38 protein-coding genes, 3 pseudogenes and 1 riboswitch are annotated in these 52,647 nt (G+C 57.3%); of the genes and pseudogenes, 18 read left to right on the plus strand and 23 right to left on the minus strand.

What is annotated here, in order from left to right; genetic code table 11:
- Window positions 1-760 precede the first annotated feature (760 nt).
- Window positions 761-2,551 (plus strand): peptide ABC transporter substrate-binding protein, encoded by a 1,791-nt coding sequence (locus QQL28_RS41615; protein WP_284275106.1) that lies wholly within the window; start codon window positions 761-763, stop codon window positions 2,549-2,551.
- Between the two features lie 195 nt (window positions 2,552-2,746).
- Window positions 2,747-3,836, plus strand: a pseudogene (locus QQL28_RS41620) (IS3 family transposase); the annotation flags it as partial.
- Between the two features lie 246 nt (window positions 3,837-4,082).
- On the opposite strand, the gene QQL28_RS41625 reads toward QQL28_RS41620, so the two are convergent.
- Entirely contained in the window at window positions 4,083-4,301 is a 219-nt protein-coding gene (locus QQL28_RS41625) for a hypothetical protein (RefSeq protein ID WP_284275108.1), read from the minus strand.
- A 666-nt stretch (window positions 4,302-4,967) separates the two neighbouring features.
- Between QQL28_RS41625 and QQL28_RS41630 the strand changes: the two genes are divergently transcribed.
- The gene (locus tag QQL28_RS41630; protein ID WP_284275111.1) at window positions 4,968-5,135 is read left to right on the plus strand and encodes a hypothetical protein; all 168 of its coding nucleotides are present in this window, start codon (window positions 4,968-4,970) and stop codon (window positions 5,133-5,135) included.
- Between the two features lie 439 nt (window positions 5,136-5,574).
- On the opposite strand, the gene QQL28_RS41635 is transcribed toward QQL28_RS41630, so the two are convergent.
- From QQL28_RS41635 to QQL28_RS41685, 11 genes are all read right to left on the minus strand, one after another.
- Complete coding sequence (locus tag QQL28_RS41635; protein WP_284275113.1) at window positions 5,575-6,459, minus strand: methylenetetrahydrofolate reductase; 885 nt, start codon at window positions 6,457-6,459, stop codon at window positions 5,575-5,577.
- Window positions 6,460-6,592: 133 nt separating this feature from the next.
- Window positions 6,593-7,807, minus strand: a complete 1,215-nt coding sequence (locus QQL28_RS41640; RefSeq protein ID WP_284275115.1) for a hypothetical protein — start codon at window positions 7,805-7,807, stop codon at window positions 6,593-6,595.
- A gap of 158 nt (window positions 7,808-7,965) precedes the next feature.
- Window positions 7,966-8,616 carry an LbetaH domain-containing protein gene (locus tag QQL28_RS41645; RefSeq protein WP_284275172.1) on the minus strand — a complete coding sequence of 217 codons (651 nt, stop codon included), beginning with the start codon at window positions 8,614-8,616 and terminating at the stop codon, window positions 7,966-7,968.
- A 141-nt stretch (window positions 8,617-8,757) separates the two neighbouring features.
- Window positions 8,758-9,447, minus strand: coding sequence for an ABC transporter ATP-binding protein (locus QQL28_RS41650; RefSeq protein WP_284275117.1), 690 nt, complete (start codon window positions 9,445-9,447; stop codon window positions 8,758-8,760).
- Entirely contained in the window at window positions 9,434-10,180 is a 747-nt protein-coding gene (locus QQL28_RS41655; RefSeq protein ID WP_284275120.1) for an ATP-binding cassette domain-containing protein, read from the minus strand. Before QQL28_RS41655 ends, QQL28_RS41650 begins: the two co-directional genes overlap by 14 nt.
- Window positions 10,177-11,193 (minus strand): branched-chain amino acid ABC transporter permease, encoded by a 1,017-nt coding sequence (locus QQL28_RS41660; RefSeq protein ID WP_284275122.1) that lies wholly within the window; start codon window positions 11,191-11,193, stop codon window positions 10,177-10,179. Before QQL28_RS41660 ends, QQL28_RS41655 begins: the two co-directional genes overlap by 4 nt.
- A 4-nt stretch (window positions 11,194-11,197) precedes the next feature.
- A complete protein-coding gene (locus QQL28_RS41665) occupies window positions 11,198-12,061 on the minus strand; it encodes a branched-chain amino acid ABC transporter permease (RefSeq protein ID WP_284275124.1) in 864 nt (287 codons plus the stop codon).
- An 85-nt stretch (window positions 12,062-12,146) separates the two neighbouring features.
- A complete protein-coding gene (locus tag QQL28_RS41670) occupies window positions 12,147-13,382 on the minus strand; it encodes an urea ABC transporter substrate-binding protein (RefSeq protein WP_284275126.1) in 1,236 nt (411 codons plus the stop codon).
- A 121-nt stretch (window positions 13,383-13,503) separates the two neighbouring features.
- Window positions 13,504-14,739, minus strand: a complete 1,236-nt coding sequence (locus tag QQL28_RS41675) for an ABC transporter substrate-binding protein (RefSeq protein ID WP_284275128.1) — start codon at window positions 14,737-14,739, stop codon at window positions 13,504-13,506.
- A 133-nt stretch (window positions 14,740-14,872) separates the two neighbouring features.
- Entirely contained in the window at window positions 14,873-15,703 is an 831-nt protein-coding gene (locus QQL28_RS41680; RefSeq protein WP_284275130.1) for a phosphodiesterase, read from the minus strand.
- A 21-nt stretch (window positions 15,704-15,724) separates the two neighbouring features.
- Window positions 15,725-16,897 carry a cobalamin-independent methionine synthase II family protein gene (locus tag QQL28_RS41685; RefSeq protein WP_284275132.1) on the minus strand — a complete coding sequence of 391 codons (1,173 nt, stop codon included), beginning with the start codon at window positions 16,895-16,897 and terminating at the stop codon, window positions 15,725-15,727.
- An 890-nt stretch (window positions 16,898-17,787) separates the two neighbouring features.
- Between QQL28_RS41685 and QQL28_RS41690 the strand changes: the two genes are divergently transcribed.
- Entirely contained in the window at window positions 17,788-18,684 is an 897-nt protein-coding gene (locus QQL28_RS41690; protein WP_284275136.1) for a LysR family transcriptional regulator, read from the plus strand.
- A gap of 256 nt (window positions 18,685-18,940) precedes the next feature.
- Here the strand turns inward: QQL28_RS41690 and phnY are convergent, their stop codons facing one another.
- The 3 genes from phnY to QQL28_RS41705 form a co-directional block, all read right to left on the minus strand.
- Window positions 18,941-20,383 carry a phosphonoacetaldehyde dehydrogenase gene (gene phnY / locus QQL28_RS41695; RefSeq protein ID WP_284275137.1) on the minus strand — a complete coding sequence of 481 codons (1,443 nt, stop codon included), beginning with the start codon at window positions 20,381-20,383 and terminating at the stop codon, window positions 18,941-18,943.
- A 150-nt stretch (window positions 20,384-20,533) separates the two neighbouring features.
- The gene (gene aepY / locus QQL28_RS41700; RefSeq protein WP_284275139.1) at window positions 20,534-21,694 is read right to left on the minus strand and encodes a phosphonopyruvate decarboxylase; all 1,161 of its coding nucleotides are present in this window, start codon (window positions 21,692-21,694) and stop codon (window positions 20,534-20,536) included.
- 72 nt (window positions 21,695-21,766) lie between these two features.
- On the minus strand, window positions 21,767-22,843 hold the full coding sequence (locus QQL28_RS41705; protein WP_284275141.1) for a methyltransferase: 1,077 nt from the start codon (window positions 22,841-22,843) through the stop codon (window positions 21,767-21,769).
- A 582-nt stretch (window positions 22,844-23,425) separates the two neighbouring features.
- On the opposite strand from QQL28_RS41705, the gene QQL28_RS41710 reads away from it, so the two are divergent.
- The 3 genes from QQL28_RS41710 (at window position 23,426) to QQL28_RS41720 (ending at window position 29,056) form a co-directional block, all read left to right on the plus strand.
- The gene (locus tag QQL28_RS41710; RefSeq protein ID WP_284275143.1) at window positions 23,426-25,066 is read left to right on the plus strand and encodes a flavin-containing monooxygenase; all 1,641 of its coding nucleotides are present in this window, start codon (window positions 23,426-23,428) and stop codon (window positions 25,064-25,066) included.
- A gap of 45 nt (window positions 25,067-25,111) precedes the next feature.
- Window positions 25,112-27,586, plus strand: a complete 2,475-nt coding sequence (locus tag QQL28_RS41715; protein ID WP_284275145.1) for a CaiB/BaiF CoA-transferase family protein — start codon at window positions 25,112-25,114, stop codon at window positions 27,584-27,586.
- A gap of 396 nt (window positions 27,587-27,982) precedes the next feature.
- A complete protein-coding gene (locus tag QQL28_RS41720) occupies window positions 27,983-29,056 on the plus strand; it encodes a Gfo/Idh/MocA family protein (RefSeq protein ID WP_284275147.1) in 1,074 nt (357 codons plus the stop codon).
- Window positions 29,057-29,220: 164 nt separating this feature from the next.
- On the opposite strand, the gene QQL28_RS41725 is transcribed toward QQL28_RS41720, so the two are convergent.
- Together QQL28_RS41725 and QQL28_RS41730 are read right to left on the minus strand one after the other, a co-directional pair.
- Complete coding sequence (locus tag QQL28_RS41725; protein ID WP_284275149.1) at window positions 29,221-29,910, minus strand: MurR/RpiR family transcriptional regulator; 690 nt, start codon at window positions 29,908-29,910, stop codon at window positions 29,221-29,223.
- Window positions 29,911-30,368: 458 nt separating this feature from the next.
- Complete coding sequence (locus QQL28_RS41730) at window positions 30,369-30,644, minus strand: response regulator (protein ID WP_284275151.1); 276 nt, start codon at window positions 30,642-30,644, stop codon at window positions 30,369-30,371.
- Between QQL28_RS41730 and QQL28_RS41735 the strand changes: the two genes are divergently transcribed.
- Complete coding sequence (locus tag QQL28_RS41735; RefSeq protein ID WP_284275153.1) at window positions 30,643-30,891, plus strand: hypothetical protein; 249 nt, start codon at window positions 30,643-30,645, stop codon at window positions 30,889-30,891. The two genes, QQL28_RS41730 and QQL28_RS41735, sit on opposite strands and share 2 nt — an antisense overlap.
- Before the next feature lie 14 nt (window positions 30,892-30,905).
- On the opposite strand, the gene QQL28_RS41740 is transcribed toward QQL28_RS41735, so the two are convergent.
- From QQL28_RS41740 to QQL28_RS41750, 3 genes are all read right to left on the minus strand, one after another.
- Complete coding sequence (locus tag QQL28_RS41740) at window positions 30,906-31,625, minus strand: sensor histidine kinase (protein WP_348522561.1); 720 nt, start codon at window positions 31,623-31,625, stop codon at window positions 30,906-30,908.
- 939 nt (window positions 31,626-32,564) lie between these two features.
- A complete protein-coding gene (locus tag QQL28_RS41745; protein ID WP_284275155.1) occupies window positions 32,565-33,029 on the minus strand; it encodes a hypothetical protein in 465 nt (154 codons plus the stop codon).
- Between the two features lie 733 nt (window positions 33,030-33,762).
- Window positions 33,763-34,299 (minus strand): hypothetical protein, encoded by a 537-nt coding sequence (locus QQL28_RS41750; RefSeq protein ID WP_284275157.1) that lies wholly within the window; start codon window positions 34,297-34,299, stop codon window positions 33,763-33,765.
- Between the two features lie 278 nt (window positions 34,300-34,577).
- Between QQL28_RS41750 and QQL28_RS41755 the strand changes: the two genes are divergently transcribed.
- The 4 genes from QQL28_RS41755 (at window position 34,578) to QQL28_RS41770 (ending at window position 39,468) form a co-directional block, all read left to right on the plus strand.
- The gene (locus QQL28_RS41755; protein ID WP_348522560.1) at window positions 34,578-35,204 is read left to right on the plus strand and encodes an outer membrane protein; all 627 of its coding nucleotides are present in this window, start codon (window positions 34,578-34,580) and stop codon (window positions 35,202-35,204) included.
- A gap of 472 nt (window positions 35,205-35,676) precedes the next feature.
- Window positions 35,677-36,597 (plus strand): 3-hydroxyacyl-CoA dehydrogenase, encoded by a 921-nt coding sequence (locus QQL28_RS41760; RefSeq protein ID WP_284275158.1) that lies wholly within the window; start codon window positions 35,677-35,679, stop codon window positions 36,595-36,597.
- 416 nt (window positions 36,598-37,013) lie between these two features.
- Window positions 37,014-37,916, plus strand: coding sequence for a beta-keto acid cleavage family enzyme (locus QQL28_RS41765; RefSeq protein ID WP_284275159.1), 903 nt, complete (start codon window positions 37,014-37,016; stop codon window positions 37,914-37,916).
- Window positions 37,917-38,145: 229 nt separating this feature from the next.
- Window positions 38,146-39,468 (plus strand): MFS transporter, encoded by a 1,323-nt coding sequence (locus QQL28_RS41770; protein ID WP_284275160.1) that lies wholly within the window; start codon window positions 38,146-38,148, stop codon window positions 39,466-39,468.
- Window positions 39,469-39,958: 490 nt separating this feature from the next.
- Here QQL28_RS41770 and QQL28_RS41775 read toward each other — a convergent pair whose 3' ends face one another.
- Both QQL28_RS41775 and metE read right to left on the minus strand, forming a co-directional pair.
- On the minus strand, window positions 39,959-40,465 hold the full coding sequence (locus QQL28_RS41775) for an avidin/streptavidin family protein (protein WP_284275161.1): 507 nt from the start codon (window positions 40,463-40,465) through the stop codon (window positions 39,959-39,961).
- Between the two features lie 535 nt (window positions 40,466-41,000).
- Window positions 41,001-43,331: a 5-methyltetrahydropteroyltriglutamate--homocysteine S-methyltransferase gene (metE, locus tag QQL28_RS41780; protein WP_284275176.1), complete on the minus strand. Its 2,331-nt coding sequence runs from the start codon at window positions 43,329-43,331 to the stop codon at window positions 41,001-41,003.
- Between the two features lie 107 nt (window positions 43,332-43,438).
- Window positions 43,439-43,663, minus strand: a riboswitch (cobalamin riboswitch).
- A gap of 755 nt (window positions 43,664-44,418) precedes the next feature.
- Between metE and QQL28_RS41785 the strand changes: the two genes are divergently transcribed.
- The 6 genes and pseudogenes from QQL28_RS41785 (at window position 44,419) to QQL28_RS41810 (ending at window position 52,098) form a co-directional block, all read left to right on the plus strand.
- Window positions 44,419-45,348, plus strand: coding sequence for a TauD/TfdA dioxygenase family protein (locus tag QQL28_RS41785; protein ID WP_284275162.1), 930 nt, complete (start codon window positions 44,419-44,421; stop codon window positions 45,346-45,348).
- Between the two features lie 1,241 nt (window positions 45,349-46,589).
- Entirely contained in the window at window positions 46,590-47,936 is a 1,347-nt protein-coding gene (locus tag QQL28_RS41790) for a carbohydrate porin (protein WP_284275163.1), read from the plus strand.
- A gap of 513 nt (window positions 47,937-48,449) precedes the next feature.
- The gene (locus QQL28_RS41795; protein ID WP_284275165.1) at window positions 48,450-49,844 is read left to right on the plus strand and encodes an aspartate ammonia-lyase; all 1,395 of its coding nucleotides are present in this window, start codon (window positions 48,450-48,452) and stop codon (window positions 49,842-49,844) included.
- Window positions 49,845-50,705: 861 nt separating this feature from the next.
- Entirely contained in the window at window positions 50,706-51,386 is a 681-nt protein-coding gene (locus QQL28_RS41800; protein WP_284275166.1) for an HAD family hydrolase, read from the plus strand.
- Window positions 51,387-51,538: 152 nt separating this feature from the next.
- Window positions 51,539-51,706: pseudogene (locus QQL28_RS41805) on the plus strand (integrase core domain-containing protein); the annotation flags it as partial.
- Window positions 51,707-51,870: 164 nt separating this feature from the next.
- Entirely contained in the window at window positions 51,871-52,098 is a 228-nt protein-coding gene (locus QQL28_RS41810) for a helix-turn-helix domain-containing protein (protein ID WP_284275170.1), read from the plus strand.
- A 241-nt stretch (window positions 52,099-52,339) separates the two neighbouring features.
- Here QQL28_RS41810 and tnpA read toward each other — a convergent pair.
- A pseudogene (tnpA, locus tag QQL28_RS41815) lies at window positions 52,340-52,647 on the minus strand (IS200/IS605 family transposase); the annotation flags it as partial.

Genomic DNA, 52,647 nt, shown 5'->3' on the forward strand with positions numbered 1-52,647 from the left:
TTGCCAAGCCGGCGGCCAGCGTCAATTATCTCCTGACTCGGCCGCCTCGTCTCATCTTGATTGACGCGCCGCTCTCATCCTGATTGTCGCGCTATACTCGCGGTCAAAGGCTTTTTCAACCCGTAGTGTACGAAACGGAGTGCGGCCGGTAATTCAGCCTGGCGTCGCTTTGCAAAGCAATAACCGGTTTAATCGCCTGCCGCCCGACCGACCTCAGGGCCGCGAAGGAGTTGTGTGGCGTGCTTGCGATGAAATCCTGTGATGACGATGAGCGCAGCGAAAATCCGCGCTTCTGCGCACAGTTCGACGATCTGTAACGCTCGCTGATAGTCGCCGTTAGTCCCTCGCGCGTCGCCTGCTCAATCGCCCCGTCGTCGCCCCCGACCGCCCGTTTCGCACGAGGAGCAAATTATTCGAGGCAACGACGCGCTATTCAGGAACATTTCTAGCGGTAATGCGGGAAGCAACCCCTTGAATCGCACGTAGCGTCCAATTGTACGATCTCAACTGGTGAGAGGCCTGACCACGCAAAGGCTCTCCAATGAATGACTAACAAGGATTGCGAGTGTCTCAACTCTTAGACTCACGCCGCACGGATCTCGTCAGTTGCGAAAAGCAGGGCGGTTTTTGGGCGGCTCCGCCCGTTGGACAGCGTCAACAGACTACTAGCGTTTGATGAACGAAAATAGGAGCAAGACGGCCATCATGTCGAGCCTCGAACCAGTTGGACGGAGCATAGCTTGAACACCGGAGGCCGTCGATGTTTGACGCAGCGCTACTTGGCTTGATCGATAAGGTAAAGAGCGGATCTATGGATCGCCGGGCCTTCGTCCAGCGCGTGATATGCTTCGGTATCACCCCGCCGATGGCAACGCAGATCCTCGCCATCGGCGGCGTAGCCACAGCCGAGGTCCCATCAACCTACAAACCAACCAAACGCGGCGGTGGTGGACCGCTGAAGATGTTGTGGTGGCAAGGACCAACCCTGCTCAACCCCCACCTTGGAATAAGCATGAAGGACCAGGATGGCTCGCGCCTCTTCTATGAACCGCTCGCCTGTTGGGATCCGGATGGCAACCTCCAATCCGTTCTTGCCGCGGAGATACCCTCGATCCAGAACGGAGGGCTCGCGCCCGACGGCAAGTCAGCGACATGGAAGCTTAAGCCCGGGGTCAAATGGCACGATGGCAAGCCCTTTACCGCGGACGATGTAGTTTTCAACTGGGAGTACGCCAAAGATCCTGACACGGCAGCCGCAACCATAGCAACATACCGCAGCACAACGGTTGAACGGATTGATGATCTCACCGTGCGTATCCTCTTCAGTCAGCCGACTCCCTTCTGGGCCGACGCATTTGTCGGAGCTCCCGGCGCCATCATCCCAAAACACTTGTTCGCCGATTATCGGGGCAACAAATCCCGCAAGGCGCCGAACAACTTGTCGCCGGTGGGCACGGGCCCTTACAAATTCATCGAGTTCAAGCCCGGCGAACTCGTCCGCGGCGAGATCAACCCCCAATACCACATGACTGGCCGACCCTATTTCGACACAATCGAGATGAAGGGCGGAGGAGATGCTGTCTCGGCGGCACGCGCGGTGATCCAGACCGGCGAATACGACTTCGGTTGGAATATTCAAGTCGAAGACGACGTTTTGTTGCATATTGAAAAAGGTGGCAAAGGCAAGAGCATCCATGCGGTCGGCGCAGATGTTGAGTTCATCGCGCTGAACTTCACCGACCCTAAGATCGAGGCCGATCAAGAACGCTCCTCATTGATGTCCAAACATCCGCTGTTCTCGGATCCCGCGGTCCGCAAGGCACTTGCGCTGCTCGTTGATCGGGAGACGATCAAGAAGGCCATTTACGGCCGCGCCGGCCGCACCACCGCAAATTTCCTTAATGGCCCCGAGCAGTTCGTTTCTAAGAATACCTCATGGGAGTTCAGTATCGAAAAGGCTGCCAAGCTGCTTGACGATGCCGGGTGGAAACCCGGCCCGGACGGTGTTCGCGAGAAAGACGGAAGGAAGCTCAAACTGCTTTTCCAGACCTCGACCAACGGACCGCGCCAGAAGACTCAGGCCATCATCAAGCATGCCTGTCAGAAGGCAGCCATCGACGTGGAGCTCAAATCGGTTGTCGCATCTGTGTTCTTTTCGTCGGATGTTGCAAATCCGGACACTTACACAAAGTTTAATGCAGATATCGAATTGTTAGCGTCCCTAAGTACCCAGCCCGACCCGGAGAGGCGTATGCGTGCCTTTCATTCGCGCTACATTCCCAGCAAGGAGAGCAAGTGGCAGGGATTCAACATTCCGCGCTACGCAAGCCGCGATTATGATGCGGTGATCGATGCTGCCGAGGTTGAAATCGATCCGGTTAAGCGCGCAGCCCTCTTCGTCAAGGCCAATGATATCCTGTGGCAGGACACCGTTCTCATCCCCGTGATTCACCGTATGAGAGTCGCCGCGTGCTCGAACACGTTGCGCCCGGTCATCAGTAGCTGGACGACCGACATTGACAATTTACACGATTGGTACCGAGAGGTCTGACTCAACGTCGCACAATCGAATTCAGGTCGCAATCTAGAAACGCCTTTGCAGGCTCCGACGTCGGCGCCGACCATTGGGCTATCGTCGCTTCTTTTGATCGAATCCGCCATGCGACCGTTTGAAGTGGACCCCGGATATTGGACCGGCGGCTTAGGTGGTGCGGATGCCGTTCCGTTTTGATAAACGGAGCGGACCATGAAGAAGACGAGACGGAAAATCGATGCGGCGCTGAAGGCAAAGATCGCCTTGGAGGCGCTGCGAGAACAATCAACGGTGACGGATCTGGCGCAGCGCTACCAGGTGCATGTGAACCAGATCTATGCGTGGAAGAAGCAGCTTCAGGATCAAGCGGTTCGGGCGTTCGACGCGGGCGCTGGTCGGGATGGCGAGGCGGCCCACGAACTGGAGGTCGAGAAGCTCCACGCCAAGATCGGACAATTGACGGTCGAGCGGGATTTCTTAGCCAGGAGGTCCGGAAGATGAGCGCGCCGGATCGCCGAGGATTGCTTCAGCGCGATCATGAGAGTCTATCGATCCGCCGGCAATGCCAACTGCTGAGCGTTGCGATCGAGCGTATATCGGCCGCCGCGGCCGGCCAATGACAACGATCTTGAGCTGATGCGGCGGATCGACCAGCTGTTCACGGCCTGGCCGTTCCTGGGCTCGCGGCGAATGACGGCGATGCTCAATGGCGAAGGCTGTCGGATCAATCGCAAGCGCGTGCAGCGGTTGATGCGCAAGATGGGCATCGCGGCGCTGGGACCAAAGCCCAGAACCACAAAGCCGGCGCCGGGACACAAGATCTTCCCGTATCTCCTGCGCCAGATGGTGATCGGCCGGCCGAATCAAGTGTGGGCGGCCGATATCACCTATGTGCCGATCGGCCGGGGCTTTCTGTATCTGGTGGCGATCATCGATTGGGCGAGCCGTGCGGTGCTGGCCTGGCGCCTGTCGAACACAATGGACACATCGTTCTGCGTGTCTGCGCTCGAAGAGGCCTTGGCGCGCTTCGGCCGGCCTGAGATCTTCAATACCGACCAGGGCAGCCAGTTCACCAGCGCCGCCTTCACCGACGCTGGCCGCCACCGGCGTCAGAATCTCGATGGACGGTCGCGGGCGCTGGATGGACAACGTGTTCATCGAGCGGCTGTGGCGCTCGCTCAAATACGAGGACATCTATCTCAAGGGTTATTCGGATGGCCACGAGGCCAAAGCCGGAATCGCCCGATGGATCGAGTTTTACAATTTCCAGCGCCCTCATCAGGCGCTGGAAAACCGTGCGCCGATGGCGGTCTGGCGGGCCGATGTCACCGGCGCATTCGGCGAAGTGGCTGTGGATATGACGCTTCTCGCAAGCGAGAAGCTTGGACAACGCTGCGCGTTGCCCACATCCCCACAGCCACAACAGCAGCAAGTAAGAGTGGCATAAAGTTATTGGAAAAAACGAACGGCAGCAGCTCCACTTAAGAAACCGGACCCAGTGGTCCTCAGCATAGGGTCCACTTCACGTTCTTCCCATATACAACAAGGCTCAGGAATACCCACAGAACCGTTCTTCGTGAGGTTCTTTATCGATTTCATCCCTGGTTTGATCGCCGAGTTCCGCGTTCAGGGAAAGGTCGAGAAGGCTGATGATGTCGGTTTCCGCTGTTCTCTGCATGGTTCGCAACAGATCGATTGCTTGAGGTTCCTGCATGGATATTCGAGCGGACGGCATGCCCCGAGGCTGAGGTTTGGGCAGCTCGGCCATTTGTCAGCATGAGATGAACCAGCTGCGTCAGCGCGAGCAAGAGACAGCAAGCTGAAGCGGATTGTCGCCGAAGATCGCGCAAGCACTGAACCCCATCTAGCATTCGGTCGCTGATGAATCGCCGAATGCCTGCTGTCAATTCATCGACTGCGGTGCTCGCTACGTACTGAAGATTGCCGACGGAATGTCGGATCAGGTGAGCGCCAATTTTCCTGCCACAAATCCTTGTACGCGAAAAATCCCGACCCATGTCGGCTGCGCTGGCACTCGCAGCAAAGGAGGTCCTTTGCGTTTTCCAGACGGGGGCTCGTCAGCTTCTCGACAGCTGGTCCGAGTAGCGTGAGAGAGCCGCCTTATCACTCCTGACGGGGCGGTGGCTCGGGATAATTTTTCAGGCCCGTTCCTCCCAGAGACTGGCCCGGCTGCCGAAAGGTGGCCGGGGCTTTTTGGAGAGGGCGTCATGCCAAGAAATTCGGAGCCGCCGAACGGATTGCGGCCGCGGCGCTGGGTGTGGCGCCTCCGCAAGCCCATCCACGAAGTTGTCGTTATCGTGAGGCCGTCCAACCGACGGCACGAGTAGCGCTGCAGGGCTTGGTGCGGGGGCAGTCGTATTTTCTTTGTGTGCTGCTGGGGACCACTAGCGACCGTGGATGCTTGAAGAGTCCAATGATTCGAAGAAAGTTGACTGAGTTTGAGAAGGCTCAAATTGTTGCTCAGCACAGAGCAGAACATCTGCGCCAGTTTTGGTTTTGGTCCAACGAAATCGAAGTGATTGTGGAGGACTACACAGATGATGAAGGCAATCCTCGCGTGACCATCCGCGTAAAGAGTTGACAGAGAGCAACATATGAACCCTCTCGGATCATCCGGCAGGATCCTGTTTCAGGCCACGAGCAATGATTGTTGGGCAGACGATCAGGGCTAAGAGTCGGCACAGGCGCCTGCCCGAATCGCCGGTCGCGCCTACAATCGTCGCTGGTGACCGATGCAACGCCCATAGAGACGCAAAGCCGGCGCGGCGGCGCCTGAAATCCTCGCCCGCCGATATGCCGAGACAGAAAAACATGTAGCCTTGAACGCTGGGATCGAAGCCGCGTAGATCCTCGTAACCGCCGAAGATGTGTCCTGTCGCTTTGTCAGAGGATGCAATGAGCCGGCCGGGTAGGAGACAAACCACATAAGCACCATGCTAAGGTTGCAGTCTTGTAACGGTTATCTTTCTTCCCGGAAACTTGCGTGTGCCGAAACAGATCATGAGGCCGTTGGGGCACATCTACGCCGTCGCCTCCTTACCTCTATATTTTCGAATCCACGTAGCTGTCTGCTGAAGTTCACCGAACCCGAAGAAGTGCGCTCGTAACGATCGCAATTCAACCGTGCTTTTCATTTTGTGCAAGAGTCGATCAATTAGCTCCCGCGGCTCATAACCGACGGCAAGACGGCTTAGTCTATGACCTTGAGCGCGCAATGCTTGAGCAGAGTTTGATACGCCACATATGAGCGCCAAACGCATGACGCTCTTTAGCGTAGTAGGGCCAGCCAAACCGACGCGAACGTCATCTATTATTCCTCGCATCTGCAAACGACTGATATGTGCTGTTATGTCGTCTGGCTCGAAACAAAACTGGCTCACCACCCACGGCGTCATCCCTTGCCGAGCGGTCAACGAAACCTTTTGATCAAGTTCGCCATCTAGCACATCGGTCGGGATGTGCGGATGAGGCTGCGGATAGGTGGCGAAGCCAATACGTTCAAACCCATAGCGAGCGAATAGGCCCGTCTCAAGCGCCGCTCGACTGGAGGGAAACGGTCCGACGACGCGCGCAACGTCGCCCGCCAGCAACAATGCTCGATCGATGCCCACCTCCTGCAGTCGGGCCAGTGTTGTCTCGAGCTGATTGTGGCTTTCGAATCTACGTGCAACCACGTGAGGCACCGGAACGAAGCCCGATGTCCTGAGCTCTAGCGCTCTTGCAACCAACGTCCCTAGCGGCTCTCCTGATACATTCGCAAGATATATCTCTGTTCCGGGCGAAAGGACTCGCCTCGCTGTCTCAACCGCGCGAGTATCGCCCGGCGTGATTTCGATGGAGTACTGACCGAGAAATTGCTGGCAAGCGTCCCCCTCGTTGCAAGCTTGGGCCTTTGACTCGGTCATCAACTGGTCCTTTTTCGGCTGCAACGCGAGCGCACGGCAATCTTCGCCCAGAGGCTCGACGTCACTAGCCGGGTCTTTTGAGGTTGGAAGCGAGCGGAAAAAGTCCCCCGCCTCAGCGGGGGGCTGAACTATTTCATAGTTTGTGGTTTCGAGAGATGACGTAAGACTCGTCCCAGAACCAGAGTCCATTATGTTTGCGCAAGATCTCCTTAGTGCATGCCAAGTACCGATCGTCCGTCATTGCCCGGGCCAGTCGCTCGTCCTCAATCTGCGCCACGTAGCTGGCGTTATTCCAGGCTGCGAACATTGTTGACGTCCCGATGGACGTGGCGTCCGCGTCAATTTCGTTGGGCAACGTATGCATCACGTACTTGAATCTAGACTGTTTATCGGTCAGCGCATTGAAGTTGTACTGGCGTGCCTCATGCCCCATCGCGAGCTTCGTTTCGCGCAAGATGTCTCGACGATCGCTTGCGAAGGGCTGTTCCCCGGGCCACACGCTCTGAATGATTTCCAGGCCTGGATCATTGCCGCACGAATGAATGCCGACCAATCGACCTCCCGGAGCAAGTGCGAGTGCCAGTGGCGCAATGACCTTCTTTGCCTTGAACTCCGCCGACGCACGTGCCCGATAGGGCTGAGAGGCGATGACAAGATCGTAGTCCGCCACGATCGCGCCTTGCTTGGGGATGACCTGGTCCAACAGGAACTGGCAGCTCTGCAGATACAGCACCAGAACGACCGGGCGCTCATAGACCGGGTTGCCGGAGTTCTTGCTTACACTGGCCTTCCAATGTTGAGCTAGAAACGGCTCCAGAGCATTGATCTGGCGCTCGTACTCGGCCGCAGTCCGTCCGCTCAGGGCGACTTCATGCCAGACGAGTCTGGATTTCGCTGATGCCGAGCTTGGCGAAAGATATGGGGCTTCGTGATAGTAAAGGTTGGTTAGGACGACGACCATAGCCGGGTGCTCGTGAAACCGATCAGGTAGCTTCTCGAGCGTCAGGCGAATGTCTTCGAGGCTGATCTCTTTCCCGACGACATAGTATGGCAAATGCTCGTAGCGTTGATGCATTGAACGCAGCACGCGGGCCAGCACCGTTCCGTCACCAACGCCCGCATCAAAGACACGCACAGCGGGCGGACGTGGATGAATCTGATCGAGTTCGAGCGCTATTCGTTCTGATACAACGCGCTTCTCGCTGCACGTATTGACGAACATCAGGTATTTTTGCCGATTGTCGTAGAATCGAAAGCTTTTCTCGGGTTCAGCTTCTTTGATCGCTTGAACCTCAGCGAGCGCAAACTCAGTTCGTGCAACGGATGACACGTCAACCCCTTTCTTCATGATGCTAGCATTTCTTTCGGGACGTCGCTGAACCCTCGACAACGCGCCGCTCAAGGGCTAATCGCCGCACTAGACCATTGAGCGCGATCGACGATTTTTGAACGGGCTCGAGGACGAGCCGAGCCTCTGACAATCAGAAACCAGTCCCCTCGAGGCGATCAACGCGGAGACTTCAACCTGGCAAGACCGGCCCCTTCGTATTTGCTCAGAAACTCGTCAATCGTCAGCTTGCGGAAATCTGGCAGCGCCGCCTGCAGGCTTTCATGATCCCAGCCCCACCAGGCAAGCCTGGCGAGCCGCCCGGCGATGTCGTCCGAGAACCGCCGCCTGACGGGGCGGGCCGGATTACCAGCGACGATCGTGTAGGCCGGCACGTCCTTGGTAACGATTGCACCGCCCGCAACCACGGCACCAGTGCCGACGTTGCGGCCGGGAAGGACGATTGCGCCGTGACCTATCCAGACATCGTGGCCGATGTGGACCTGATGCTGCCTCCGCCAATCGAAAAATTCTGCCTCCTCACTCTCGCCGGGAAAATAGGCACTCGCCCGATAGGTGAAATGCGACTGACTCGCGCGGTGCATCGGATGGTTGCCGGGGTTGATGCGGGTCATTGCCGCAATCGAGCAGAACTTTCCGATCGTGGTATAGGCGATCTGGGAATCGTTTTCGACGTAGGAATAATCGCCCATCGTCACTTCTCGCAAGATCGTGCGCATACCGACCTCGCAGTACGCACCGAGTTTGGTATCGTGTATCTGAGCGCCGAGGTGGACGGTCGGTTGGACTGAGAGGGTTCTGGTGGCCATAGTGGCTCCACAAAATGAACGGTGGGCGCTGGTCTGAACGGGATGATCACGATTTCGGGACGGATCGAGACTGTCTTGCTGATATCCGGGATACTGGCGACCTCCAGCATCGCTGGACACGGGCCCGGGGCCGGCATGACCTCAGTCCGTCTGGAAAACACTATCGGCGAGGAGTTCAGTTGGATTCCGCTCCGCCACAATCTGTCCCTTCTGGACGACCAGCGCTCGGCCGACCAGCGAGGCCAAGAAACTGAGATCCTGATCGGCAATAATCATGGCCGTCTTTTCCGACCGATGAATCGCCAACAGGCATTCGGCGATTTCGTCGGTCACCGAAGGCTGAATGCCTTCCGTCAATTCATCAAGCAGAAGAAGCCGCGGCGAGCGAACCATGGCGCGTGCCAGGGCCAGCAACTGCCGCTCGCCTCCGCTCAACGCACCGCTGGGGCGCGCAAGGAGCTTTTCGAGTCTCGGAAAGAGACACAATATCTCGGCAATCGGCTTTGCGTTGCCGGATCCGGGCATCATGCCCGCAAGCAACAAGTTCTCCTTTACGGTGAGGCCCGGAAAACCCGCTCCGCCTTGCGGGGTGTAGCTGAAGCCGAGGCGACTGCGTCGATAGGCCGGCAGAGCTTCGATCGCATCACCGTCCAGCACGATCCGGCCACCTTCCACCGGCAACAGTCCCATGACAGTCTTGAGCAAGGTGGTCTTGCCCATACCGTTGATGCCGATGATGCCCAAGATCTCATGAGCGCCGAGATCGAAGCTTAGGCTGCGCAGTACCTGCGTCTTGCCGTAGCCCGAGATCAACCGTTCACCTTTCAGCATGAGTGGCCTCCTTCTTGCGGCCGAGATAAATGTCGCGAACAATCTCGTTTGCCTCGATCTTGTCCATGGTGTCCTCCACCAGCACCTTTCCCCTGTGTAGCACTGTAACTCGTTGCGCAAGGCGCGCGATGAACTCCAAATCGTGCTCGACGACGATCACCGTAGCGCTGGCGTTGAGACGTTTGATGATGTCGACGGTCTTCAACATCTCCTCGCGCGTCATGCCGGCGGTGGGCTCGTCAAGTAGTGCAATGCGCGGGCTGCTCGCGAGCAGCATGCCGAGCTCGCACCATTGCCGATGCGCGTGCGAGAGGGTCGCGGCCGGCTGACTGGCCAGACGTTCGTTGAAGCCGATCTCGTCCAGCGTCAGCTCGACGACCCTGTCTAGCTGGCGCTTTTCCAGTCCCCTCCGCAGGCCGGCTAGGCGGATATTCTCGCGGACGTCAAGATTGGCGTAGATGCTGGGAATCTGGTTCTTAATGGCGATCCCAAGCCGGGCAATGCGATGGGTGGCCAGCCCCTGCAGATCCCGGCCCTCGAACAGAACATGGCCGCTCGTCGGCTGGTGCTGATGTGTAAGACATTTGAAGAGCGTGCTCTTGCCGGCGCCGTTCGGGCCGATGAGGCAGCGGATTTCGCCGGCGTTAACGACAAGGTCGACGCCATCAACCGCGGCGACACCCCCGAACCGCTTAACGAGACCGCGCGTCGCAAGAATGGGGGGCCCGCTCATGCCGGCTTCTCCTTCCGTCGCAAGATGCCAAAACGGTTCGGGAACTTCAGGCTCGATAAGCCAAGAAGCATCGGCTGCAGGCCTTGCGGCACGAGCATGACGAATAGGATGATCGTTGCGCCGAAAATAAGCTCCGTGTTGAAAACCTGGTTTGCGCCGAGCTGGCTGCTCAGGAGCTGGAAGCCGAAGCTTGCCACCACGGGTCCGACAAAGGCCCCGAGTCCGCCGGCGATCACCCACAGAACGAACTGCGAGGCTTGCGGAAGATCAAAGACGTTCGGGCTGACGTAGCCCATCACCGCCGTGTAAAGTGCCCCGCCAAGCCCAGCAATAGCAGCACTCACTGCGAAGCCGACGAGCTTGTAGAAGCGGATGTCGTAGCCAAGAAGCTCGCTCCGCAATTCGCTTTCCCTGATCGCCGTCATGATCCGACCGGCATCGCTCGAGCGCAGGAACGAGAGCAGAATGTAAGCTCCCGCCAGTGAAAGCAGGCAGATCGAGAAAGTTGCTTCCGTGGATAGAAATGCCTGCGGATCGCCGGGCATATTGAGTGACGGGACCGCCGTGATCCCATTGAAGCCGCCGAGCGGCACCGGGCCGATGTGAAACGAGGGATCGGCGGTTGACGTCATGAAGGAATAGAAGATCAGCGTTACGCACAGCGTGATAACGCCGAGATAGACGTCGCCCAGGCGGCTGAAGAACAGGAAATAGCCAAGGACAAGCGAAAATGCGACCGGCATCGCGATGCCAATCAACACGGCAAGCGTGCTGTCGCCGAGATTAGAGACGGCGATTGCATAGGCATAGGCACCCAGACCAAAAAACACCGAATGTCCGAGGTTCAGGATCCCGAGTGTTCCCCAGACGAAGGCAAGGCCGAGTGCTGCGATCGCCATGGCCGAAAAGGCCGATAGATTGACCAGATCGTAAGGCTCCAGAACGAATGGCCCGAGAGCCGCGAAGAGCACAAGGGCGACTGGGAAAAGGGCATGTTTGACTTGGCGCATCATGATGTTATCGACCTCCGGTCCACAAGCTGGAGACGCCCGTCGGAAGCAGGCGCAGGATGATGACGGCCAAAAGCAGCAGCGAGGCCTGACCGACGACCGGTGTTGCGAAATAGGAAAGCAACGCCTCCACCGGCCCGAGTATCGTTGCGGCCGACAGAAAGCCCGTAATTAGGGCTCCGCCACCGCTGATCACCGTGACGAAGGCCCGGGCAACATAGGCCGCGCCCATATGAGGAAGGACACCGGATATCGGCGCAAGCAGCGCTCCGGCCAAGCCACTGATCGCTGCGCCGACGATGAAAGTGACCGCATACACGCGATCACAGTTGATCCCGAGGGTCGCTGCCATTTCCGAATTTTGCATCGCGGCCCGCGCGATCAGTCCATATTTCGTCCAGTGCAAAGCAAGTAGAGAACTCACGACCAGCAGAGCTGTGATTCCAATCAAGAACAGTTGGTAAGCACCGATGGAGTAGGCACCTATCGGAATATTGCCCAGCGGTGCGCTCACGCCCATCGTCGTGTTGCCGAAGATGGCGGTCACCGCACCGATCAAAAACAGGCTAAGACCCCAGGTTGCCAGCATCGTCGTGACCAGATGACCGTACAGTCGGCGAACGATCAGTCGCTCCGCCACGGCACCGATCAGAGCGACGAACATTGGGGCGACAACCAGCATGGAGAGCCAAAGATTGACGCCGCAATGATTGGCGATCACGGTGGCGTATCCGCCGAGCATGATGAACTCGCCGTGAGCAAAGTTGATGACGCGCATCATGCCGAAAATGACCGCGAGTCCCAAGCTGATCAGGGCGAGAAGCGCAACGGAATTGACCACGGCGAAACACAATATGACGAAACTGTCCATGAACGATCTCGGCTTGCGAAGATGGAGATGGGCAAATCGGGCTGGCGGCGCCGCGAAAAGTGCGGCGCCGCGAGTGCCGGCCCACCTAGATCTGCGGCATCAGAAAATCCGTCTGGTTGGGATTGGTGAAGACGTTGCATTTGCCACCATACGTATCCGGCGGAATCTGCTCCTTCTTCTCGATCAGGCTCCAGACGCGGTTCTCGACCTTGATGATGTGAACGTCTTGGGTCGTGTTGTGGGTGGGGCCATCCGTGGTCATGACCCCGGCCGGACCTTCCCAGCGGATGCTGCTTTCGAGGGCAGCCAGAACCGCCTCCCGCTCGAAGCTGCCGGCACGCTTGACCGCTTCGGCCCAGAGCATGACGCCGCTATAGCCGCCGAACACCTCGCCATTGATATAGGGGTGGTTCTTGCCGGCAACGGCTTCCACCTTGGCCAGAAATTCCTTGTTCTTCGGCGTGTCGAGTTCTTGGAAGTAGTTGTACGCGACGATCACGCCGTCCGTTTCCTCCGGAGCAAGAACCTCGTGCTCATTGCCAGCGGCAAACACGATGGAGATGATCGGAATCTTCTTTAGCATCCCGGCCGCTGCCCATTGGCGATAGAACGACATGGCCGGGCCGCCAACGAGGCAGGAATGCACGACATCCGGTTTGGCGGCCTGTATCTTTGCAATGGCCGCGGTGAAATCCGTGACATCGAGGGGATAGTAATCATCGGCTAACACCTGGCCACCTTCGCGCTTGGCCATCACGTGATTCCAGATCCCGAAATTGCGGGGGGCGTTATAGTCCGACGCAATATAGTAGAGCTTCTTTCCGAGATTCTTGAACGACCATTCGAGCAAAGGAACAACCTGCTGGTTACCGCCCGTGTTGACGCAGAATGTATTCTTCTCGCAAAGTCCGCCTTCGTAGAACGAGCCGTAGATGAAAGGTATCTTGTACTTGCGCAGTACGGGGCGTGTGGCTTCGCGCGCGGCGCCGCTGAGCGCACCTTGTACCATGACGACCCGATCGTTCAGCGCCGCCTTCTGCGCGTATTGCGGGTACTTGTTGATGTCGGACTGGCCATCATAAACCTTTAGCTCGACCTTTTTGCCGAGCAGGCCGCCAGCGGCGTTGATCTCCTCGACGGCGACCTTCATGCACAAATTCGAGGGTACGCCATAAATATCAAGAGCTCCCGACAAATCATGGAGCGAAGCAATAGCGACGGTGTCGGATGCAGCCCACGCGCCTCCGGCAAAAGAACCGGCGATGGATGCAGCAGAGAGCGCTGCGGAAGTGCCGAGAAACGAGCGACGAGATAGCTTCACGAGAATTCTCCTTGGCTGCTCGAGAGAAGAGGCGTGCTCTCCTGCCGAGTGATGACAACGAACAGCAAGCAAATGAGACTGCTGCGCCGCTTTGGAGACGCAGCGCCGTGAGCGCGGCCGACTACATCTGTGGCATCAAGAATTCCGTCTGGTTTGGGTGGGCAAAGACGTCGCACCTGCCGCCATAGCTGTCCGGCTGGATCTGTTCTTTGGTTGCAACCAGGCTCCAGACTCGGTTTTCGACCCTGATAATGCGCACGTCCTGGGTCGTGTGGTGCGTAGGCCCATCGGTGACCATTTTCCCGCCGGGCCCTTCCCAAGTGATCCCGGTTTCCCAAGCCTTCATTACTGCGTCGCGATCGAAGCTGTTCGCGCGCCTGACGGCCTCTGCCCACAACATGACTGTATTGTATCCACCGATCGCCTCGCCATTGATATAGGCGTGGTTTTGACCCATCGCTTGAGCAAATCGCGCCAGAAAGGCTTTGTTTCGTGGCGTATCGAGCTCCTGGAAATAGTTATAGGCCGCGTAGATGCCGTTCGTCTCTTCAGGTGCCAAAATCTCGTGCTCTTGCCCGCCACCGAAAATGATCGAGACGATGGGAATCTTCTTCAACATTCCCGCTGCGGCCCATTGGCGGTAGAAGGACATTGACGGACCACCAACCAGGCAGGAATGGATGAAGTCCGGCTTTGCCGCCTGGATCTTGGCGATTGCCGCAGTGAAATCCGTAACATCGAGGGGATAATAGTCGTCCGCAAGCACTTCGCCGCCTTCGCGCTTTGCCATCACGTGATTCCAGGCCCCGAATGTGCGCGGCGCGTTGTAATCGGAAGCGATGTAATAGAGTTTCTTACCGAGAGTTTTGAACGACCACTCGAGCAGCGGAACGACCTGCTGGTTTCCTTCGGTGTTGCAGCAAAAGATGTTCTGTTCGCAGGCGCCACCTTCATAGATCGAACCATAGAAGTACGGCACCTTGTATTTGCGCAGAACCGGTCGCGTGGCCTCTCGGGCAGCTCCGGTCAAGGCGCCCACCGCCATCACGGCCCGGTCGCGCAGCGCCGCCTGCTGCGCGTATTGCGGACCTTTGTTGATGTCCGACTGGCAGTCGTAGGCCTTCAGGACGACTTGCTTGCCGAGTAATCCCCCTGCCGCGTTTAATTCCTTGACCGCGAATTCCGTGCACATGTTGGACGGTGCGCCATAGACATCGAACGGTCCGGATAGATCGTAGAGTGAGGCGATGGTTACGGTGTCCGAGGCCGCGGAGGCGGAGCCGGCCAGTGAACCAAAAACCGACGCGGCCGATACCGCGGCGGAAGAACGGAGCAACGTGCGACGTGACAAATTCATGAGGATCCTCCTTTAAGGCTCGCAAATAGGTGTCCAACGCGGCGAACAACTGCCGCGCCGAGGCTAGACAAGGAACGGGCGGGCGTGATGGTCGTCGGCGGGAAGCGGATCCCCGCCGTGTGCGGGATCAGGATTATCTTCGTCGCGCCATTGAAACGACTTGACGTTCGACGGGCAGGTCGGGCTCGTACAGGTACTTTGCGCTTGTATCGAGAAAGTCGTGGGTGTGGATCACCACCGCGTCCGAGTTCAGGAACGCGATCGCATAGGCTGGCGGCTCCATGCTGCAAGGAATGCCTCGCTCGTGACCGAAATCGAGCCACAATTGATGATTGAGCCCCCGCAAGGTGGAAAAGGGAATGTTCTGCCAGCTTCCGGCGATTGGGCGATGCACATGCCCGAAGAACAGATGGCGGATGGAGTGCCCGTCGAGGAGTCGTCCAAATCTTGCAGCGTCGTCCAGCATGATGTCGTCGGCCGGCCGGAAGTGAACCGGAAGCGGCGGGTGGTGCATGAAGAGATAGACAGGGCTGCCTCGTGACTCTCCCAGACGCGTGCGCAACCATGCCTGGCGCTGCTCACAGTAAAGGCCGGCGTGGCTGTCGGTTTGCTTTGTATCGAGGAAGAGAAAGCGTCCCGCCGCCGTGTCGAGCGCGGATTGAATGAAGCCGAAATCGTCAGCAGGAGCCTCGGGAAATACGCTCCGGAAATTGGCGCGATCGTCATGATTGCCCATCAAGAGCCGCACCGGCATAGGCAGGACCTTTAGTGCCTCACGCAGGCGAACGTAGGCGCTTTTTTCGCCATGATGAGCGAGATCACCGGTGATGACGCAGAGCTCCGCATCTGCATGCTGCCTGGCGATATCTGCCAGGCAGGCGTTCAGGCGCTCACCCGGGTCGTTGTCGAAGAGGCGATCGCCAGCTGGGACCAGGTGAAGATCGGTGATTTGAATGATTTTCATTATTGGGGGCTACTTGAGCTGTCAGGAAGCAACGGCTTGAACGGAAGGCCTGGCGTTCGCATTCCAGAGCCGGCGAGATGCAATCTCGGCGCCCTGCACAAGCGACTCGAGCTTGCGCCAGGCGATGTCCGGATCGACCGTGTGGAACGTTGCAAAGCTGGCAAAGCCGCAGTCGGTGCCGGCGATCACTCGCTCCCGTCCGACCAAATTGGCGTATTGTTCGATGCGCTGGGCGACGACCTCGGGATGTTCAATGTAGTTCGTGCAGGTGTCGATGACGCCGGGAACAAGAATCTTGTCGTCGGGGAGCTGTGTCTCCTTGAACAGACTCCATTCGTGCGAGTGCCGTGGATTTGCCGCCTCCAGTAGAAGTGCCATCGGCCGCGCCTTGATGATGATATCGAAGATCTCATGCAGATCGATATCGTGATGATGGGGCGATTCGTAATTGCCCCAACATAGATGCAGTCGCATCCGACCGGCGGGAATGTCGCGCAGGGCGTGATTAAGGACCTCGACGTGAAGGGCAATTTCTTTGCGAAACTCTGCGACGTCCATCGGTTTCGCCCGGAAATGGCGTCCGAGCGCCAGATCAGGGCAGTCGATCTGCAAAAGGATGCCCGATGCGGCGATGACGTCATATTCCTTCTTCATCGCGTCGGCCAAGGCATAGAGATAGGCCTCCTGCGAGGGATAATATTTGTTCGGCATGTAGTGGGCCATAATCCCCGGAGACGAGGCGTTCATGAACGCCTCCTCAACGGGAACCATATCGAGTGCCGTTTTGAGGTTGGCGATATCCGTCGCCACCGCCGCCTCTCCCTGGTACGCGATAGGTCCCACGCACGCGGGCGTCTTGATATCTAGATTGACCCGCTTTGCGAAATTCGAAAACTCCGCCAGTTCGGACAACGCAAGCGGCTGATCAACGCCGGTCAAACCTGTCATGCGCTCGCGCGCATAGGTCGAATAGGCGTATTTGCTCATCTCTCCATCATCGACAACCGCAAGCCCAATAAGCGATTGCTTTTTTACGATGTCGAGGACCGCTGAACTAACGCTGGCCGCCAACAACGGATTGCGGTCAGCGTCCAGTTCGCTTTTCTCTTTCGCCAGGAGCATCTCCTCCAATGCAGAGGGCCGCGGCAGACTGCCGACGTGGGTCGTGAGGATACGGTCGGTGCTTATTTTCATTCGCCTCTCCTATTAATTCGTACGAGGTCGACAGGCGGCCCCCCCGTCCCCTTTCGATGGGGAGAGGATCACCTCCTCGACACGCCCGATTTCGTTGTGCATGAGCGCAGCGCTCTCGATAGGCCTGATTGATAGTGGTTTGCGGCCTGCTTCCGGAGACGAGGCGTAGCAAGCGCAGTTGACGTAGAAATGTCCTATTATTAGCCCTGCTAATAGTTGAAGTATTGCTGCAATTAAATAAGCTGGCGATCCAATCGCCGCATCTATCGCCGGTGCCAATTTTATTCTGCACGACAGCCTTAATACGCACAGTAAATTATGCCACATCTTACTGGTCTTGCTGGGAAGCGCATCCAACAAACAAGTTAAATGGTCGAGATGAACTGTGAAAAAAACAGCGCGCAACTGGCGCAGTCAAAAATCAAGGTTGTGTGTTCAGTCGCGCAGAGAAAACACTCTCCAAGCGCAGGAGCCCTTGTTTGCCTATGCTGGCGAGTAACGCGCCGAGCTCGGCTTGGAGACGCAGCAGAAGTTTGACATTTCGGATACCATGTGATGTTCATTTTCAACTAGCGCAGCAGGAGCCTCTACCGCGAGTTGAGGCGGCATCTTGGGTCTTTCGTCGATTTGCGATCTTGAAGCAGACAATGCTTGGGGAGGGGTGATATGGGGGTAGGTGTCGCGACAGTAAGTTGTTTCGATCGTCGGTCGAGACAAAGCGGTGATTAGCACATACATCGAGACGAACGCTAAAGCCGCGTGCCTCATTCTCTGAGCCCGCGGCGTTTTGATCGCGTCTAGGCCGCTCACTACATACAGGGGCGCGAGAAGGCCTTGAATCCGCATCGGAATGCGAATCTACGGCAATAGGAGGAGCAGACGTCGAAGGCATGAAAATCAGTTCTCACCAGATTGCGGCCTTTACAGAGGTCTTCCGGCAGAGAAGCGTTTCAGAAGCTGCAGCCGTCCTCGGTGTCACCCAATCGGCCGTCACCCAGCATCTTGCGAAGCTTGAGCAACATATGGGGACGACCCTTTTTATCCGTCATCGCAGCGGGCTCGAGCCGACAAAACCAGCCCAGGAACTGTTTGCGCTAACTGATCGCGTTCGAGTCCTCGAGCAGCTCGTCGCGGAGAAGATCAATGCCTACAGTGACCTATCGGCCGGACATCTAACGGTGATCGCGAACGCGCCGCGCCCGGCAATGCCACTTATTTCCGAGTTCAACCGGCATTTTCCCGCAGTCAGAATCACCTTCTCCCTGGTGCCCTGGGAGCTTGCTAAGCAACGGCTTGAAGCGCGTGATGTCGATATTGCTATCATCACTGAGCCTGATGACATTGCCAACCTATTCCACGTGCAGCTAAGCAAGACTCGGCTTATGGCGTTCATGCGGCGTGAGCATCGACTCGCCGGCAGACCGACACTCACTCTTGCCGAACTTGCCCAAGAGAGAATCATTCTAACCGAGGATGGTTCGCTGACGCTCCGCGAAGTGGAAAAAGCTTGTCTTGAGAGCAGTACAAGTATGCCAAATATTATCAAAATGACGACTTATCCTGTTCTGAAGGAGGCCGTTCTGCATGGAATCGGAATCGGCGTCCTTCTCGAGGACAGCGTGTTTCCAGCAGAGGAGCTCGTCTATAAAACAGTCGACGAACTCTGCACTGATTTCAAAACATATATTGTCACGACATCGGACAAAAGGCGCCTGCGCTGCGTAAAATCGTTCTTCGAAACCGTTGAAATGTCTTTAGAAAATCAAGGCAATACGTTTCCCCGCTAGACAGATTGGAAATCACACCGCGCAAGCCAATCGTGAGGGGGGCGAGGTGGGTGCCGAGCTCCACGATACCGCGACGTCTGGCTCAAACAAGTGCGGTGGGCCGCCTTCGCAGAGTACAAACGCTCGAGCGCGGCAGGAAAACTTAAGATCCGGTCCACCGTGGGAGAGATCAGAAGATCGCAATCATTTGCAAGGGCTACTGCCGCCGACCCTGCCAGATCGTCATGATACGCAAACGAAGCAGAGAACTGCTGGCCTAGACTGACCATGGAAGCGAGTAGGTCTTCAACTGCGTGAAGCTCCGCATCGCCTCCAGCACGCCCTCTTTGTGCCCGAGTCCGGACTGCTTGATTCCCCCGAATGGGGTCAATTCGGTGCGATACCCGGGAACTTCCCACACGTTGACGGTGCCAACCGCGAGACCGTCGATGAGCTTCGTTACATAATCAAGCCGATTGGAGCACACTCCAGCAGAAAGTCCAAACTGGGTCGCGTTCGCCATCGATATGATCTGATCAACATCATTAGGACAACGGATGATCGGCAGCACAGGCCCGAATGTTTCTTCAATAACAAGTTCGGACGTCGGTGAGACGTGGTCCAATAGGGCGGGCGGATAGGACGCGCCGTGAGGCTGGTTACCGAGCAACAGGGTAGCACCAGCATCGACGGCATCGGCAACCCGTCGAGCAATTAGCTGGGCAGCCTCTCGACTGATGACAGTGCCGATGTCAACCGATGGATCGCTGGGATCGCCGATCGAAAGCTTCAGCATGTGATGGAGCGCCCGCTCGGCAAATTCGTCGGCAACGGAGTCAACCACCAACGCCCGCTTGACGGCTGTACATCGTTGACCCGAGTTCTTGGTCGCTCCTTGAACCGCCAAATACGCTGCTCGATCGACGTCGGCATCCTCAAGCACGATGATGGGGTCATTCCCACCGAGCTCCAAGATGAGCTTCCGGTAACCGGCTCGTTCCGCAATATGGTGCCCGACGTGAACGGAGCCAGTAAATGTGACGAGCTCAGCACTTCGATCGGTAAACATGGCGTCTCCCAAGGGGACGGGAGCCCCTGTCAGGATCGAAAGCATTCCCTCGGGCAGGCCTTGCTCGTAGAGAATCCTGCCAAGCGCAAGCGCAGTCAACGGCGCTCGCTCAGACGGCTTCAGGACGACGCGGTTGTTTGTCGCAATCGCAGGCGCAAGTTTATGGCTGACGAGGTTAAGAGGATGGTTAAACGGAGTGATAGCTGAGATCGCACCGGCGAGGGGCGTACGCATGGAAAAAATACGCCGTTCGTGCGGGGTTGCGCCAATGTCAGATGGATAAATCTCGCCGTCGCTCTGGATTAGCATATGGGCAGCAAATGACCAGACGTCGCATGCACGCGCAGTTTCATGCAAAGAGTCCTTCAGGCAGAGCCCTGTTTCTGCTGTGATGAGCCGAGCAAACCGGCCTTGATCCCTCTTAATGGCGCTTGCCGTCGCCAGGAGGATATCCGTTCGTTCGCGGCGCGTGAGCCGGGGGCGAATCCGCGCGGCCGCTTCAAATGCCTGGCGTGCATGCTCCGGTCTGCTTTGCGGGACTCTGCCAAGAAGCATTCCTGTGAACGGATTGTTCACGTCGATCGTTGCGTCCGAGTGGGCAGGCAAACCTGCGATGAGCATTGGATGATAGTCTTCATCGGTATCGTACATGCCATAATTCTCTTTGGGCGTCTCTTTGAGATCCACGACCGCGGTCGCGTCTTCGAAGTGGATGTGGGCAGGCGGTGGAGCAGGTCTTTGACAACCTCGTTTATGTTCCAAACCAGAGCGATGAAGATCAGCCCATAGACGGCCACCGAGCTATGACACGAGCCCCATTTTGTCGGTTGTCGCTATCTCATTGCCGCAGATGCCGATGCCGCGCTGAAACATGGTCTTATTCTGAAGCGGAGAGTATCGACTTGTGACGCGAGCAAGCTGAGAGGGATGGAGGCGATTGACCTTGCAGACCACGAAATGAGGGCCGCTGCGCCAGGCGCACTGTCGCAAGGCTGTCGTGATATGCTCGGCCCGCTCACAGCGAGTAGCCGTTCGATAACCGCAGGCGGAGGCAACGGCCTCGAGAGATGTCGTTCGTGACGTCGAGAATTGACCGCCCGTCGAAACGTATCCTTCGTTGTCCAGCACTACATGAATGAGATTCTGGGGGGCGGCATAGCCGATAGTCGATAGGATACCCATGTGCATCAGCGCGCCGCCATCTCCATCCAGTGCCAGGACGGTTCGGGTGGGCGAAGTCAGCGCAACCCCTGCCGCAACCGCGCTGCAATGTCCAAGGGAGCCCTGCATGTAGAAGTTAGTGGGACGATCCTGGACACGGAGCAGCTCACGAGAAATGTATCCGGTCGTAGAGACAACAAGAGTATCGGGTTCGAGCTGCTGGTAAATCAACTCAATGGCTTGTCCGACACTGACCCCATAGTGAACTGTATTAACCTGTCTTTCGTCGGGGCTGCACTCGGATAATTGCCCCCTCCGAAAGAGCAATGCAAACGGTGCTGAACGATGAAATGTATCGTCGCCTTGTGCGAGCGCGCGATCCAAGCCAGACTCGGTGCCATCAAAGTCACAGCATTCAATAGAGAGCTGATTCAAGAGGGCCTTTGTGTTGGCACCCATGATCGTGTGTTGCGGCTCGTCGGCAGGTTCATCGGGGTGGCCACGAACGGATAAGAGTAGCAGGATGGGAATTTTGTTGACCATTAACAGAGATGTCAGCGGGTTGATGACATTTCCGAGCCCAGAATTTTGAAGCGCAACGACCCCTCGTTGACCTGAGAGCGCCGCGCCAGCAACTAGCGCAACTGCGCTACCTTCGTTGGCCGCCGGCACAGTCAGGAGTCCTGAAGATTCGGCAACAAGGCCGAAGAGATCACCAAAGATGGAACACGGTACCCCGGAGAAAAAGGTATACCCGGCCGTCCGAAGCTTAGACAAGAGAACATGGGTTGGAATAGACATGCCGTGCTCACGAGGCTCATTGAGAGCAGCGGTGGAATGAGCCGTTCCTGCAAAGCGGAGAAGTCATCGGCGTCAGGCGATCTTTCTCGCAACGATGAGGCTGCGATTGCAGATTGATTTGTGGAATTCCATCTCCTGGAAGCCGGTCCTCTCGAGCATGGCCCGCATGTCCTCAAAGGTGTAACAGCAGCCTTCGTATCCGGTGGTCAGCAGCACGGAGTATTCTGCTTCGGCTGCCGAGGATGGGCGTCCTCCGCGATCATCAGGGTGGCAGCCGTAAATTGCTATCCGACCATCGCAAGCAATGGTGTCAAAAGACTTGCTCAGGAGAAGGTGAACCTTGTCTGGTCCGCAATTGTGAAGCACATGCGAATAGAGGTGGAGGCTAGCATTCCGAGGCAGAGGATCAACGAACATATCGCCAGCTATGACATTGGCGCGACTCGGGTATAGATTCCGGTCCGCCAGGCACGTTCTTGCAAGCTGATCAACGGGGGGACGCTCAAGGATCGTTGCCGAGAGTGAGGAATAGCGCATCAACAAATGCGCGGAATAGACCCCCGATCCACCGCCTACATCGAGTACGCAAGTATCATTCGTGCAATCAAGCAGCTTCGCAAGGTGCGGAGCAAAGATCCGTCCGCGTTCCTCCATCCCGCGTGTGTTCAGATCGGCGAACTCATCCGTCTGCATCAAGGCGTCCCAGGTCTTGGTTACGCCGCGCTCAACGTGCCAGGTATCCGAGCCATCCTGTCGCAGGATCTCATAAAGTTCCCGCACAGATGACTTGTATTTCATCGTTGCAATATACGACGCGACGTTGTCCGGGGAATTTCCGCTCAGATACCGAACGGCTGTCGGCGTTGCGTGCAGTCGGCCGGATTGTCTGGAGATGAGGCCCCACGATTCAAAGAGCCGAAGCATGGTCCGTGTTGGCCGCTCGCGAAGAAAGAAATGAACTCGCAGTTCCTCTTCCGTTACCGGCTGGCCATCCAGGTAAGTAAAAAGATCAAGCCACGAAACTGCGGCGATATAGAGATCGGCCGCATAGGAGCTGTCGCGCCACTTGATAATTTGAGCAATATCGGGAAAGCAGACAGGCGCGGCTTCAGAGATCTGGGCGCGTGACGTCAGTGCAGACGAATGCATTACTGCAAGTCCTTGTCTCAAAGCGAGTTTGTATCTTTGAATGAGCTATTGCTGAATGTCGGCAAGCTCCAGTCCGACGTTTTGCAAGCAATCAGTGACACGCGTCTGTCATCTGGATCAATTGCCATTGTTGGTAGTTGACCGCTCGCAAATTTGCTCGATCACGGCTCGGAGGAATGACCGTGAATTGGATGATTACAAGCTGTCCGACTTTTGGTGAGGAAAATCAAAAAAGCCATGCGTGCATAATGCGACCAATCCTATGCGCAGCACGCAGCCACATGTTTAGCGTCGAGTGCGACCGCTACGATCTGCTCTAGGCAATCGCTCCACGATATATGTCGCTTGCCGGCCATTGTTTGCGCGCGTGCGGTCCCTCAAATTGCGGTCCGTGACATATCGAATGCAGCTCGAAGCTGTCGTACTGCAGACGTATGTCGCAATTGTTTCAAAAGCATAAGGCGCCGCAGTCGTTGCGACTTTCTAGGCGTTGTGTTTGCGCTTAACTGTCGCGGCCCCCCAACTGGTACGATACTTGCTGCTCTCCCTCGCTAGGTCGTCAAGAACAGATGGGAGGAGAAGATGACCCCAACCACGAGCGGGGCCAGTGGTGGTAATGGCGCGCATGCGACTGCCAAATTCGATGTCCTGATCATCGGAGCCGGCATCGCTGGCCTTTATCAACTGTACCGGCTACGGGAGCTCGGGCTGAACGTCAGGGCGATCGACGCGGCCTCGGAGGTCGGCGGCACTTGGTATTGGAACCGTTATCCTGGTGCGCGTGTCGATTCAGAGGGCCACGTCTATCAGTACCTTTTCTCTGAAGACCTCTACAAAGGATGGAGTTGGAGCGAAAGGTTTCCGAGCCAATCCGAAATCGAACGCTGGCTCAATTACGTGGCGGACCAGCTTGATCTGCGCAAGAATATTCAGTTCGGCGCGACGGTCCAGAGCGCTCATTTCAATGAAACGACGGAGCGATGGGTGGTCGCGACCGACAAGGGTGATGTGATCGATACTCAGTTTCTCATCACCTGTTGCGGCATGCTTTCGGCGCCCCATGTGTCGTTCCCGGGGCAGGAGACGTTCAAGGGGCTGGCTTTTCATACGGCGCGATGGCCGCAGCAACCGGTTGATTTTGCCGGGAAGCTTGTCGGCGTGGTCGGTATCGGAGCAACGGGGATCCAGGTGATCCAGACGATCGCGGAAAAGGTCGGTCATCTCAAGGTGTTCGTCCGCACGCCGCAATACATCCTCCCTATGAAGAATCTCAAGTACACCGCCGCGGACGTCGAGGCCTACAAGTCGAAGTTCAAAGCCCTTACCGAGCAGCTGCCGCACACGTTCACGGGCTTCGAATATGACGTTGAGTACGCCTGGGCCGGTCTGCCACCGCAACAGCGCCGCAAGGTGATCGAAGACTGCTGGAACGACGGTTCTGTGAAGTTGTGGATAGCGTCCTTCGCTGAATTGTTTTTCGATGAGGGCGTGAACGCGGAGATCTCCGAATTCGTGCGCGCGAAAATGCGCGAGCGGCTCAGGGATCCAAGACTTTGCGAGCTGCTGATCCCGAGCGATTACGGATTCGGGACCCATCGGGTACCCTTGGAGCAGAATTTCCTCGAGGCCTTCCATCGAGCTAATGTGGAAGTTGTCGACGTCAAGACTAACCCAATCGAGCGCATCACGACCGAAGGCATCCAGACGGCGGACGGCACAATTCACCCGCTCGACGTCATCATCCTAGCAACGGGATTCGACGCAGGAACGGGCGCTTTGACCCGCATCGACATCCGCGGTCGCGATGGACGATCGTTGAGGGAGGAGTGGGGCAGAGACATCCGGACCACCATGGGATTACAGGTGCACGGCTATCCCAATCTCTTCACGACCGCCGTGCCGCTTGCCCCCGCCGCCGCGCTTTGCAACATGACTACCTGCTTGCAGCAACAGGTTGAGTGGATAACCGGATGCATTAGCTATCTCTGCGGCAAAAACTTGAAGTTCATCGAACCTTCCAAAGCGTTGGAAGATCAATGGGTGGCGCATCACGATGAGACGGCCAACGCGATGCTGATCGCCAAGACTGATTCCTGGTACTTGGGATCGAACGTCGAAGGGAAGCCGCGCCGCGTACTCTCCTACACCGGGGGTGTGGGCAGCTATCGGCAAAAGTGCGACGAAGTCGTCGCGAGCGGCTATGAGGGCTTTGCCACGCACTAGGGCCCGATCCGGCGCGGAGCAATTTTGATAGTCAAAAGATCCCGATTGGAAGCCTTTGATTGGGAAAATGGAGCCACGATGGGAGTACTGTCGCATCTGCGGGTCGTCGAAATTGGTAGCTCGGCGGCAACCAGCTATTGCGCGCGATTGTTTGCTGACTTCGGCGCGGACGTTCAGAAGGTCGAGCCGCCGACAGGCGATCCAATTCGCCACTGCGCGCCGCTCACGCCGATGGGCCAGAGCGCTTGGTTCGCTTTCCTGAACTTCAACAAGTCAAGCACGATCATCGACCCCGCTGCTTCGGACGCGATAACGCGGCTGGAAGCGATGATCGAGACCTGCGATATTCTGGTTGACGGCAGGGACATTGATCCGGCGAATTGCCCCTCCATTGATATCGCCGCGATCCACCAACGGCGATCCAGTTTGACCCACCTCGAAGCGAGCTGGTTCGGCCGCGAGGGCCCTTATGCGGGATTCACCGCAACCGATGCGACCATTCGCGCGCTCGCCGGCCTTATCAAGCTCGTTGGACCGGCCGAAGGCCCGCCGTTGCACGCACCGGATTTCCAGACCGGCATCCTTGGCGGTCTGTGGGGTTTCATCGCGGCGGCTTCTTCGGCGGTCGCACGAATGGAGGGGGAGGCAGGACGGTCGTGGTCGGTCAGTGTCTTCGAATCGAGCCTCACTATCAGCGAATATCTCATGTTCGAGGCTTCGGCGCGCGGCGAGGTCATGCGCCGGATTGGCATTAACCGCTTCTGGCCGGTTTTTCCGGGCGGCATTTACGAAACCAAAAACGGCTGGCTCGGCGTTACGACATTCACGCCGGCACAATGGCACGCATTCTGCGATATGCTCGGGCTGTCCGAACTGCGCGATAGTCCGGCTCTGGTTCTCAGCGAAGAGCGTCTGCAACACTTTGAGATGATCGAACGACACTTCGTGCCAAGGTTGAAGGCTCGGACAGCGCAGGAGTGGTTCGCAGAGGGACTGAAGCGGAAGATCCCGATCGTACCAGTGCCGAACCTATCCGATCTGCTCCTCGACACAGAAAAAAGGGAGCGCGGCGCAATCGTACCTATCGTCCTAGGCCAAGAAGAGGCCATGACAGTTGGGTCGATGCAGCGGCTGACATTGACGCCTCCGCGCCGAGGGGGCAAGGTTCCAGCTGTTGGTGAACAGCGATCTGTCGCGGACATCCGAACCCATCCATCTTTGGCTGCGGTGCGGTCGTCCACGTGCATCGATGCCGGACGGCAGCCCTTGCGTGGGATTCGCGTTATTGACTTCACGATGGGCTGGGCAGGCCCGTTGTGCACACGCACCTTGGCTGATCTTGGCGCGGAAGTCATCAAGATCGAGTCCACAAAGTATCCGGATTGGTGGCGCGGTGTTGACCGGCGGTCTCCTTACGTCGACGCTCAGATGTACGAAAAGAGCCAAGCCTTTTGCGTCATGAACCGCAACAAGCGCGGCATCACGCTCGACCTCACGCAGCCCCAAGGCCTCGTTCTTGCAAAGCGCCTTCTGGCGGGAGCCGACGTTGTCGTAGATAATTATTCGGTTGACGTGCTGCCGAAGCTCGGACTTGGCTACGATGTGCTCCGAACGCTTAATCCTCGGCTTGTCATGTTGTCAATGTCAGCTTTTGGCGCGAACAGCCTCTATCGCGATTGTCGAGCTTACGGTTCAACCCTTGAGCAGGGGGCAGGGTTGCCGATCGTGGTCGGAAATCCGGACGGGCCACCCGTGATGAGCCACGTCGCCTTTGGGGATGCCGTCGGTGGGTTGAACGGCTGCGCAGCAGTTCTAGTCGCGCTGATTCACGCCCGCAATACCGGGCTCGGACAGTTCATTGACCTTGCGCAAATCGAATGCATGATGCCGTTTGCGGCGCCGTGGATCACCGTTCAGTCGATCGGAGGTATGCCGCCCCCGAAGTATGGTAGCCGACATCCGCAGTTCGTTCCGCATGGCTGCTTTCGGTGCTCGGGCGAGGACAGTTGGGTCATGCTAGCCGCGATCGACGAGAAAATGTGGCAGAGGCTTGCTATTCTCATTGGACGGCCAGACTGGGCGATAGACGCATCGCTGCAATGTGCAGAAGCTCGCCGCTGTATCGAGGACGAGATAGAGAGGGCCATCGAAGCCTGGACGCTCACCCACGATGCCGACCAGGCGATGTCGAAGTTGCAGGCGGGAAGAGTTGCGGTCGGCGTGGCCCGGCAGCCAACTGATCTGCTCAGGGACCCGCATCTCGGGTCGCGTGGATTTCTCCAGGAAGTGGAACGCGCGTTCATTGGCTTGCATCCACAGCCGTCGATGCCGATCCGCGACGGGTCGGGGCCGTTTGCGGTTCGCACAGCGGCACCAACGCTCGGAGAGCATAACAGCGAGATACTATCGGGACTTCTCGGGCTCTCCGACACCAAGATCGCTAAATTGGCGTCGGAGGGCATCATCGGGACGTCGATGGCCTCCGAGAGGGCTGGCAAAAGGAACATGTCGCGAGCATGAATAATCGACCCAACGACGCCCATGTGCAACGGCGGCATGGCTTATTTTATAAAGCCTAAGTGAAGCCAGCGGAACACGGACGCTGATCAACAGAGACAGAGCTGGCGGTCATTCGTATCCAGCCCTTGGGGTGCCGAGATTCGAAGCGGCGTATCGCAGGCGGAGGGCTGATTAGGTCAGCGCTGTGAAGACCGGAGTGTCGGTCGGAGCGAGCGCATGGGACGGCTATGTCACCTCGGCATCGCAGAGCAAGTCGCTGCAGCGCTTGCCGAGAATGATCCGCTATCCTGGAATATGGACCACATCCTCCGTTGTATGACCGATTGAGCGAGAAAATAAGGTTGGAGGGAATCGACCCACCACTCACGCAATCCAACGCTAGTCCTGAAAGCGAAAATGATGATCAAGTATGCAGTTGTCGGCGCGGGCCGGATTTCGCAACAAGCCTTCTTGCCGGGAGTCGGACAGTCAACAAACTCGAAGGTCACCGCGATCGTGACTGGTGATCGGGATAAGGCCGCGCGGTTGGCGGAGTTCCACGCTGTTGGGCAGATCGTCGGCTATGACAGATACGATGCTCTGTTGAGGAGCTCTGACGTCGATGCGGTGTATATCGCTCTGCCCAACCACTTGCATGCGGACTGCGCAGTTCGGGCGGCTCGCGCCGGCAAGCATGTCTTGGTCGAGAAGCCGCTCGCTACCAACGAGCAAGATGCGCTCGCCATGATCGCCGCTGCGCGCGAAGCCGGCGTGTTTCTGATGACCGCCTACAGGCTTCACAACGAACCCGGAACCGTCGCCGTCCTCGAACATATCCGCAACGGCGCGATCGGCCGGCCGCTCTTCTTTCAATCGGTATTCAGTTTCCAGGCACCCCAAGAGAACCACAGACTGAAAGCTGCGAGTTGGGGCGGGCCGCTCCAGGACGTAGGTGTTTATTGCGTCAATGCGGCTCGTCACATCTTTGCTGAAGAGCCGATCGAGGCCATGGCGATGGCGCGTCGACCGACCGATGATCCGCGTTTTTGCGAGGTGGACGCGTCTGTCGCAGCCTTGCTGCGTTTCCCTTCAGGCGGTTTGGCGCAATTCGTCGCCAGCTTCGGGGCGGGAGCCGTCGACAATTATCGGGTCGTCGGGACGGCAGGCGATCTCGAACTCGATCCCGGCTTCAGGTTCGAGACTGCAACAAGACTACGTCTGCGCCGCGACGGCGAGGTCAGCGAAACGCAGTTTCCGCAAACCGACCATTTTAGCGCACAGGTGGAATACTTCTCAGATTGCATCAAAGCTGGAACGCCGCCCGAGGCTGATGGGGAGGAGGGGTTGGCCGACCTGCGCGCACTGGTCGCAATTGAAACGGCGGCCCTGACGGGACAACCGCAAACCATCACGACTCGTCCACGTGCCCGCCATCCGACGCCCGACATGGTCCGAGTTCCCCCGGTAACCGATCGACGACTGGTCTTTTGAGACGCTGCTCGCCTGCGCGCATCACCGGACGACGAACATAGAAAAGGCGCGACCGACCGCGCCATACTCTCAGTTGCTGGAGTTGCGACGGCTGCAGCCGTTGTGCGCCCTTCGTGAAATTGGCCAAGGGAATGGGGATCCAAGCGCAAGCCGCTCCAGTCGCCCTACTGACCGGTAACCGTTGGAATCCGCGGATTGACATCGTTTTTCTGTAGTCTCGCTGCCAGCACTACCATCAAAGCATGGGCAAGGCACATAGGAGCGGCGAGTGAACGGGAAAGCGTGTATTCATGCTCTGGAACCGCGAATAGAACGCGGGCGCTCTTGGCCAGCGGAGACAGCGTGCTATCCGATAGCGCAATGATGGGAACGCCATTGCGCCCAGCTTCTTCCACAACGTTGACGACCTCGTTTGCGTAGAAGCGGAACGATACCGCCAAGAGCACGTCCTTCTTGCGGATCGTACGCGCGATGTGCGTAGCAAGTCCGCCGCCTGCGTCGAGCAATACACAACGTTTGCCCAGCATGGTCAATATATAGCGAAGGAATTCAACGACGGGCGCTGAACGCAGTTGCCCGATCAGAAAAACCGAGTCGGCTCTCTCAAGGAGGCTCGCCGCGTCTGAGAGAGCTTTTGGGGAGATGTCCCTTAGTATGTCTTGAAGGGAGGCAATGTCACGGACGACCAGGTCGCGCAGGAAACCAACTTCACTGCGATCCAAACGGGCGCCCAGTTCAACCTCCACGGCTTTAGTGTGCGCCTCGAACCCCGGAGCGGCAGTTGACAGGCGCCGCTGAAATAGCGCTTGAAGCTCCTTGAAACCTTCATAGCCCAGTGACTGGGCGAAACGCACGGAGCTCGAGGCATGGATGCCGCAGCGATCGGCGATGGCGTTTCCGAAAGGATTGCGACATCATTCGGGTTCTGGGTTAGATAAACGGCTATCTTTCGATAGGACTTGCTCATGTCATCGTAGCGGTCGTGGATGACATGGATCAATTCCTCATAATCTCCCGGTGCCTTCACGTTTTGCATTTAAGGTACTCTCATCATTGGTTTTATAGTGTTTGTATGTTGACGATTTCACTTTCGTTCGGGAGCCTGTCCTCCCTAAGGTCGCTAGCGCCTTCGATCGCGGAAATCAGGTAGTTCCTAGCATCCAGCTTGAGCAAGGAGCCGGCGGATTTCCGCCAGGATGGCTTCGGTCAGCAGTTCTCATTCTAGTGCACTGTCGAGATCAGGACTTCCGTGCTGCAGAGCACGAACGGCTGACCTCCGGTCCGCTCATGAGTGGCATCGAATAATCGACGCTCACGACGTCGAAACGCGTCTCGAACGCAATTGCGACTGCCTGCTCGACATTGGTTGCCGCCCGCTGACGATCAGTTGGTTCGGCTCGACATGATGGCTTGTGCGCCAGAAGCGCCTCCACCGCCGCGAGCAGGCTTGTTGGCGTCTTACTTCAGCAGGAAGGCGCGCGCCCGCCTGGAACGCCTCCTGCTCGAGCAGGCTGGAATTGTGCACCGTGAAGATCAACACCTCGGTCTGAAGCGGGTATTCCCTGATCCGCCGCGCGATGCGTGGCATGGAAAAATCGACGATGGCGACGTGGCGCTGGTTGGCGATTGCAGCAGCACGGCCTTGCTGCCGTATTCGCTTTGGCGACCACCTCCCAATCCGCCCGCTGATCGAGCACGACCCGAAGTCCCGATCGCACCGCCTCGTGATCGTCGCGATCAGAAAGCGCTTCATGGCAGAGCACCCCAGTTCCTTGACACGGTGGCAGCCCGAAACGCCAGCTACGGAAAAAGCGACGTTCGCCCGCCCCCGGTGATCAGTTTTCTTCTCTCATGTGCCTGCGCGGGCCCTCACGAGGGTTGTGGCCGCTTTTCTGTTACGTTTGTTCCCGGCGATATCGCGCGGGAACACCGCCAGTAAGGTTGTGCCGGAATGTCGCGCCGCCGAGTCGGACTGGATGTGAAGCGTACCTCCGATCTGCTGCAATCTGGCCCGCATGGCTGGAATTCCAACACCCATCACAGCCTTCGTACCGGATTTCGCGCGCTCCGCCGGAAAGCCCTGGCCGTTGTCGCTGACGGTCAATTGAAAATGGCTGCCGCTCGAGGCGACGACGATTCTCGCCTCCGTCGCCTTCGCATGACGAAAGACGTTCGTGAGGGCCTCCTGGATGACCCGAAGCAACGCGTGCTGCTTGTCGCGCGACAGGCGATCGATGTCCGACGAAATCCTGGTCGTGACCTGCAGCGATGTCCGCGCGGCAAATCCCCGCGAATAGCGTTCGATCGTCGCTTTCAATCCGTCGACGGTCAGATTCTGCGGATGCAGCAGATAAGCAAACGCTCGGATCTCCCGCAGCGCCTCGTCGATCGAGGCATCGATCTCGTCACATAGCCGCGCAGCACTGGCCTGGTCGTTCAGGCAGGTGCGCAGGCGCATCAGGCCGAGGCTCGCGGCAATCAAATGCTGGCAGGTCGAATCGTGAAGATCGGACGCGATCCGCTGCTGCATTCCCTCCTGGAGGGACGCCAGGCTGGCGTTCGGATGCATGTCCGCCAGCCGTTCTTCCGGACCAACCGGCGGCCATTCCCTGACGCTGGTCCGGTTCGCTTCGCAGGTGGGGAAGCCATGTAGCTTCACGGTACGCACTCGCACTTCGAGCAACTCCCGTTGTTTATCCGATGTCGGATTTCAACGTTCCCACGCCGGGGGGCACCTACCTGCCTCAACCGACGCGGGCCACTCATACACTATGCCCAAGACGTAGGCTGGCGAGGTCTGCTAATCCAAATCGCGTCTTCGGATCAAGCGTACCTTTGAAGCGATACTACAATATGACCTTTACCTCTGCTTCAAGCCAGAATCGCCTACCAACCTTGTTAGTCCCGGCGGCGGCCGCTTGTGTAGTCCTGCAGCGATGCCCTTAAAGGAGAGTTCTTGATAGCCTTGTTGTTCTATTCATTCGTGTGCAATTTAGAACGCAATGTCCGAAACCTGACGACAGGTTGCGGGCACCTGGAATCGCAAACTCGATGACGCACGGCTTTTGTTCTGGAACGGCGACTGCCACGGACACATTACAAAAAAAATAGCGGGCAGCGGCCCCCAGACGTCAGGCACGAACCGTGTCCGAGCTGGAAATCAGATGCGACTGGTTCCTGAACTAAGCAGCAAGTACGCACTAATTCTCAAGTACTTTAATTGCGACGTGGTTGCCCCTTCAGTTCACCTGATATACGAGCTTGGATTGAGAGAAATTCTTTGAGGCCGCCGAACAACGAGCAAGATAACGCGGGGCTGCCGGTCGTTGTCGGCATGCGGTTGGTCGGAGAGTAGCAGCGCAAGGGCTCCTGTAGCGACACCACCGGCTCTGGCCTAACGACGGCTTGCCTTACGATCATATCCGGGCCCGTGTCATGTCTAGCGGCGCGCTCTTTTGTACCAAGAGCTCCGTCATCCTGTGGAGTCCTGGTAGGGAAAGCCAGACTGTCAACGTTCTGGTCGACCTCCGTCGATCCGGAAAGTCGGCAGTTGCCAGGAACCATAATGAAAGTTGATGCCAGCCCCGGCTGGAAAGTTGAGTGATGCCAAAGGAGGGAAGAGGACTGTAGGGTTGAAGAGCTCCGGGCTAGCGAACAGTGGAAGGTCGACATGCGCGAGAGCTTTCGCGGTCTCAATCGAGTAGATCACATCCCGCGCGGCCCGCTGCGTAGCGCCTTTCATCCAGAGCTGAAGAAGGCCGATCTGATCGTTTGCGGAGGTCGCGGAGGTGACTTTCCCGAAGAGGTCTACCGCCTGCGTGCATTCGGTTTGAAGTCGCTCCTGCCAATGCCAATAGACGTCGAAGAACTTTTTCGACAACTCCGTCTGCGTTCCGATGCTATGCTTAGTAAAGTCCTGAAATGCTCGTGTTGCACCGCCGACGTCATCGTTGATTCCGGCTTCCTTCGTCATCCTCATATCCTTGTCATTGTTGAGTGCTCGTGACAGCGCTGTTGCGCTGGAATCCTCCAGTGGGGGCAAAGGCTTGATGGAAAATGCAGCTCGTCGAAACACACCAGCAATTCGTCGCGCATCGCGCTTTCAGGGCCCTTATGCAGCAATATGGCAGGAGGAGCGACGCTGCCGCTTTGCTCGGCTCGGCGCCGCGACGCCAAGGGCCCGCTCCGGACTTGACGGGCGGCAGCATCAGCATGGCCTTGATTGATCGATCGAGTGGGCCTCATCTGAACTCCTGGGCCGGAGATTGCAAGAGCGCTTCGTCGCCCCGTCACGCGCTCGAAATCTGTCCCAGCAATCGCCGTGCCACCAACGTGGTGTTCGCCCCCTTTCTGAACAGGAAACGTGCTTCGCGCCGTGCCGCTGGAATGCGTTCGTGCCCTGTTTGGACATCCGTCTCTTCAGCCGGACCGAGCCGAAGATCCCAAAATGAGAGCGATCATCTTCCCGAACATATTCGTACCATTCGGAGTACGGGGCCGCTGATCGAAATCTCGCTGGAGCGTCTCGAAAGACTCCGAACGGGTGACATGCTGTCTGAGATCCCATGAGATGGCCCGCCGCCTTTCTCAGCTAAGTCTTATACGGAAAGAACTTCGTACTCAGGCTGATCGACTTTCTGATGAGCATCGCGAGGCCACGCGCGAACGCGGGCCAGAGGGGGCATGGTTCGTCCCGGCCGGGCTGATCAGCCGTTCGCCCGACCGGCCTCTCTCCTAGAGCCGCCTCCTTCGTACTCGCGAAAGAATTCGCTATATCGCGCAGGGTCAATGGTCTTCAGGCGGTTCAGCGCGCGTTTAGCTTCTAGATCGGCGTCTTGGCGATGACGATCTTTGATCTTGTTCACTGCATCTATCATGTTTTTTAGTCGCCGCATTGGTGTTGTCTGCCCGGAGTTCTCCTCGAAGCTTGCAAGTGCAGATGTCTGCCCGAGTGCCTTCGCGAGCGTCCCGAGCTTTTCATCAAGTTCCTCAACGGCGTCAGATAGGGTGTCGAACCGTTCGGTTACGCTCATCTTTTTGGCTACGTCCTCGTCGAGTCGCGCGCCAACATTCGTTTCAATGTCCTGAGTCACTGCCCCGCTGAGTGGCGCAAAGAATGGAAAGGAGTACCATGAGAACCAATTCCGGTTTGACATCGATATCCTCTCGACCATCGGAATGGAGGCGTTCTTTCTCATGTTCCAGCAATTGGCGTGCCAATCGACCGGCCAAATCACGGGCAAAGTATAATTCCCACTAAGCAGATGAACTGAAAACGACTCCAAGGCGCGGCTTGGCGCGATAGGCTCGCGCTTAGAAGATCCGTAAATGATGATCGATCGGCTGCTCGGACGACTAAATCGTGAGCCGCCGACATTGAATTCTGTCGATAGATCGAATGCTCAGGGAAGGCCTGCGATGCAGTCAACTACCAGCCTTGGCAATTGATGGAGAAGACGGAGGCATGGCTATCGTGGCCGATCAACCGTTAAGAAAGCCGACACGGAACGGAGCCAAAAGAATGAAAGAAGTCCTGCTGTGCACCGTCGCGCTTATTGCGCAGACTGCTTCGGTCTCTGCCGCGGATCTGGTGGCGGAAGCGCTCCCAATGGTCACTCGGATCGACGACTGGAGCGGCTTCTACACCGGCATCAATGGGGGCTTTGCCTCTGCACATCAGTGTTGGAACGTGGTCAATGTCGGCGGCTTGGGGTGCCATAGTGCGACAGGAGGCACCGCCTGCGGTCAAATCGGCTACCCCCGGCAGATTGCGAACTCGGTGTTCGGTCTTGAGGCGCAGGGAAACTGGGCCGACTTTAAGGGCTCCAACGCCGACCTTGCCTTTGCTGGTGTCCAGGATGAATCCAGGATCGATGAATTTGGCCTGTTCACCGGCCAGGTCGGCTATGCCTGGAATATCGTGCTGGTCTGTATGAAGGGTGGCGCTGCAGGCGTCAGCGACAAATACCGGGTCTTCGATCTTGCGACTGGGCTGACAATCGACAAGGGCAGCGAAACCCGTTGGGGCAGTGCGGTAGGCGCGAGCCTTGAATTTGGCTTCGCTCCAAATTGGTCCGTCGGCATAGAGTACGACCACGCGTTTATGGGTCGTCGGGATGTGGACTTCTTTTTTCAACCGCACTGGTAGGCGTTTCGGCGGGCGGCCGTGCAGGGACTGCGCGCATCAGTCAGGACGTCGACATCGGCTTGGTTCGTGTGAACTACCGCCGGAGTGACGCGGTCGCGAAATATTGATGTTCGCCAGTCAGGACCGCGGAAGCGGGGACGGAAGGTGCGTGTCGTTCGAGCAATCAAACGACTATCCGCAGCAAGTCGGATCTCAGTCCCAGCCGAATAGTTCGGTCGACGATCTATAGGCTGAATGGTTTTGGCAATTGGCCCGGCTCTTGCTCCGCTGCTTACCGATACCATGCAGGTCTGCCGCCGGGTCGACCGCTCTAAAGCAGGGGCATGCGAGATGTTTACTGTTTCAAAGACCTGATGATCGAAAGCACATCCTGACCCGCCCAGCGCAACTGAGATTCGAGACGGCGTCACTGTGCACCTTGGAACACTATCTTGAGCCTAACATATACGGCACATCAGTCCTGAGGGAGAACATGACGGACGCTAGTGCGGTCAAATCGAAACTTTCGTTCAGCCGAAAGATTGCAGGTCGTCAACTATTCTTTCTTGAGGTGAGCACCAACCGCATTCAAGTCATGAAGCCAGATGGCTCCGATCGAAAAGTTATTGTCACCGATTGTCAGCTTCCTGACGGAATCGCCATCGATGTCGACGCCGGCCACATCTATTGGACCAACATGGGTTCCGGTATCGCCGTTAACGATGGCTCGATCGAGCGCGCCGATATTGATGGAGCGGCTCGTAGAGTCATCGTCCCTCGCGGTGCCACTTTCACACCGAAGCAGATTCAGCTCGATCAGAAAGGCGGCAAGCTCTACTGGTCTGACCGCGAAGGAATGCGGGTCATGCGGTGCAATCTCGACGGCTCCGAGATCGAGACGCTCATCGAGGCTGGCCGCGGTGAGTCGGACCGACGCGACCCGACCAAATGGTGCATCGGCATAACCATGGACACCGATCGCCGCAAAATCTACTGGACGCAAAAAGGTCCGGACAATGCCGGCAAGGGCCGGATCTTCCGCGCGGACATGGACATCCCGAACGGCGAGAGCCCGGCAAACCGCTCCGACATAGAGGTTCTGTTCGACGGCTTGCCGGAGCCGATTCACCTTGAGTTCGATCTGGCGAACCGCGTCCTCTATTGGACAGACCGCGGTGATCCGCCGCGTGGCAACACAGTCAATCGCGCGTGTGTCGATCTAAAGACGGAGCCGGAAATTCTGATCACGCATCTAATGGAGGGAATCGGCATCGCACTCGACGTTCCCGGCGACCAGATGTTCGTCACCGACCTCGCCGGTTCGATCTATTCCGCCAATCTTGATGGAAAGAACAAACACAATCTCCTCTGGTCCCAGGGCAATTTCACCGGCATCGCGTATGTCGAAATCTAACCCGTCGAAGGACATGACTGGACTCACGCAACGTCGTCGTCGGCGCCCACCTGTCGGCGCAAGCGGGGCAGCTGTTTGCGGCCGCAAGAGCGCGGATCGTCGCAAACCGCGTGGCACCGAGCCAAAAAGGTGCGCTCAGACGCCACTCTCCACTCGAAAAGCCTGCGATCTCATTCGTCGTCTAAAGCAGGCGGCGAGGCTGCTGTTCCTCAACGCAAGCATCGGAGCAAAGGTCGCGGCGATTCTGAGTGAGCCAAACCTGTTCCGGTGCAGATCTTAAAAGGAATGCCAGGTGTTGGAGACTGGAGCTTGTCGAAGATGTCATTCCGGCCTCAACGTCTTGTGTCAAAGCGTTCCTCAGCGAGTATGTAAGAGCACCATATGAACGACCTAAATCGTCGACGACAGGAGACAGTATGAGTTTTGAAGGAAAGGTTATTGTCACGATTGCTCCGACGGGAGGTGTGGTGAAAAAATCGCAGAACCCACACCTGCCGACCCAGCCAAGCGAGATCGCCGAGGATGTGTACCGGTGCTACGATGCGGGGGCATCGATCGTGGCGCTGCATGCGCGCAGGCCGGACGACGGCGCAACCTGTAATCCGGAAATCTATCAGGACATCAACTCCCGGATCCTGACAAGGTGCGGCATCATCATCAACAACAGCACTGGCGGGGGCCTTGATGGAGACATGATCCGATCCCTAGAGCCCGATCTCGATGAGGTTATATTCGAAGAGCGCCTAAAGGGTCTCGAGGCCGGCGCTGACATGGCGACATTTGACGCTCACAGCGTTCTGGCGAGCTTTGGCGGCCGCGAGATTGTCGTTAACACCTCGCCCACCCGCTGCGATATCATGGCGAAACGATTCCTGAAAACGGGCATCAAACCCGAATGGGAATGCTTCTCACTTTCCCACCTTCTCCAAGATCCGATACGTCTCATCAATAAAGGGTTCGATAAGCCTCCCTATTGGATCAATTTCGTTCTTGGTGCCGATCGCGCAATTCAGGGGGCATTGCCTTACACTCCACAGATCCTCGATTTGCTGATCGGCAATCTTCCCAAAGGAGCCATGTTTTGCGTTAGCGGGGTCGGTCGAGCGCAGCTGCCCGCAACAACTCACGCGGTGCTCGCAGGCGGCCACGTGCGTGTAGGCCTGGAGGACAATCTCTACCTCGAACCGGGCATACTTGCCACGAACGTGCGCCTGGTCGACAAGACCGTAAAGATTATCCGAGAACTTGGGTACGAGCCCACCACCACAGTGGAAGCTCGGGCGATGCTTGGACTTGCGCCACACAAACAGCCCGGTTAGCTCATTTGCCGCTCTCAATCGGAAGCGACGTGCGATGGCTCGTTAAATTCAATGACGGCTCTAGGTAAGTCCTAAGCGTGGGGCCAATAGTAGAAGGTGTTGTCGATGGTTGAAAATGAGCGATCGGACACTTGTGGCCGCGATTCGCATGTTTCAGCCTAACATCGCGGCGCAGCGTCAGAGAAAAAATGGACGTGTGGCCAGCGACTAGTTGTAGGAGCAGAACGAATTGTTGGACGCCGCTGCTGCCCAGCGTCATTCCAACGAAGAGGTAAGGTGTGGCTTGGTCGCGAGCGCTGTCGCCAAGAACACGCGGCGGCTCGTGCCGCTGTTGGGCGTCGCTTATTGTTTCAACAACCTCGATCGGACCAGCGTCGGCGTCGCTGCGCTGCAGATGAACGAAGCCATCGGCTTAAGTGCCACGCAATTCGGTTGGGGCGCCGGGATCCTCTTCTTTAGCTACTGCCTGCTCGAAGTACCCAGCAACATGATGATGTATCGCGTGGGAGCGCGCCGCTGGCTCGCCCGCATCATGATAACCTGGGGCCTTGCAGCCGCGGCGACTGCGTTCGCGGTTGGGCCATACAGCTTCTACGCAATCCGTCTTCTCCTGGGAGTTTTCGAATCGGGCTTTTTTCCTGGCGTCATCTGGTACATCTCCATTTGGTTTCCGGCGCAGTCGCGGACAGGCGTCCTCGCCTGGTTCATGACGGCGACACCGCTGTCCTCGTTGATCGGCAATCCACTATCCGCTTTGCTATTAGGAATGGATGGGGTGTGGGGACTGGCCGGCTGGCAATGGATGTTTCTGATCGAAGGCCTTCCGGCCTGCTTACTCGGAGGCTTATGCCTCGTTCTGCTCGCCGACACGCCGAGCAAGGCCTCGTGGTTGACGCCCCGGGAGCGGAACGCACTACTGGACGAACTCGCTAACGAAAGACACGACAAGGTCAAAAAGGATCTCTGGGCTGCGATGAAGGATGTCCGGGTGCTGATGCTGACGGGCATCAGCTTCGCTTTCACGATCGCCTCCTACGGGATAGGCATCTGGCTCCCTCTGATCTTAAAGAGCCACAACTTGAACAACATACAGATTGGTTGGCTCTCGGCCGCGCCCTATTTCTTTGTGACAATAGGCTCGTTGTTCTGGGCGCGCCTTGTCGATTGTAAGGGGCAAAAGATCTACAATTTGGTCGCCGCACTGATGGTTGGCGCCACCGGACTTGTCTTTTCGGTAATGTTCACGTCGCTCGTATCGGCGCTCATATGCATGACGCTTGCTCTGATTGGCACAATTTCCGCGCGGACAGTCCTTTATACGATCCCGCAGAGTTTCCTCACTGGGCCCGCTGCCGCTGGAGGCATCGCCTTCATCAACTCAATTGGTGCCTTTGGGGCCTTCGTCGGCCCGTACATGGTCGGCTACCTCAAGGATTTGACGGGATCTTTTGACATTGGCATGATTGCAATGGCAATCATTCTAATTGTTGCAACGGGCGTCGCCTGCAGCCTTAGACGCGTCGTGACATATAAGGGTGACGTTCCTGTCTAGCTGAACGCCTAAGTAGATCTTCCGGGTAAGGTGTTTCGCAACGCGGTGCCGCCGCTGAAGGACCTGCTGAATGAGATCGCACGGGAAACCTGGATCTACATCAAATAGAAGTGGCAAGGTGATCGAGTACGTCATGGCAAGAGGTGGCGTGCCGGCAACGAGCCGAGATCGGGACGTGCGGGCACAAGTTCGGTCTAGTTGGTGGCCCCTTCTTGCCATGGCCGTCGTGACCGTTTTCGGGCCTAAGGCGCAATTCGATCCTGGCGATGTGCGCAAAACAGATTGATTTTGCCGATGGGGCCAACGATATGGTCAGCTTGCCCACCTCCAACGAGCAGTACCGAGCCTGAACAGCTCAGGCATTCGGGCTCGGCAAGACTCGATCTTCGATACCAAATCCGTTTTTGGACTAAAGTGAGCGTCGGGGTAGATTAAGGTGGACGAAAGGTCAGCTGATAACGTTCCTTCCGTCGCCACGTGGCTGGTCATGTCACTTGCGAGTCTTGGTATTCGAGAGCTTCTCGCCTGCACCGCTCTTGGCCACCTCGCCGCTAGCGGATGGCAGTTTCGATTTGTCGCCGCTTGCAAAAGTGAAAGTGTCCGCGCCGGCGCTGATGCCGTTCCATGCCACCGGTTCCGCGAGTGAAAGGAGCCAAAGTCCCTGAAATCCCGATGCAGCGTTTAGCTGTCCGGTCCACACGGTTGTCGATCCGCAGCCTACAAAATTCACCGAAAAGCTGATCGCCGCGCCACTATTGGTCTGCGCGAGCCAGCCCATCATCGTCTGAGGGGCACCAGCATCGCAGCTATTGCTCGCATTGTTCGTGTAAGTGCCGGAAATAGCACCTGTATTTGGATTATAATTGTCGACCGCCAGGGTTGAGCCGTATTGGTTGGTCCAGGTCCAGATCGGTTGCGCCGCTGCAGGCGCCGCCACGAGTAGGCCGAGGCAGGCCGCGCCGATCCGGTTCGTCAATTTCCAGTTCGCTTGAGACATTTCCGACTCCATATCGCTCCATTAGCGGAGCGACCTAGTTATAAAACCCGACATAGACAAGTTAAACGAGTATATTGCCGTGATAGCGCTAACAGGTTGAAACGTGATTGATGTCCAAATTTCAGCTGCCGGCGTGGCGCCCTTATGCGGATACGAGCAGCCGACTCGTGACCGGACCGGACTTGCTTGAGCTATCGACAGCTCTGCGCCATCATGCGGCGACGGTGTGCCCCAGCTCATCAGTCTTCATCTCGACCATTTCAGTAACAATTCCCGGCAGCACATGGTTTTAGCGTTGCACCTCCTCGAACGATCCTCCAGCGATCCCAATCCAGCTCCTCAAGTGCTCAGATCTGAACAGATAGGTTGTGGTGTTAGAGGAGAGCTAGAGAATTTTCGAGCCAATGTTGTCCGCGTGCTGAGCACTTCTCTGCCCCAATGAGTCATTGGGCCGCAATCAAGGGCCCGGTCTACAAATGTGGAATCAGCCAGCCTCACCGACGAACACGGTTTTGACCGCAGGTCACGCTGGGCATCAGGAAGTCTTGCGCAGTTCGCGGGCTGCCGCGACCATGTTGACGAGCGCCGGACGAACTTCGGTCCATTTGCGGGTCTTCAGGCCGCAATCTGGATTGATCCAGAGCTGTGAGTCCGACAGTCGTTGGCGAGCCAGCGCGATGAGATCCGCTATCTCAGAGGCCTCGGGAACGCGCGGAGAGTGGATGTCATAGACGCCAGGGCCGATGTCGTTCGGGTATTTGAAGGCAGTGAACGCATCGAGCAGCTCCATCTTCGAGCGGGACGTTTCGATCGAGATGACATCTGCGTCCATCGCGGCAATTGCATCGATGATGGCATTGAACTCCGAATAGCACATGTGGGTATGGATCTGCGTTGCATCGGCAACACCGGAGGAGCAGAGGCGGAAGCTTTCCACTGCCCAGTCGAGATAAGATCTCCAATCGGATCGGCGGAGCGGCAAACCTTCGCGTAGCGCGGCCTCATCGATTTGGATCATGGTCGCCCCGGCCTTTTCCAGATCGGCGACCTCGTCACGGATCGCGAGCGCGATCTGACGGCAGGTCTCGCTGCGCGGAATGTCGTCACGGACAAACGACCAAGCGAGGATTGTCACCGGCCCCGTAAGCATTGCCTTCATCGGCTTTCTGGTCAGCGACTGCGCGTAGCGCCACCATTCGATGGTCATCGGCTTCGGGCGGGAGACATCGCCGAACAGTATCGGCGGACGAACGTAACGGGAGCCGTAGGACTGCACCCAGCCATGCTTAGTGAACGCGAACCCGGAGAGCTGCTCGGCGAAATACTGCACCATATCATTGCGCTCGAACTCGCCGTGGACAAGCACGTCGAGCCCAATGTCTTCCTGCCAGAGCACGGTGCGAGCCGTTTCCTTCTTTAGAAACTGTTCATATTTCGCCTTGGTCCACTTTCCCTTGGCATACTCGGCGCGGGCGTTGCGTATCTCGCTCGTCTGCGGGAACGACCCGATCGTGGTCGTGGGGAAAAGCGGCAGATCGAACCGCTTGCGCTGAACCTCGGCACGTGCCGCAAAAGCGCTGTTGCGGCGGCGCATAGCCTCGGCAATCGCGGCCGTCCGCTGAGTGACGGCCGCGTCATGGATCTTCGGCGATGCCTGGCGTGCCCTCGCTGCAAGGTCCGATTCGGAAAGCGCGGCAATGACATTTCCGTCGCCCGAAAGTGCTTTCGCCAAGGTCGCAAGCTCCTCGATCTTCTGGACCGAGAAGGCAAGCCATCTCTTCACGTCCGAATCGAGTTCGGTTTCGAGCTGAAGGTCGATTGGGACATGGAAGAGCGAGCAGGAAGGTGCAAGCTGCAGGCGCTCCTTGCCGAACTTTGCAATGACGGGCTTGTACCGCTCAACCAGCGCCGACAGGTTGGAACGCCATACGTTGCGGCCGTCGATGACACCGAGCGAAATCACGAGGTCCGGGCGGGCACCGTATTCAATCTGGCTCAATTGTTGGGGAGCGCGAACAAGATCGACGTGCAGTCCGGCTACAGGCAGCTTCAGAGCGGTCGCCAGATTGTCGCCGATTGCTCCGAAGTAAGTTGCAAGCATGACCTTGATGCCAGGCACTTCCTCGGCGAGACGCCTATAGGCGCGCTGGAGCGCATTCCGCGTGGTTTCGTCGAGATCAAGCACCAGATAGGGCTCGTCAAGCTGGACCCACTCGGCTCCACGTTTCGCCAGTTCCTTAAGAACTTCGACATAGACGGGCACGAGGCTATCGAGCAGCGAAATCGGGTCAAACGCCGGATCGGCGCTCTTGCCGAGCTTCAAGAAGGTGACTGGTCCCACCAAAACAGGACGCGTCTGATAGCCAAGGGCTTTCGCCTCCTCATATTCCTCGATCGGCTTGCGGGAAGAGAGCCTGAAGGTCTGTGCCTTATGGAATTCGGGCACCATGTAGTGGTAATTGGTATCGAACCACTTAGTCATCTCCTGCGCAGAGGCGCCAAGGCCTTGACGGACGTGAGCCCAGCTCGCGTCGTGTTCCTTGTCTTGCGAGCCCCGCGCCATGGTGAAATAGGTCTTCAGCGAGACGGGACCGCTCTCCCAGCCATACGCCTCAGGAATGGCGCCGACCGTGACGCTCGTGTCGAGAATCTGGTCATAGAGTGAAAAGTCATTTGACGGGATGATGGTGACGCCCAGCGAATACTGACGTGCCCAATTGGCGACACGAAGACCGGCGGCAGCTTCCAGGAGCTGCTGGTCGCTGATCTTGCCAGCCCAGTAACCTTCGAGCGCCAGCTTGAGCTCACGGCGTGGCCCGATACGTGGCATGCCGAGGGTCGCGACAGGAAGTGAGAGAAGAGACATAGCTTTATCCCCATTGTGTTGGGGCAAAGGCCATGGCGGAAACGCAGGCAGGAGGGCCGCCAAAGCGAGGCCTGCTGCTAGGCGTACCACCGGACACCCCGCCCGTGGACGATTATGTTGTCGGGGCAGGTCTCCTGGCTCGCGAGTCATCGCCTGCATCCGGCCTTCCCGAAGCGTTTGCTTCAGTGACACGTGTGGATACTGGCTCGCCGCTTACAGTTGCGGGGGCAGCGCCGGCATTACTTTGATCCTGAACGGATCGAAAGCGCACCTGCTTCCCTCTTAGCTCCAGATCAAGCAAGACCTGGAGAACCTCGACGCCTCCGATTATCTGCAACAGAAGCGGTTCGTCAACCCTGAGATCACCTTTGCGGCGGCATTCCGACAGGCATGACGGTCTTGCCAATGGAAGCATCGAGCTCCCTGGAGCAATCGTAGTGTCAAGCTCCGGGCGCTTGCATCTGATCGATGAGTTTGGCCATAACACCGTCGCTTGCGACCGCACGGTTGTTGGTCACGCGACGCTCGTATCGGCTAAATGATCAGCGAGTGGCCCACGCCTGGGAAACGCCGCCGCTGTGAAGCCCGCCACATAAATCGCACAGCGCGCCAAAGGGTTAAGAATCTCGGCCAGCGTTCCCTTATCGTCGTCGTTTTCTAGGCGTTGCGCGTGGAGAGGGATGGAGTGCTCTTGCGTACTTCCGCTTCGGTATCAACACTGCGGCTCTTTAGCGCCGGCAACTTGGATTGCGTAAAGTGCTCCCACTTGAACCGATCACAGAGGCCTCTCTCACTGCCTTATCGGGTACGAACAGATTTCTTGTTCATTCGGTAGTCGACGGAACATGAATCGTTCAGCGAAGTACAAAGCTTTCGCCGCGGTCAACTACCAATGCTAGTAATTGATCGAACTGACGGATCTGCACAATCCTAGATCAAAGGCCGTCGTGGACGCCGCACTAACCTGTTCGAAGGCGCGTGAACAGCTCAAGCGGGGACTCGTCGCTGGCACCACGGGTGTTGTCGTCAGCCCTGTCGAGTTGAATAGTGTGACCTAGCGGCAACCGCAAAATTGGAGGCTGAAGCCATGACTGCAGCGGTCTTGTCGGACAAAGTCATTCCTCGCGCCGATATCATCAAACGCGCAGCGCGCATCGGCGCAGAAATCCGAAACATTAAGCTGTCAGGCGATCTGCCGGAGCAGACGATCGCCTCGATCAATGAGCTGCTATTGGAGCACAAGGTCATCTTCTTTCGCGAACAGGGGCACCTCGATGATGCGGAGCAGGAGCGCTTTGCCGTTCGTTTCGGAAAGCTGGCACGTCATCCGACGCTCGGTGCGATTAAGGGAACAGCGTCGATCATCGAGCTTGATTCCGCCCGCGCCGGTAGCCGGGCCGACCTGTGGCACACTGATGGAACCTTCGTCGATGCCTACCCCAAGATTGCGGTGCTACGAGGCATTGTGATGCCACCATTCGGTGGCGATACGGTCTGGTCAAACACCGTCACGGCCTACCTCGACCTAGCACCGCCGCTCCAACGGCTTGCAGACAGGCTCTGGGCCGTTCACAGTAACGCCTTCGACTATGCAATACTGGCCCGCGCCAGCGAGCTCGACAAGAAGCACTTGGACGAAATCTTCACTAAAACCATCTATCAGACTGAGCATCCCGTTGTGCGCGTGCACCCGGAGACCGGTGAACGCACGCTGGTGCTAGGCGCTCTGGTGCAAAACTTCGTTGGTGTCCCGAAATACGACGGCCAGAAGCTTTTTGATTTGTTTCAGTCTCATATCACTGCGCTCGAAAACACCGTACGTTGGAACTGGAAGGAAGGTGATGTAGCGATCTGGGACAATCGCGCCACACAACATTACGCGGTGAACGACTACGGCGACCAGCACCGCCTCGTTCATCGCGCAACCATCGCGGGCGAAGTACCCGTCAGCATCGATGGTCGGAGCAGCGTAACACGCGTAACGGCCCCCAAGCAGCCGGCCGCTGAGGTCGCCTAGATGGGCCACAAGATCGGCTGCGACCCGGCCGATGGAAACTCTGCCGTTATACGCTCGATGGCTGCGTGCAGTATTCGGCAGCTTGGTTCGCCATCGCACTCACTATGAACCGTAAGCGCTTAGCTGGAACCCTTGCTTCGGGATCTGGATAGCTGTGCGAAGAAGCCTCCGGCTTGGACGGAGGTTCGGGATGGGATTGGACAGCAAAAAGGACGTCCATTTGGACGGCTCATCGGCAGGGTCGGTGAGCCGGCTGGAGGTTCTTGAAGGGCCGTCACATCGGGTTCAGCAGCTACCTGGTGGTAGCGGTACTAGTATTCGACCAGCCGGCCGCGGGTTTTCGCCGATGGATGTCGGTCCTGAGCCGCGCCACATGAGACGCACGCCTTTCGAAGAATGCTCTCTCCATGGGGCAACGATTGCCCGGTCGCGCGATCTGCCTACTTACGCGCAATGGTCTCGGCAGTTGCCGAGCAGCCGCCAGTCCTTCTGAGCCACCATCAGCACATCTTCTTGTCCACCCTACGTAGCCGCCGTGGTCGCGTCCTCGCCCATGAGAGGCTCGAGACGGGCGCTAAACTCCTTGAGCACACAACCTCGGTTTGGTGCTGAGGACGGCAAGAACGCTTCGCTCGTCGCTCTATTTGTTGACGAGCCCTGTGAGGAAGAGCGCCAATTGGTCGCACGCCCCATCTGACATTGAGTTCGCGAATCGAGAAGCAGCCCCCTGCGGCTGATGTCACCTACCAACCTTAGCAATTGATGCAGTGGCGACCACATGGCAACCGAGCAGCAGCAAAAGTCAGGCCTCACACGCTAAGGAAGTCGGGATGCAATATGGATCTGCCTGCGCCAGCAGGCGCGATGGATCTGCTGTCTCGTCATCTACAGCTGTGATGTCTACTCCTACAGCGGTCGTTCCCGTCTCATGGAAGCCGCTAGCTAACTTTCTCGCGCGATCCTCGAGGACCAAGCCCTCAAAGGTCTCGGCGCTTCGTTGCCGTCCATCGCTTCCTATCACGGCTAGCGCGCTGCGGACGAAATTCCATGGAGCCAACGCGCAGAGATGGATTACTATCGCACTGTCCATCGCTGCGAGTCCCGTCGGGGATCCGGCGCTGGTACAAGCTGCCACCGTGCCTAGCCCGCAAAGCGGCACGCCTAATGAGGCTACCCAAGGACGAATTCAAAAGAAGAACCGCCCGGCTACGCCGTACCGAAGGCACCGGTCCCAACAAGCGGTGCATCTCATCGATAGGGCAGCGCTTGCACAAACGGTCGATGCGTTTGCAGCAAAGCGCGACGGTGCGGTTGTAGTTGCAAAGAACAAAACTCCGCAGAACGCCGGGCCTTTTGCAAAGTTCGAGGACTTGCGCGAAAAAGGTATGTGGCTCAATATTCCTGGTCCGGCCGATACAATAGATCAGGATTACGGCGGCGTTAGATCTGCGCTGGGAGAAGTCGGGATCGGCTATGTTGGCGGGACAGTAAACACCTTCGTGGCCAATCAGCTGCCGAATGCGGCGAAGAGCACTATTCGTGATCAGCTATATGCTGGTCAGAACCCGACATTCAATACCCTGAATTTCATGATCGTGACGTATGATCTCAGCCGCTTTGGGATTCCCGATGGTCAGATCATCGTGGGAGCTCAGCAGCAGTATTGGACATGGAAGCCCGGGGGGCCAGATAGAGTTGGGATCAATACGATAGCCTACTATCAGACGTTTTTTGGCGGGAAGCTCGAACTCAAAACGGGCTATCTCAGGAACATAAATGAGTTCGCGGGCACGGTGGTCGGGGGAAACGCAGCAGTAAACGTTTTTGGAGCTTCATCCAATATTTTGTACCAAGCTGGGATGAGCAACAATGCCGCGCCGACGCCAGCTCTCAATCTGAAGTACAATTTTGATGATCGGTTCTACGACAGGATTTCAATACAGCGTTCACTCAGTCCAGACGGTCAGTTTGCGCACATTCTCGAAAATCCGACTGGGTTAGACTGGAGCACGACGAACGCGGGCGTTCTTCTACTGGACGAAGCCGGCTACAAGAACAAAGCTGCTCCAGGCTTACCGGAGACTTGGTTGCGGGCAGGTGCCGGTTTCAACAATAGCAGCTACATCGACTTGCAGTATCCGAAGCAAGCGAGAGCCGACGGGAATAGCATCTATTACGTGGCAGCGGACAGGCAACTCTGGCAGTCGGATGTCCAAGGCTCACCAACTCGTGGCGTCTATGCAGGATTTTCTGTGATGTACGCGCCGCCCGACTTAAATAGAGTGAGTGAGTATTGCGAGCTCCGTCTCTACGCAAAGGGGCTGTTTGACAGCCGTCCACGTGATCAGATTGCGATTGTCGCCACCAACACAGCGTGGAGCAACGTTGCAGTAAAAGCTGCGGCGGCCAAGGGCCATCTTGTGCATCGCAACAGTACGGCGCTTTCCGGCACGTACACGGCGCATCTGGCGCCCGGGGTATATTCAAGCTTAGGACTGACATACATCAATAACCCGACAAGCATCACATACACACCGCGAACGGGACATGCGTTGAACGTGTTAGTGTCTACGTCGATATTCTTCTAGGCCTCGAAAAATAGGGGGAGACTCACAAGTATGCCAATGTGGATCTTGCAATGCTGTCGGTGTCCGTCATATTAGGCGAACATCGCAGCCAGCCGGTGTGACGCCCAACGCGTAGATGGCCAATTGTTATGTGGTGACAGGATCCTGGCGGTTGTTCGGCTAGCGTGGCTTCTTGGCTCCATGCAGGTCAGCACCCGTCGCAATTTGGGTCAGGCGGCGGCGGGCGCCATGTGTCCAGAACAGTTCTATCTCGGCTGGTCATCCTTCTGCTGTAGGGAAACGAAATTATCAATCTATCGGCAAAGCTCGCGGTATCTTGGACCTGGACCGCGCCCCGCTCGGCTTAAGCGAATATCAAAACAGTGCTCACTAGGGCAGCTCTAGGATTTGACCTTGCCAGTTCGCGGTAAGAATTTGCTGGAGATACTGGCTCGCTAAAATTTGCCTACTCTGGGGAAGCCCCGCGATAGATGGTCACCCGTAAAAACGCGAAAACGCCGTATCATGGGCCAAATGCGAACTGAAGAAGACGTTATTGGTGAGAGGCAACTGCCCGCGGACGCGCTCTACGGCATCAATACCCTCCGGGCGTTGGAGAATTTTCCACTCACGCGCCGCACGATCGCGACGTTGCCTGAGTTTGTCCCCGCACTGGCGATGATAAAAGAAGCGGCGGCGCGTGCGAATCAAGAGATCGGCGCGCTGTCAGCGCAGAAAGCGGAAGCCATCATTGAGGCGTCCCAAGAGATCCGCGCCGGAAAGCACGATGCGCACCTCATTGTCGACGTGCTCGAAGGCTCTGGCGGTACATCGTCCAACATGAACCTCAATGAGGTCATCGCAAATGTGGCCGCGCTGCTGGCCGGAAAGCCGGTTGGTGACTACACTTTCATCCATCCAAATGATCACGTAAATCTCAGTCAATCCACCAATGACGTAATTCCGACGGCCATGAAGCTTGCGGTCTTTCGGGTATCGGAGGGGACTTCGCCCGCGCTAATGCGACTGGCCGCCGCATTCTCGGAAAAGAAGAAGGAGCATTCTCAAACCCTTCGGCTGGGCCGGACATGTTTGCAGGATGCCGTCCCAATGCTGTTTGGTCAGACTTTCGGGGCCTATAAGGCGGTCATAGAACGTCACGCTGAGCATGTGGAGGAGTTGCGGCGCCAACTCCTGGTCGTTCCGCTCGGCGGAACTGCGGTTGGTACCGGATTGAATTCCAGACCGGGCTATAAACAGGCGGTTTTCCGCCATTTGTCAGCTCTGGTTGGCCACGAGGTCAAATCGGCGGCCGATCCATTCGACGGAATGCAGAACTTAGACGCGTGTGCTCGGTTGTCAGCTGAACTTCGAAATTCAGCAAATTCTCTCTGGAAGATCGCCAACGATCTCATTGTGCTCTCGTCCGGTCCCGTCGGCGCTGTCGGGGAAATTGCGTTGCCTGCGATCCAGGCTGGATCTTCGATTATGCCTGGCAAGGTAAATCCGGTTGTTCCGATAGCGGTTTGTCAGGCAGCGTTTGCCATCTCCGGGAACGATGCTGCCATAGCAATGGCCTGCCAACAAGGACTGCTGGAGATCAACTGCTACGGCATGCTAGTCTGCGATCGCCTGACCGAATCCATCACTCTCCTCCAGCGTTCGGCGACTATTTTGGTCGATCGGTGTGTACGCTCGCTTACAGTAAATGAGGAGCGGTCGCGGCAGAATCTGCTTGCGTCGTGTGCGCTAGCAACAGCGTTGGTACCCAAGTTCGGGTACGCAAGTGTTGCTGCGATCGTGCGGGCGGCGCTCGATGAACATCGATCGTTTCTCGACGTCGCCATCGAACGTGGATTGCTGGGGCAGAAAGACGTGCATTCACTTATGCGCTGTGCCGCCGCCCAATCGACGCTCACGGCGGAGTGAGGTAGATCTGCCAAAGGGAAGATTGCCAATTCTTAGAGAGGTATCGGATCGCGGAGGTTCTCCTCTTGCTCAGCGGCGTACATTAAACGCGAGAAAGACCTCGCAAACGGTTGCGAGGCGTTCGCGGCGATCGCCGTGCCTCTGGTCATTCCTAGCTCAGCGAGCAGCGAGAGAAGAGCCTCCGTATCACTGGCCACGGTCGACGTCGTGCCGCAAGTGCGGGGATGCAGTCGACGGGAACAGCGCCCTGCCTGGACGCGACGCAGATGGCATCGTCGGGGAATCCGGATGTCAGCACCGGCCGCCGATGACAAAGACCTCCGTTCCGTTCCAGGCCAGAACACGCGCGCCCGTTCGCGACTCTCGAGCTCATTCCAATTGTTCTCATATGGGAAGTTTTAGAGTCCGCACCACCTAGCGTTCTCGTTCGAGACAATGTGTCGCGACTCTGACGTCTTGAGATCACTGCTGCTGGACAAGCCTGGCGTGTTTCTCAGGTCGTGTCCGATCGGATGGGGCGAGTCACGCCGTTTGGGCACTGGTACGATGCTTGCTTAGGGTGGTCAAACGATGTGTTCGCGTCGTCTAAACCGAACTTATCCGTCCCCTCATCGCCTTGGCTCCTTAACAAGATTAGCTTTGCGAAGATTGGCATGTCAGGTGTTGTTGGCGCGTTTCTCTCGTCTTTGATGTGCCTGCCCTTCCTAGTTCTCGGCGCGTCGTTACGTGCAGGCATGATCGAATCGATCTGTTTGCGTTCGAGATGCCAGCTCGAGAAGGACGGTAGCGCGCGAAGAGAAGCTTGCACAATTCAATGCGAATCTTCCCCATGCGCGGTGCATCCCTGTTTGAGGTTAAATCATGAAACCTGCTCTTGTCTTCGATTGGAATGGCACGCTACTCGACGATGCGCATGTGCTACTACAGACGACGAATGCCATACTAGATCGCTTCGGTCGCGCAACTATCGATATGAATACGTTTCGGGAACATTGCGACATCCCACTTTCTATCCTTTATCGCGGACTGGGAATGTCGGAATCGGAAGTTGCTGCCGTGGATCGAGATGCGGGTGCAATGTTTCACGACACGTACGAACGCTTTGCCAGCAAAGCTGATCTGCGCGAGGGCGCGCGTAGAATTTTGGAAATAGCGCACGAACAGGCGGCTTCGTCCATCATTGTGAGCAACCATGTTGTCGACCCTCTCCGATCGCAATTGCGAAGGCTTGGAATCAATGACTACATTAGCGAGGTGATTGCCTTTGAAAGCCGCGCCACGCAGTTCAAATCGATGAGCAAAGGGGAGCGGCTTGGTCTCTATATGCAGGAGAACGACCTGAAGCCGCCGGCGACCTTCATCATCGGCGATATGCCGGTCGAAACGAATATTGCTCGCGACCTCGGGCTCATAAGTATATCCATTACCGGCGGATTTGTTTCCGATTCGCGATTGCAGGCAGCAGAACCGGACTACATCATTCGCAGCCATCACGAGCTGTTGCCGATCTTGCAGAGGCACGGGTATTTCCGGGACACATAAAATCATGGTCGAGAACAATGACCCGACGTCCCCTAGAGCGATGAAGCCACTCTCATGTGGATCGGTGCTGCCCTCAGGTAAGCCGACATTACCTCAACCGGCGTGCCCATGGACTCTTCTGCTTATTGTGGCGGCCAGCGGCCGAGGTGCGCGAGTTCGTGTCGCGCGACCTTGACCTATGGGCCTACCAGCGCGGCGTCACGCTGGACTTCTCACGACCCGGTAAGCCAACCGACAATGCGTTCATCGAGGCCGTCAACGGTCGCTTCCGGGGCGAATGCCTCAACACTCACTGGTTCCTCAGCCTTGCGGCCATACGCGATGCTTCTGTCGGCGTGTCTTGATGAATTGATATGCTTATCATTTCTTTGAGGGGGTGTGATTCTGCTAGGACCGGAGAAACATTGGCGGATGGCGACATTTTCCATTGTCAGCGAACGGTGACATGCGGCAATGTAAGCGAGCGCTGACATTTGGATCGCCTATGCTCATTCGTACCTCGGCCGACCTCGGCGTGGTCATTCGCGACAGACGCAAACGTCTCAAGCTCGAGCAGTCGACATTGGCCAAGCGGATCGGCGTTAGCCGTCAGTGGCTGATCGACGTCGAGCACGGTCATCCGCGCGCCGAGTTGGCGCTTGTCCTCCGCGCCCTCGATGCCCTTGGCATCCATTTGGACGCAAACACTGGAACGCCCACCAGCCGCGCGTAAACCGCCGCGGTTGTTATCAATGCCATCGTCACCAAAGCCAAGAAGGGCAAAGCATGACGAGTGGCCGCGTGCGCAACGATGCCCGTGGCCGGCTGACCTTTGTCTACAACAATGATTGGCGCGGCACACGGGGAGCTTATCCTCACTCACCTAGTCCACCGCGAGATGCCCCCGGCGTTCAGGCTGGGGAGGGATAGCGGCTCCGGCAGCGCCAGAGATTGTAAGGCCTCCCCGGGCGCCGCGGTTGCCTTTGGGACTGAACGTATTCGGCGATGATAGATAGCGGGGCACCTCCGCACGAGCCGACGAAGTAGGACGGCGACCACAACGCGGCGTCGCGGCCGCGCATGTGCACTTCAGGCCGCCATTCGCGCAGCAACCGTCTCGAAACGCCCTTCAGGCTGTTGACCAATTTAGAGAGCGCGACCTTCGGCGGGTAGTTAACCAAGAAGTGCACGTGGTCGTCCTCGCCATCGCACTCGATCAATTCTGCCTCAGAATCCCTGCAGACTTTCGCGAAGATCGACCGCAGGTCCCGAAGCGTTCGGA

Origin of the sequence: Bradyrhizobium iriomotense (genome assembly GCF_030160715.1) — a bacterium.
GTDB classification, from domain to species: Bacteria; Pseudomonadota; Alphaproteobacteria; order Rhizobiales; family Xanthobacteraceae; genus Bradyrhizobium; species Bradyrhizobium iriomotense.

Excerpts from the sequence above, each read along its gene's own strand:
- QQL28_RS41615 (WP_284275106.1), top strand. The coding sequence starts at position 761 with ATGTTTGACGCAGCGCTACTTGGCTTGATCGATAAGGTAAAGAGCGGA.
- QQL28_RS41625 (WP_284275108.1), bottom strand. The coding sequence starts at position 4,301 with ATGGCCGAGCTGCCCAAACCTCAGCCTCGGGGCATGCCGTCCGCTCGA.
- QQL28_RS41630 (WP_284275111.1), top strand. The coding sequence starts at position 4,968 with ATGATTCGAAGAAAGTTGACTGAGTTTGAGAAGGCTCAAATTGTTGCT.
- QQL28_RS41635 (WP_284275113.1), bottom strand. The coding sequence starts at position 6,459 with ATGACCGAGTCAAAGGCCCAAGCTTGCAACGAGGGGGACGCTTGCCAG.
- QQL28_RS41640 (WP_284275115.1), bottom strand. The coding sequence starts at position 7,807 with ATGAAGAAAGGGGTTGACGTGTCATCCGTTGCACGAACTGAGTTTGCG.
- QQL28_RS41645 (WP_284275172.1), bottom strand. The coding sequence starts at position 8,616 with ATGGCCACCAGAACCCTCTCAGTCCAACCGACCGTCCACCTCGGCGCT.
- QQL28_RS41650 (WP_284275117.1), bottom strand. The coding sequence starts at position 9,447 with ATGCTGAAAGGTGAACGGTTGATCTCGGGCTACGGCAAGACGCAGGTA.
- QQL28_RS41655 (WP_284275120.1), bottom strand. The coding sequence starts at position 10,180 with ATGAGCGGGCCCCCCATTCTTGCGACGCGCGGTCTCGTTAAGCGGTTC.
- QQL28_RS41660 (WP_284275122.1), bottom strand. The coding sequence starts at position 11,193 with ATGATGCGCCAAGTCAAACATGCCCTTTTCCCAGTCGCCCTTGTGCTC.
- QQL28_RS41665 (WP_284275124.1), bottom strand. The coding sequence starts at position 12,061 with ATGGACAGTTTCGTCATATTGTGTTTCGCCGTGGTCAATTCCGTTGCG.
- QQL28_RS41675 (WP_284275128.1), bottom strand. The coding sequence starts at position 14,739 with ATGAATTTGTCACGTCGCACGTTGCTCCGTTCTTCCGCCGCGGTATCG.
- QQL28_RS41680 (WP_284275130.1), bottom strand. The coding sequence starts at position 15,703 with ATGAAAATCATTCAAATCACCGATCTTCACCTGGTCCCAGCTGGCGAT.
- QQL28_RS41685 (WP_284275132.1), bottom strand. The coding sequence starts at position 16,897 with ATGAAAATAAGCACCGACCGTATCCTCACGACCCACGTCGGCAGTCTG.
- QQL28_RS41690 (WP_284275136.1), top strand. The coding sequence starts at position 17,788 with ATGAAAATCAGTTCTCACCAGATTGCGGCCTTTACAGAGGTCTTCCGG.
- phnY (WP_284275137.1), bottom strand. The coding sequence starts at position 20,383 with ATGTACGATACCGATGAAGACTATCATCCAATGCTCATCGCAGGTTTG.
- aepY (WP_284275139.1), bottom strand. The coding sequence starts at position 21,694 with ATGTCTATTCCAACCCATGTTCTCTTGTCTAAGCTTCGGACGGCCGGG.
- QQL28_RS41705 (WP_284275141.1), bottom strand. The coding sequence starts at position 22,843 with ATGCATTCGTCTGCACTGACGTCACGCGCCCAGATCTCTGAAGCCGCG.
- QQL28_RS41710 (WP_284275143.1), top strand. The coding sequence starts at position 23,426 with ATGACCCCAACCACGAGCGGGGCCAGTGGTGGTAATGGCGCGCATGCG.
- QQL28_RS41720 (WP_284275147.1), top strand. The coding sequence starts at position 27,983 with ATGATGATCAAGTATGCAGTTGTCGGCGCGGGCCGGATTTCGCAACAA.
- QQL28_RS41735 (WP_284275153.1), top strand. The coding sequence starts at position 30,643 with ATGGAAAAATCGACGATGGCGACGTGGCGCTGGTTGGCGATTGCAGCA.
- QQL28_RS41730 (WP_284275151.1), bottom strand. The coding sequence starts at position 30,644 with ATGCCACGCATCGCGCGGCGGATCAGGGAATACCCGCTTCAGACCGAG.
- QQL28_RS41740 (WP_348522561.1), bottom strand. The coding sequence starts at position 31,625 with ATGCATCCGAACGCCAGCCTGGCGTCCCTCCAGGAGGGAATGCAGCAG.
- QQL28_RS41745 (WP_284275155.1), bottom strand. The coding sequence starts at position 33,029 with ATGACGAAGGAAGCCGGAATCAACGATGACGTCGGCGGTGCAACACGA.
- QQL28_RS41755 (WP_348522560.1), top strand. The coding sequence starts at position 34,578 with ATGAAAGAAGTCCTGCTGTGCACCGTCGCGCTTATTGCGCAGACTGCT.
- QQL28_RS41760 (WP_284275158.1), top strand. The coding sequence starts at position 35,677 with ATGACGGACGCTAGTGCGGTCAAATCGAAACTTTCGTTCAGCCGAAAG.
- QQL28_RS41765 (WP_284275159.1), top strand. The coding sequence starts at position 37,014 with ATGAGTTTTGAAGGAAAGGTTATTGTCACGATTGCTCCGACGGGAGGT.
- QQL28_RS41775 (WP_284275161.1), bottom strand. The coding sequence starts at position 40,465 with ATGTCTCAAGCGAACTGGAAATTGACGAACCGGATCGGCGCGGCCTGC.
- metE (WP_284275176.1), bottom strand. The coding sequence starts at position 43,331 with ATGTCTCTTCTCTCACTTCCTGTCGCGACCCTCGGCATGCCACGTATC.
- QQL28_RS41785 (WP_284275162.1), top strand. The coding sequence starts at position 44,419 with ATGACTGCAGCGGTCTTGTCGGACAAAGTCATTCCTCGCGCCGATATC.
- QQL28_RS41795 (WP_284275165.1), top strand. The coding sequence starts at position 48,450 with ATGCGAACTGAAGAAGACGTTATTGGTGAGAGGCAACTGCCCGCGGAC.
- QQL28_RS41800 (WP_284275166.1), top strand. The coding sequence starts at position 50,706 with ATGAAACCTGCTCTTGTCTTCGATTGGAATGGCACGCTACTCGACGAT.
- QQL28_RS41810 (WP_284275170.1), top strand. The coding sequence starts at position 51,871 with ATGCTCATTCGTACCTCGGCCGACCTCGGCGTGGTCATTCGCGACAGA.